A 57671-nucleotide genomic window follows, 5' to 3' on the forward strand; every position below is an offset into this window, starting at 1 on the left:
GGTCGCCCGCATGCGGGCTTGGGACGCGGCGGTCCTTTCCGCCGACGGCCTGATGCAGATCCATCCAGCCGTCCTCACTACCTAGGACTTTGCTCCAGATGTGGATCTCTAAGGTCGCGGGATAGACCTCCTCTGGCGGCAGAGACTCAACACTGAAATCCGAATAGCCTAAATTTCTCGCGTGATCATGCGCTCGTAGGTCTCGTCGGTGATCAGATCTTTCTCGAGCAACGTCCGGGCGGCGCGCACCAGTTTTTGGGATTTGGCGGTCCGGTTTTGCATCATCGAACGCGCGAGCTGCGGCCACTGCTCCGGCGGCCGGCCGAGGAAGGCCGCCCGGGTGGCCGGATCGAAGATCATGTATTCGCGCGCGGCGACCTTGCCGCCATGCTTCCGCGGGACCAGCGTCTGGGTCACGATCATCCGCATCGAGTCCATGATGTCGAAGGCCATGCCTTCGCGTTCCTCGGCCGGGAACGGGATCACCATACGACGGAGGGTTTCAGGAACACCCATGGTGTGCACCGTCGAATAGAGCAGATGCCCGGTCAGCGCCGCCTCGGTCGAAGCGGTGATCGTCGCCTTGTCGCGGCTTTCACCGATGATGATGATGGTCGGCTTGCGGCGGAGCGCGTTGCGGACGGCGTAGGCAAAGAGACTGCCCTGGTCTTCTTCTGAGCCCTCTCCCTTCGGGCGAAGATGACGGCCGACTTCCGACTGGGCGACCACCGATGACGGCTTGTCGATCTCGTCGTAGACGTATTCGATCGGGGCCGAGTACTCGAGGACCTTTTCATGGGCGTCCGGCTGCGACACCAGGTGCGCAACAATCGATGCGAGCAGCGTGGTCTTTCCCGAACCGGTGGGTCCGGTCACCATGATCATGCCCTGGGTCGGCCGGAGATTGTCCAGAATGTCCTGCTCCAAGTCGAGTTTCTCGAGCGGGATCGGGCGCGACGGCAACGAACGGATCGTCATCTGGATGCCGTCGGTGCCAGGCAGGCGAATGGTCGTGGCGTTCACACGGAAGCGCAGCCGCTTGTGGTCGATCGCAACACCGCGCTCGTTGCGCTCAGTCACAACGCGAATTTCATGTGAAGGATCGAGGTCGAAGCCGCGTTTGAGTTCCGCGGGGCCGTTGTCGCCGTAGACGTATCGAACGATCTCTTCGACGTTCGGCGCCGTAAGGTTGCGACGGGTCACCTTGAAGAGCTTGCCGCCGATTTCGACCACCACCGGCATATCGGACTGGATCGTGATATCGGAGGCCTTGCGCTCGGACGCCCATTCCAGCAACCGGTCGAAGTCTGCCGGCAGCAGGGTGCCATGGACGTCGAACGTCTCGCCGTCAAAGCCGCTGGCAAAATGCTCCACCCCCTTGATGATCGCTTCGGGCGCCGCCGGCGGCTTGTGGCGGAAGGTATCGGCCTCTGTGGCCGGCGCGTAGCTCTCATCAAGGCTCATGGGGCCGAAATCCGTCACTCTAATACGGTAAACTAATCCTTGAGTGACGATACCGAGGCGGACGGCGATTACAACGACGATGTGAGTGCAATCACCTACGGACTTGGTGTTTGCACTTGAGTGGCAGCGTAAGCGGCGCGGCCTTGCTCGGTGATGCGCCAATAGTAGCGGTCGAATTCAACCCAACCCTTGCGCTTGCAGTACTGGCGGGCCGTCGGACCACCTGCGTCCTTGATGTCGCGGGTCGTGGCGACGCCTTCCCACTGCAGCAGCGCCCGCAGAAACAGCTTCTCGTTCTCGCTCAACTGCGTCACGTCTCCCATGGAACGCCTCCCTGGTTTCCTTCGGATTGCGTCACGACCAAGGACGGCCGAACAACTTCAAAGACGTATGCGATCGGAGGAGAGAACTCGATGATCTTCCCGGGCTCAAGCCAGGCCACGATCGAAGATAGCAACTGGCTCTTTTCGAAGCTGGCCGGCTCGCGGGCGCTATCCTGCTCACTCATCGCGTGGGTTCTTTACCCAAGAGATCAGATCGGGCGGACGTGGCGGTGCATTCGAGGACCCGGGCCCTTTGAAGAGAGCGCCGCGGCTCAGTAGCGGCGCCAGCCATTGCCCTTGCGCACCGAATTGTCCGCCGCCGGCTCCGACTGCGAGGTCGGGGGGTCGAGCCGGTTGCTCTCGGTCAGCGGCGACGGGGAGGCTTGCCACCCCTTGGTCGGCGTCTGCAGCAACGGATCCTTGGTGATCCGGAGCGCGCGGTCATTGACGCGCATGTCGGTGCCATTGCCGGTCACCCCGAGATTGCCCTCGGCGACCACAGGCGCGGACACCTTGCCCTCTTCGAGCAGAGCCTTGTAACGGACCATGCCAACGAAGTCGCGCTCGAGCCGTCGCAGATCCGCGTCGAAGATCTCCTGGGCCTGCTTGATGCCCATGTTCCAGCCCTCGGTCACCCAGCGCTTCCAGGCATCGCGCTCGCCGTCCGTCTTCGGCAGCAACGTGTCAGGCGGGTTCTCCGGTGCGGTGTAAGAGCGCACCAGATAGGAGTGCCACAGCGGGGCGATCGGCACGAAGCGCGCCTGCTCGACGATCTCGTAGACGGTGTCCGCCACCCGAAGGGTCTTTCCGGCGTCCGCCGTCTCGTAAGTTTCCTTGGCCTCGGAGATGACCGGCGGCAGGATCGAGGCCTGCGACTGGGTGCGGATCAGCACCCGGTTGAAATCGTAGGTCTTGGTCAGTTCGGCCGAGCGGCTGCGCAACTGCTCGTTGATGCCGCGGGACGTCCACGCCAGCCCGGCGCGCGCGCCGTAGGAGAGCGCGGCGTCCCGCATCGCCGGGGCACGCAACTTGTCGGTTTCCTTCTCGCCGTCGTCCTTCTTGATCGGCGCCTTGGCGATGATCTGCTCCAGGCTCGGCGTGTCCACCACCGGGATATCAACGTCTCCCAGACGGGTCGAAGAGTTCACATCCGCGCGCGGTCCGGCCGGGGTCGCCGCCAGACCACCATCCCGATCACGACGGGCGAACGCGGTCACATTGGAGAAGCCATCGGAGAAGCCATCCGTAATCCGGGTCACCGCCGGCGACGAGCAACCCGCCAACGCCGAAGCGCAGGCGGCCGCGAGGAGCACTCCGCGCCAGCGAGCGAGGATCCTTGTATTTGTGGAGGCCGCTCCGCGGGCTGTCATGCCTTAAGCCCTCACTTCGTGAGCGCGGGCGCGCCGCGGAGCACGGGGGCGCCGCCGCGGACATTCGGGTACGCGGTGACGTAACGGAATTCGACGCGCTTCTGGTTCGCATCGACCACCACCTGGGCGGTGCCCTGCACCTGCAGCCCGATGTCTTCGAGGATCTTGGCAACCGGCAGGTCCCGCGCGTTGACGTTGACCATCGGCGGGGTGCCCGGCGGATTGCCGACCACCCGGAATTCGTAGCCCATGAGGCCAGCGGTCTCGCGGGCGGCAGCCACACCCGGGCCCGACCATGTCATGGTCGCCTGGCGGCGAAGCTCCGGCGGCAATCCGGTGACATCAAGTGACGGCGGCGCCGGCTCGGTCCGGGCCCGCTCGACCTGAGCGAGGGATTCCTGAGCGCGGACGGCGCGGTCAGCCGACTGCGCCAGGCTGTCGGCCACCATCTGCCGAGACGCCGAGTCGAGTTCCTCGGTGCGGCTGTCATTAATCCTGGTCGCGCATCCGGCGAGCGTCATCGCCAGGACGACAACAGCCGTGGCGGCCAGAGGCGCGCGCAAGACGGCCGACGTGCGAAAACCGTGAACCCCCAACATGTCCCCCAACTCTCCGTACAGCAACGACGGGGCCGCCGTTTGCAAATCATTGGAGACCCCTTCTCCAAAGGCGACCCTCAGTATTCTAATCCTTGGGATCACATCCCGACCATTCCGCGAAAAGCTTGGGCTGTAAAGCGGTTGCCAACGGGCGTCGCGATCGTTGTCCACCGCTTCCGACAATTTTGGGAGCCACCCAACGGTCATGCGGTGGCCGTGTCCTGACATGGGCCGACTGGCAGGCGCGTTAACTGAATGTCGCGGATGCCGGCGCATAAGCCTCATTTTTGAGGCCACACCCTTTAAACCGACTTCGATGGAGGGCTCGTTTTCGAGTTGTTGCAACTCTTGGAGAGTGATTGATCGAGCAGAGATCCAAAACGCTCAGAATCGCCTCTGGACGCCCGAGACGCCGATTTTGCTTATCTCGCTGTGAAATGACAGTAAAACATTTGCATAATGCTAGCGCGATAGGCGTACGCGACGACGTTTCAAATCTTCAAATGTTTGTTGCAACAAATATGATAGCTGTTTCAATTCGAATGATAACCGTTTCAGAGCACGATGGAATGCGTTGCAATTTTGCGGATAGACGTTGCAACAGTTTCAGCGATTTGAGGAATCTCTCGCAATTCCAATTACTTATTTGTCGGTCGCAATCTCGATCCTGCGGATAGACGTTGCAAGGTGTCGGTGGACCGGGGGGGAGTCGCCATCTTCAAACATTTTGATTATTTGAGACGCTCAAAGCCCTTCTCGAAGACGAGCTCGGGGTTTCGTCGACCCCGGATCCCCTTTGAACACCTCCCACATTCGATCGCAGATTTGAACTAATCCTTGTGTGATGATCCGCGCGACCGCGGACTCATCGCGTTTCAGCGAACCCCCAAATGACCACGCAGGAGACCTCCCGCGGCCAGGAGAAGGTACCTTCAAAGACCCCGATAATTCTTCTCCAGGGTTCGAAACGACGGTCATGGTCCAGCGGACTGGTTCTGATCCAACCTTCAAGGATTCGTTGTAACGTCTATCCGCAGTTTTGAAACGGTACTTTGCCACTTTCCGGCAGGTGGGGTACCGTCAGAAAAAATGTGAGGATAGACGTTACAACGCTCCGGATAGCCGTATTTTTTCTCTCCATGTAATGGGGGGCCGAGAAAAAAATCTGCCGCCTTACCCTCCGCCAACGTCCTTCGGGACGCCGCGCCAAAAGGCCGGAAATCCGGATGGTCATCGGCGGAGACATCGGCGGAGCCTTAAGGATTCGATAACCGCCCCTCGGGGCGACTGAAGGAGAACGAAGATGGCCGAAGACGGCGAGCAGCCGCCCCACCGGGGGCAATCCCAGCAGCCCCCACGGTCCCCGGCGGCCCTCCGGGAGGCCCTGGGCCTGCCGGCCTACGCCGTCCGGCGAACCCCGCCTGCGGTCGGGGCTCCCGACGAAGCGTCCAATGATGGCAAATTGCGACAACAGGAAGCCGAGCCGCACGACCTGGTTCCCCATCGATCCAATGATGGCAAATTGCGCCACGCGGATCACAGTCAGCCCGACGCTTCCAATGATGGCAAATTGCGACAGCAGGACACCCAGGCTATCGCTCAGGCAACTGGAAGCTCGCCGACGATCCGGCGGCCGATGGTTCGGCCCCCCGTTCGACGCCCAGCCGTCCAAGATCCCGGAGGAGCGCCCCAGGCGATGGCGGCGGCCGTGCCGGCCGCCGCCACTTCGGCTGACCAGAGCGCTCGCGTGGCCCGGGCGCCCATTGATGATTCCCAAACTGACAAACACTGCCCACCGGACACCCAGCAGCGGGAGTTGGCCGGCCGGACCGCAAGGTCATCCGGGATCGGCGATGCCCAGGCCACCGGGGCCCGGGCCAATGGTTCGCCGCGCGACTTCGTCGAGGATGGCCGCCCGATGGAAGACGATCCGATGACCAGTCTCCGATCCAGTCTGCCTGAGGCCGACGTGCTGCTCGAGGCCCCCGAGTCTGAAGTCGTCGTCAGCCCGGTACGCCGCACGACCGCGAAGGATGATCCCGGCAAACCAACCGGACCTGATTACGGAGATCTCCGTACGCAAATCGTCGCGACCATGGCCCAGTCGGAGAAGTCGCGCAGGAAGTGGCGTGAGAGCCAGCTCGCGCTCCCGGACGATATGCCCGAGGAGGAGAAGGAGAAGGTCATCTCCAAGCAGGGGCGCCTCAAGCAGGCGAGCCCAGAGACCCAGAAGCTGTACCTTTCCCGCGGGCGGGGCCTTATGGTCCGCTATCGGCGGGAGTCCAATCTCCACATTTCCCTGGAGGACACCGACCCGCGTGAGTTCGTCAACTGGCTGCTCGGATTGAAGCCTTTCCTGACGATCAACAGCTGGCGGTCCTACCGCGCGGCTTCGCTGGCTATCATCCAGACGATCCCTTCGGTCTATATCGATGACGCGGTGGCAATGCTCCAGGCTGACTTGAATGTCGGCAAGGACGAGGGCGCGCCGGTCAGCCGCAAGCCTACCGACAGCGACGGCGTCGGGGCGACGATGCGTGCCAAGCGAATGGATCACCAGCATTTGCAGGCGCTCAAGCGTCGCCTCCTTATCACGACACGGAGCCCGGCGACCCCTTGGCTGATGGACTGGTTGGATGCCGGCATCAATACCGGCTTACGTCCGTCCGAGTGGGCGCTGACGAGTATCGAGCGGCGTCAGGACCGGCGTTTCCCGAACGGCCGGGTTTGGCTCCATATCGTTAGCGCCAAGGCGGCTGAAGGCCGGGCCACCCACCGAACTCTTGATCTGTCCAATTTTTCGGCAGATGCCCTCGATGCGATCGAGCGGATGGTCACCCGCTCCCGCGAGTGGGTTCTGACCGGCCAATGGGCGGATCGGCAATACGACGTCTCCCGGTTGCTGCGGAAGGTCTGCAAGCTGATGTTTCCCCGTATGCAGAAGCAGTACACGCTCTACAGTTTGCGACACCAGTTTATTGCCAACATGAAGACCATCTATACCCGCGAAGAAGTTGCGGCGATGATCGGTCACATCTCGCTCGACACCCAGGTCGATCATTATGGCAAGAAGCGCATCGCCTGGGAGTCGAGGTTGATCACCGAAGTGCCGATGCCACTCGATGAACAGGTCGTCCAGATCAAGAAGCGCCTGGAGCTCTTCGATTTGCGCCGTGAAGACATCGCTCAGAAGCGAGCTGCCAAGGGCGACAATCTGGATCCGGCCCTCGATGAAGATGATGAGGAGGAGGCCGGCTACGATCCGGGCGATGATCTTGATGCCGAACCGGCAATCGACACTCGTAATCTTGAGCCCGAAATGCGCGTCAAGGCTGCCGATGTTGACCCCTCGGTCGCCTGATGTCCGTTACCGAGCTTTTCCCATGAAGGGCGGCGCTCTCGCCAGGACTCGGTCCGGTCGCCGGGTGCGACGAGGCTCGCTCCGGTGCAGGCCTGTTCGAAATGGTCAATGAGCCGTTGTTGCCCGGATTCGACGTCCCCACTATGTCCCCTAGGGATTTCCGCATGATCAAACTCGACAAGCAGCAGGAAGACGCCCTACGGGGCCTGGCCGGCGCGATCGGAATTCCGGCCGTGCTTCATTTTCAGTGGCTGAAGGGGATGACACGGGGCCTCTTGACGATTTCGCGATGGCGAGACCGGAAGGCATTTGACGCCTGGGACAAGCGAAGGATCCGGAACTACGCCAGGCAGCGCTATTGAATGCAACTCGTCAAAACCAATGAACGCTCGGGACCGTGAACTTCCCCGTCAACAAAACGCATCCGAAACCCGCATCACATAGGCACGCCCGTAGAAAACGGCGCCGCTCTCAGGCAGAGAAAGAGCTGGCGGGACCTTTGCGAGGTTGAGCACCATCTCGGTCTCCTTCCCATGGGGAAAGCGACGGATTTCTCCGACCGAGACGAACCGCTCAATGAATCTGGTCGCAGAATGTCGATCAACCCAGGCGTCTGACGAGGTCGCTTTCTTCAGACGATGTATTTTAACCAACTGCGCTGCGATATCTCTGCGAACGACAGCGGTCTGAGCAAATTCAGTGAGCGACATTCGCTTTGCTCGCTCCCTCTCCCGTTTGATCTTGGCGAGAGCTCGCCTTTCGGATTCGACCTTTGACTTGGTTTGCCGCTCGGCCTGCTTCGCCGCAGCAAGTCTGCTTTTCCGCTTCGCCTGTTCCGCTTCTATCTTCGCCTTCCGAGCCGCACGTTTCGCGTCAAGCTTTGTTCGTTTGGCAGCGGCCTTCACTTTCTGTCTTGCTGCCTCCATTGCCGCGGCTTTGGCTTCCCGCTCGGCCTTTTTCGCCGCCGCCCTGGCCTCCCGCTGAGCTTGTTTGGCTGCTCTCTTCGCTTGCCGTTCAGCCTGTTTCGCCGCCGCAAGCCTGCTTTTCCGCTTCGCCTTTTCCGCTTCGATCTTCGCCTTCCGAGCCGCGCGGTTTGCCTCGAACTTCGCTCGTTTTGCGGCGGCTTTCATTTCTTGCTTTGCGGCCACTACTGCGGCGGCCCTGGCTTCCCGCTCGGCCTTTTTCGCCGCCGCCCTGGCCTCGCGTTCCTCTTGTTTGGCAGCTGCCCTCGCTTGCCTTTCAGCTTGCTTCGTGGCGGCCCTGGCTTCCCGATCGGCCTTCTTCGCCGCCAGCTTGGCTTGGCACTCGGCCATCCAATCGTCCCAATCTGCGGACGTAGTATCGACCGTCGCCTGCTTCGCCCTCCTTGCCGCCTCGGTGCGTTTTGCAGCTTCCAGCTCCGCACGCTCTGCGATCGCGATCGCCTCGGTCGCATCCATTTCCGCTGCGCGCGCTATTTCCGTGGCCTCTTGTGTTGCTGCCTGCGCAGCCTTGTGGGATTCGTGGGCCGCTCTCGCAGCGGCGAGCTTGTTTTCCATGTCCGCGAGCTTGATTAGGGCCCAGGCCTCCTCAGCCTCGATTCGGACGCGTTCGCGATCGGTAGGCCCCCCGGGGGTCGCGGAGGCAGTTCTGATCAACTCCTCTAGCGCTGCATTGGCGGCAGCTTCCACCTGCACGGCATTTCGAGCGGCATTCTGCGAGGCAACGTATGTCTGCAACGCAACCATCTCAGCTGCGACGAAGCGTTCCTTCTCGGCTTGTTTACTCCCGGCAAGGGCTTTCAATCCCGCGGCTCTAGCTCGCGCTCTAGCTGCGACGATCCTCGCTGCCTCGACACTATCTATTGATGCATTCCGAGCGGTTCTCTTGTTTTTTGCTTCGATCGCATCACGCAGAATTCCTGTAGGCCGGCCGAGTTTGCGTGTGTCGGACGCTCTAGGTGAGGGGAACAGGTTATCCTGCAGGCCGCGCCGCCAGCCTGGCAGGGCGAGAGAAACGAGCGCGCGCTTCTCAATCTGACGGATGCGCTCTCTCGTAAGTCCGAAACTTTGCCCCACCTCCTCAAGGGTGTGCTCTCTTGCTCTGATATCACCGATACCAAAGCGCATCCGAATTACCCGTTCCTCCCTCGGAGGCAATCTCGCAAGCAGCATAGAGATTTGCCGACGGAGATCGAATTCTTCGAGGCTCGCCTCCGGTGCGGTTGTCGCGTCGTCTGGCATGGAGATGACGATGTTGCCCCAGGTCCGTCGCGACAGAAGGAGGCGATCACCCCCAACGTCATCCTCCGCGTCATCTTCGCGGTCGAAGGCTTCATCATCGCCTGCGATCGGGACGAGTGTCGGGCGGATCTGGAGTTGGGCACAGATCCGCAAAAAGGCGACCACATCATTGTCCGGCATGCCGGCGGCCATCCGCCTTGCAAGGCCGCAGTCCAGATGCTCGGCCAAAAGCACACCGATCTCACACGCCATACCCGCTACATCGGACTCGGCAGTGATCTGATCCGCGGGAGACATCTCTTTGATGACAGGCCGCAACCCGCCGGCAGCAGCCGCGACCTTTAGAAGGCGAACGCCCGGCAAAGGTCCCAAAAGCTTATTCGCATATGACAGGACGGCATCAAATGCTGAGGTCGCGCCTGGATCAAATGCAGCTGGATCGATCCTCAGCCTCCGGGGAATACTCCGCGACGTACGGTCATGGTCCGCCGCTTTGATCGAAGCCTGGATCTCGGCTCTCGTGCGATAATGCATTTCAGCGCGCCACTGCGATCGCCTGCTACGGGTTGCCTTCGACTGTTAGTTTTCCGGGTGTGCTCGGGACCCAGAAAAGGGCGGACTGTTTGGCTACGCCAAGTCGCCGCGTGGATGCGCATCTACCCTCATTCGAGGACTATGGCAGGTCTGGGAATCTGAGAGGAGTCCTTACGTGCCGCGGGCCGGCAGCGGTTTTTGACACGGTATAGCGTATCATTTTTCGGTTTTCCTTTGTTCAAATAAGGACTTGTTGCGCCAGTGAATTATCGGATGTCCGATTGATCAAATTCCCCTGATTTTGCAACTCGCCACGGCTTGGGATCGCTGGCCACCAAGTCACGGGCCGATCGCTGCCGCGCTGATTTTGCTGCCGTGGCAGCCGATCAGCTAGGCTGCGTCCTCGTCCTGCTCGTCGTCGTCTTGGTCGCCTTCGGTCGAGACGCAGATGCATTCGACGTTGAACATGTCCCAGAACTCGCGCGCTTGCCATGGTAGGTGCCGGATGGCCGCCGCTTGCTTTTCGGTGAGGATCGTCACCGCGACTAAGAAGTCGTCGTCCGGCGCGAACTCGCCGATATCTTTGGAAGAAACAGCGTAGATACGGCCGTAACGTCCGACAAGAAGAACCGGGTCCTTCATGTCTGCCGCGTCCGAGACCGGTTGCATGAGTTTCCGGAACGGCATGGCTTCGATTTGCTTGGCCGCGGCTTTCTGAGCCTTGTTGCCGCGCCGACCTAACATTTCGTCGCCCCAGAAGATGCGGCAACCCTCACCCCAAGGCACGACAACAAACGGGCGATTCTCCTTGAACGTCTCGGAGCGCAGCTTACCAATTGCGGCAAGCGGAGCGCGTTCCTCCGGGGATAGGATCGTTACCTTCGGCAGGGCTCTGTCGAAATCGTTAGGTTGGTCGTCCGCGCTGGAAATCGAGATGGCAACGGGAGCGCTTTCATCCTCGCCGATTTCTCGCAGACCCTGCAGGGCGCGATCCAGCGCGTACTTGAAGAATCGACCTTCCACCTCATGCATATTGCTGTTGGCAATGTCGACTTCGGCGTCGTAACCACGAGGTTCCTGGGCGCGCAACTTGACTGTCAACACGCTGCCAGGCGGGAGGATTGTCTCCCAATTCCAAATGTCGTGCTCCATGAGCATGGTCACGTAGGCTGCCAACATGGTTGTAAGGTCGACCGGATGCTTGCCTTTGGCCGCCCAATGGCCGTCGAGGTCGAACGTGATGGAAGGAGCGTTCCGATCCATATGGCGATGCAGGGCGACGCCAGCCACGATCGAGCTGGAAGCCTTGTCTCTGACGAGTAACAAGAACCGCTCACCTTCAGGTCTCGAGGCGCGGCTGAAAAACCCTTCGATGACGTTCAGTGTGTCGTTGCCGAATGTCGCGGCGAAGGCCTGGACAGCGAGATCGGTTGTCGTGTCACAGCGCTTGATCTCGAAACGCTTTCTCTGGTCGTTGTAGTCAAGGTGGTCGATCTTGAGTTCGTGGAACGCTAACTGGAGCTCCGAGAGGTCAACGGGGCTCCACGTCCGGGATTTGAACGGCGTTGGTGCAAACGGTTCTGGGTTTCGCCACTTGGGCATGTCCGGAAGATCGAAGGCGTCCTCCGCGAAGGATATATCCGCAGGGAGTTTTCGGGACAGGCAAGCGGCCTCCACCGTAACGGCGCCGAGGCGTTCCTCGATGAAGGAAACCAGACTAAGTTTGTCGCTCTTCTGCAGGGAGGCGAGATGAGATGCGGCCGCGTCCGGCCCATGAAAAAACGCCCTCGCCGCGGCATCGCGAAGCTTGCGCTTATCCTCGCTAATCAAGCGCTCCCTCCATCGACCGGTTTCACCGGTTCGACAGAACGTGAGAGCGATTGCCGGCAGCCAGCCGGGATGGGCTAAATCCCTGACAAATGGCCTGAGCAGCCCTTCCGCAGTCTCGTTACGCTCGCCGGTCGCCTCCCATAGGCTGCGCTCGCACCAGAACGGCGCGAGCCGTACGGCCTTATGACAATCGCGAATGAATTCGGCCAGGGACGAATGAGCCGCAGTGACCGCGGGTGACCAGTCGAAGCGGGGAAGACCGAAGCGCTCCGCGGTAGTTGTCTTCATCAGGAATTCGTCTTGATCTGGAGCGACGCGCTGACCTGTCGGAGAGATATCATCGACGATTTCTCCGGCGAGAGTGGGCGAGACGCCGAGACTGGTGATGGCCTCACAATATTGTTTGCGCCTGTCGCGCCGATCGTTGGCCGAACAGAGCTCGTCAGGGAGGGAAGGTTCGACCGCTTCGTCGGCGACCTTTGATAGTTCGTGCCAGCCGGAATATCCGAACATGGCAGCCACTACCTGCTGGCAGCGGGCAAGAGCGATGTCGATATCACGGCGCAGTAGCGCCTTGCGAAGAGACTTGGCCAGATTAGCCGGGTGTTTCCGGTTCGGAAGATGAATGCGCATGATCGTCCTCGGTTAGGGTGTCGAGACTTGCCCACTCAGTCCACCCGAGAATGATCCACACGGACTTCGGTTTGGAGGTTCGGATTTCGGTCGGAGCCGTCAAGGCTTCGCCACGTGGGCGGCTCGACGTCCGACGACGCCGATGGGCACATCGAACTCCTGTTTTGAACCGAAGTCAATTGTGGCGAGGGCTCGCTGGTTAAGGCTGTCCAGCCAGCCGCCAGACGCCAGAGGCTGCGCCGGATGTGCCTTGGCCTGTTGGCTCTCTCGACATCCAAGCAATCCTTCAGCCGGCCCTCCACTTGAGGACAGCGTTGCACTCGAGCCCCGGCTAGCCTTACTGAGCAGGGCTGGCCGGCCTTCGTCAGCTATTTGTTAACCGATTGTTGCCCCAGGCATTTACTGTTCGATTTCATCCCACGCGTAGGCCTTTCTTAAAGTCCTTCCCGTAGAGGTGGCGCTGGTCAAGAAATGACCTGTCACCAGAAGGAAGAAATACTATGTCTGGAATCGTTCTCTCGGCGTCCGTGCGCCAAAACCTGCTTTCCCTCCAGTCGACGGCTGATCTCCTCTCCACTACGCAGAACCGCCTTGCCACCGGCAAGAAGGTCAACACCGCTCTCGACAACCCGACCAACTTCTTCACCGCGCAGTCGCTCGACAACCGCGCCAGCGACATCAACAACCTGCTCGACAGCATCGGCAACGGCGTGCAGGTGCTGCAGGCCGCGAATACCGGCATCACGTCGCTGCAGAAGCTGGTCGACACCGCGAAGTCGATCGCCAATCAGGTGCTGCAGAGCCCGACCGGCTATTCAAGCAAGGCCAATGTCGACGTGACGGGCACCGGCACCGGAACCGGCACCACAACCGCGGCAGACCTCAACGCCGGAAAGCTCGGCGGTGCGGTCCTCACCTTCAAGACGGCTTCTGGCTCGCTCGCAGTCACGATCGGTTCCTCGTTCTCAACGGGCACCGGTACGGCCACTGTTCAGACGCTCGACCAGCTCAACAGCGTACTGACATCGAATGGCGTAGCGGTCTCAGCTTCGCTGTCGTCGACAGCGGATACCTTAACCTTCACCTCAACCAATGACGCCGCGAGCCAGACGATCAGCAAGTTAGGCACTGCCCCGGCGGGCGAAGGGGTCGATATCACCGCCGCTACCGCTACCGTCGGTACCGTCAATGCCGCGGTCGCCGACGCGAACTCGCAGACGGCCCGCGCCAACCTGCTCAACCAGTATAATTCCGTGATCCAGCAGATCACGACGACCGCACAGGATTCGTCCTTCAACGGCGTCAACCTGTTGGGCGGCGACAACCTCAAGCTGGTGTTCAACGAGACCGGCAAGTCGACCCTGAACATCCAGGGTGTGACGTTCGATGCGAAGGGTCTCGGACTCGGCACACTCACGGCCGGCACCGACTTCCTGGATAATGTCTCGACGAACAGCATCATCAGCAAACTTGGTAGCGCGTCGAACACGCTGCGGTCGGAGGCGTCGTCGCTGGGTTCGAATTTGTCGATGGTGCAGATCCGTCAGGACTTTTCGAAGAACCTGATCAACGTGCTGCAGACCGGCTCGTCCAACCTGACGCTGGCCGACACCAACGAGGAAGCGGCCAACAGCCAGGCCCTGTCGACCCGCCAGTCGATCGCGGTATCCGCGCTGGCTCTGGCCAACCAGTCGCAGCAGAGCGTTCTTCAGCTGCTCCGTTAAGAGAGAGGCTTTCGGACACTTGAACGGCGGGGCTCGTCTCCGCCGTTTTTCTTTTAGTGGCCCCATTGGGCCGCGCAGCCGGATTATGTCGGTTAACTAGCCGTTAACCATTCCATGGCGATGTCTAGGTGTTGCTGGGGGTGTGAAATGCCATTGCGATTCGATCTAAGCCCGTTTGAGGAGATCTATATCGGGAAGAGCGTCATCAAGAACGGGCACGAACGGGCCAACTTCCTGATCACGGGGGATACGCCGATCCTCAAGGCGAAGGACGTTCTCACGGTGGCTAACACTCCAACCGAGAAGCTCTATTACTGCGTTCAGCAGATGTATCTCGAAGACGCGATGCAGAAATATCAGGGTCTGTACCTCAGGCTCCGCGTGGAGGTTGTCGAAGAGACGCGAGAGCTCCGCAGCACCCTCGAAGACGTCCATGTCATGGTGCTGGCCGGCCAGTTCTACAAGGCGCTCCGCTCGCTCAGGAAGCTGGTCAATCCGAGCGCGTTCGTGGTCAACCGCCAGCAACCGGAGGCCTACATCCCGCGCGTCGACGGGCATAAGGTGATGGCCGGCTGACAGCGGGTGAGGAGGAAGCTTGCCGGCATCGCTCGCCGCCGCCTTAGGCGGTGAGCGCAGCATAAAAGGCAGTGGGCTCAGTCACTCAAATTACTCCTGCTTAGTTAGAGCCCATCCCAGGCGCTCGTGTAATAATATTCGTCGTTTTCAAAGAAGAGGCTGGGACCGCCTGGCGCACGGGGATTGTCGCGGAACTGTCCTGCGACGACCGCGCCGTTGATGCGCCAGACAATGCGGTGCCAGTCAAAATCGCCGACGACAGCCCTTGCTTCCGGATCGTTGACACTTCCGCCGCGATAGCAGGTGAGGAAGCCGCGAAGCTCGGGCGAAGTATCGATGTCGTAGTAGAGGTCCTGCTGGGCGAATTTTTCCGGATGAATAAATGGCTTGCGGTAGGGATGATCCGCGTTCGGAAAGAACGCAGGCGGCCTCAACTCGTGCGATCCAGGACGCCCTCGAGTGGGAATGGTTTGTGGAAAATCGGCGGCGTCGGACCCCCAAATGTAGGCGCCCATGTTGTGGCCTTCGAACAGATACTTGTCCCGGCCCTTACCGAGCAGGGTGTACCGCAAGAAATCCACTGGAGAGTCGCCCTCCTTGGGCGCTTGCCGGGTCGGCACGAGCCTGTCCATCCCAGCGAAGATGTACCAGTACCGGGGATGGCCGAGTGGCCACACGGCGCGAGCTAGCTCCCTCACCTCCGGAGGCACCGCTACTCGCCGCACCCCGGTGCAGCCCTCAGGGATGCCCTTGGTCACGCGGTCGTTGTACGTGAAGCCGAAGGGATGGGTGACCAGCTTGGAGGGACGAAAGCCTTCGGCCGCGTGATCCTCCCAATGGATGAATTCTTCTTCCGTTGCCCACCTGATCGAGGCGCCGTCGAAGGTGATCTTCGCCAACGGCGACTGATAGGCGTCTTCGCTGGCGTACATCCAGCCGAACTCCATGGTATCGGCGTCGTCGAACCATGCCGTCCAAGGCAGAAGGTCCTTGTCCTCTGGCCACGTGCCATAGATAGACCATTGACCGCAGCGATGGGGGATGTGAACCGAGATCAGGTGATGGTCGGCGGTCACCTTAGGAAAGATGCCGACGTTCCAGAAGTAGCTATTCGGATTGAATTTACCGGGGCCCAGCCCGATGGAGCTGCCGTTGACGTCACGCGCATACTGCGGATCGCATGGCCGGACGAGGTCAAACTTGATCTTCTCGCCGGTTGCCTTGACGGTGTATTCCGCCGTGAACCTGAAGAAGGACGAGTTCGGCGGCTGAGGCCTCAACCCGAATTGTGCTTGCGTAGCTACGATCAACGATAGCAAGCCCGCAGCAGCTGCACCTGTCTTCCAGAGCAAAGCCCCGACCTGGCGCAGCCTCGCTGTCTTTTGCCGCATCATCACTCGCAATCAAACGGATCCACAATCGAGTCCTTCAAATCAGGGAACCTCCGCCGAGGAAGCGACCGTGCACATTTGTCGCAGACTGTTTCGCTCCGCGTCAAGGACTCTGACGGCGCGATATTCTCCGTTAACTAATCCTTGGCTGCTCGGGAGACCTGCGTTCCATTTTCCCATCAGATGGCGTATTTTTCTTCGTCTGCGGGAGACCTCTTGATGCCTTTCAGTTCAGCCGCCACCCCAAGCGCGCTCCGGGCGATCGCCGAAGTGTCAGCTGCCTGGCCCTTCGAGCAGGCGAAAGCGCTCGTTGCACGACTGAAAAAGCATCCGAAGGATGAGGTGCTCTTCGAGACTGGTTACGGGCCATCCGGGCTGCCGCACATAGGCACCTTCGGAGAGGTCGCTCGGACTGCCATGGTTCGATATGCCTTCCGGGTCCTCACGGATGACCAGGTCAGGACGCGGTTGCTCGTCTTTTCGGACGACATGGATGGCCTGCGTGAGGTGCCCGAGAACGTTCCGAACCGGGACATGCTCAATGATCATTTGGGCAAGCCGCTTACCGGGATCCCCGATCCTTTCGGGACCCATGCGAGCTTCGGCGAGCATAACAATGCCCGGCTGCGTGCTTTTCTGGACAGTTTCGGCTTCGACTACGAATTCGCAAGCGCGACCGACTACTACAGGTCAGGCCGGTTCGATGGTTCGCTTTTGAAAGTGCTGGAGCGCCTCGACAGGGTCATGGAGATCATGTTGCCGAGCCTCCGGGAGGCGCGCGCGGCGAGTTATTCGCCGTTCCTGCCGATCTGCCCGCGGACCGGCCAGGTCCTTCAGGTCCCCATCGCGGCGGCGGACGTCGGCGCCGGGACGATCACCTATGCGGATCCCGAGACCCGCGATTTGGTCAAGGTCCCGGTCACCGGCGGTCACTGCAAGCTTCAATGGAAGCCGGATTGGGCGATGCGCTGGCATGCGCTTGGCGTCGACTACGAAATGGCCGGCAAGGATTTGATCGATTCTGTGAAGCTCTCAGGGCGGATTTGCTCCGCGCTGGGCGGGACGCCGCCGGAAGGCTTCAACTACGAGCTCTTCCTCGATGCCGAAGGCAAGAAGGTCAGCAAGCGCAAGGGCAACGGTCTCTCGATCGAGGAGTGGCTGCGCTACGCCCCGCCGGAATCGCTGTCGTTGTTTATGTACCGCGAACCGAAGGCGGCAAAGCGGCTGCACTTCGATGTCATCCCGCGCGCAGTCGACGAGTATCAGCAGCATCTCGATAGCTATTTCCGTCAGCAGGACGTCCGGCAGCGCCTGGCGAACCCGGTTTGGCACATCCATGCCGGCCTGCCTCCGGTGGAGGTCAATCCCCTCAGCTTCCAATTGCTCCTGACCCTGGCGGCGTCGTCGAACGCCGAGAACGCCGCAACTCTATGGGGCTTCATCGAGCGCTACCGACCTGGGGTGACGCCCGAGACGCATCCGCGGTTGGATGCTTTGGTCGGTCATGCAGTCAACTATTACCGGGATTTCGTGGCGCCTTCGAAGACCTATCGTGAGCCCACCGAGAGCGAGCGGGAGGCTTTGCAGGACTTGCGGGACGCCTTAGCTGCACTTCCGGCACGTGCAAGCGCCGAAGAGGTCCAGGTTGTCGTGTACGAGGTCGGGCGCCGGGAGCCATTCCTGGATCCAGTGAAGACAGGAAAGGATGGCCGGCCTGGCGTGACGCTCGACTGGTTCAACATGCTCTACCAGGTGCTCCTTGGCCAGCAGAAGGGACCACGGTTTGGGACGTGGATTTCCGCCTATGGGGTCGACAATACGGTGGACATCATCGACCGGGCTTTGGCTCGTCGGTCAGCCCGGCCATTAGTTGGCCCATAGAACCGATCAGGTAGTTGTCCTGCGACGACGAGCAGGCGCCGGCCGGGCGCGCAGCTGGGACGCGAGCTCGGGATAGGCGTTTCTCAGTGCGGCGACCGGCGAGGTGTTGAAGCCGAGCGATCGTGATGTCAGCATGCCCCAGAGGCCGTTCTGACGGAACGTTTCGCAGCTGATGCGTTCGTCGAGCGGCGACATCTCCAGATAGTGCTCAAAAAGCCACCGCGTTGCACGACGCGCAAGCTGGAGACCGGCCTCGCCGTCCCATTTTCCTTTTCTCTGGAAGCTCCACTCCAGAAATTTGTCCGGATAGGCCATCCGCATCACCGGCTCCGGAGACTTATAGGTCGCCATGATCTCGTTCAGGCCATTCGCTAAGAACACATCCTTGGTGACCCGATCGGCGACGCGCTCGCGCCAAACCTCCGCAACTTTCATCTTCGACAACGCCAGGCCAAGACGCTCTTCGACGAGCCAGCGTATGGCCTCGATCACGTTGGCTTCGACATCGAAGAAGCCCCGCGGCGTGACCGGAAGCTCCCACGGTCGGTACCGTCCCGGGTAGGCTGCATCCAGGTAGGCGAAGTGATTGCCGAACAGCTTCTGCAAGGGCGTGGTGAGCTTGAACTCTTCGAGGAAACGCTCTGTCATCAGCTTCGGGTAGAGGTCCTCGGGGTAGCCGGTCGCCGAGAACGCTTCGCGTAGCGCGGCTGCGGCGCGCTCTCGGCCGCCTTTGCCAACCCAGTGGCGCATTGGCGCTTGGGCCATGTGGTGAGGCAGGAAGCGTCCCGGGAAAGCTTCGTTGATCGCCCGGAACGGTGAGTTGCCGTAGAAGGCCCAAAGCCAACCTGTTAGCGCTCGCTTCACGAAGAACGCGTAATCGAGGGCCTTCGGTAGATCGGCAATCTTCATCCCCTCTACCTCGATGACCGCATGCAGCACGGCAACGCGGCGGTTCGCAGACTTTGGGTGACGCAGAGCGTCTGCCTTCATGGCCTTCAGGAGTCCGCTCGGTCCGCGTTTTTCGAGAAGGCTGTCGAAATCCCTCCCATAATGCCCCCGGCAGAACGCATCGAGCCCAGGGAATTCACCTTCGGTCTTCCTGGTCAGCGCCGCATGGCGTGACCGAGGCGCCCCGGTGAGCGCCCGCCCCATGGAGGTCCAAAGGAAGTTGCTCGAGGCCTCGAAGTTGGCCGGAGCGATGCCCCGGGCCTCAACGATTTCGAGTGCAGCACTGCGGGCCAGTCGTAGTCGTTCCTCGAAGTCGGCCGGCACCGAAAAGGTCGCCGCCACCGATCTCGCCAGGGTGTCGATCTTTCGCTCGAGGAGCTGGGTCATGACAACAATGCCATACCAGATGAGCCATGCAAGGATTCGTCTACGGATCGCAGTTTCCACCGCAATCCTTGGCTCGACATTGGTCACCCGACGTGTAGAACAGCGGTAAGGAGCAGCGCCATGTCCGTTCATCTCGTGCCGCCGGTCAATGTTGAGCCGGAGACCGTTCTCACTCGTTATCGCGTTTTCGAGCTGCCGGCGGGCACCCGCCATTTCTGCGGCTATGTCGACAGCGCCTTTGAAGGCCGGGTTTCGTCCGGGATCCTCTCATGGGATCCGGATACCATGATCGGCATCACACGGAGTGGCCGCCGCTATCGGCTCGAAGGAGATCCTGGCATGCATCCGGACGCGCTGTATGTCTGGGGTCGATGGAAGGACCTTAACTCGGTGAGCGACTACAAGGATGTCACGGCGGAATATGCGCCGGCGCCAGGCGTTTCCCCATGAAGAAGCAGCAGCCAGTGATCATCATCAGCAGCAGCCGCTCTGCGCCCTCGCCGGCGGAGCAGCCCGAGGCGGTCCTCCGCTATTTTCGGGTTTATGCCGCCGACGATGGACATCATTTTGCTGGCCTCAATGAGGTGACAGGCAAAGGCCGTGTCTCGACCGCGATCGCGACATGGGATCCGGACACCATGACCGGCACGACACAAAGCGGCCGCCGCTACAGCCTGCAGGGCCCGCCAGATGAGAGCGGCATGGCAAAGGCGGCCTGGCTCGCCTGGTCGATGCGTCACGGGATCTCCGACTTCACGGACGTCACCGTTGACTACTCGCCGGCGGCCCGTCCGGGCTTGAACTGAGGCCAATCGGCGGGAGCCTTCCCCATCGGGGCCCCCTGTGATCCGCTGGGTACGATAATTTAACGAGGTGGCGTCGTATCCCTCATTTGGGGGGCGCGGAGAGCAGCAACCGGTCGTATTGTCTGCATTATTTTCGTTTCCAGGACGCGAGTCCGTTTGTTCAATTGTGAACCGGACGAGCGGCTGAGCCGACAGGGTTGATGGTTTCATTTATAAGGATGATCCGATGGGTCATCCAAACGTTTTGCTTCTAGCAATTCTCATTTCAAGCATTTTGCACCGAGCATTCCATGATAGGCGTATTCGGAGTCGCAAGTGTAACTGTTGGTTCCGCTCTTGCTTGCTATGCAGACTGGTATCGGTCCGATGATGAGGTCCTGCAGATGTACGCTGGCGCCCTTCTCGTTCTCGGACTTGCCTCCGTTGGGGCAGCCCTGCCAGATCTGATTGTCGCTTTGGCCTCTGATCATGATCGCTGGATGGGTGGTCTCGCGCATTGCGACTTCGATAAGGCCCGCCGGTGAGCCAATGAGGGAGCTCCCGGCGATGTCGACGTCCCTATGAGCGTTTGTCCAGCGGACTGCGGTGTTTTGAAGTCCTACGGCTTTGGGCTTGCGAGCTGCAGCATCTGGGCGACGTCTGCCACGAACTTCCGTAACCGGTCGGCCTCCCCGTTTTCCATGAACACATGCACTGCGTGATCTTGTTTCGGACGGAAGCTGATCGAAATTCCCTCGCGGAATGGCTCGCCCATGTTGTCAGCGTAGAATGAGACGATGGTGTCGCTAGTGTCGTTCGCAAATTGGAGTGCGCCCGGCCGTCCGGCTCCGCGCGGGACGCGATCCTCCAGAAATTCGGACAGTCTTGTTGCTTCCTCGGCGTCGAGCAGGACGGTGCGTCCGCTGCCGTCATTAACGAGTCGAAGCCGCAGCGCTTCCTGATCCGGTGCGAAGGTCGCCACAAGGCGGTGGCCGTCTACGCCGAGAATTTCGATTTCCTGTTCCGCGACGATCCTCATGTCACTCGCTCGAATTGTTGACCGTATGCAAATTTGGTCTAGGGACTAATGCCCATTGACGCCTCGTCGAAGCGAGCGCACGTGAAGCACTCTGCAAAGATGGCATCTCGGGCTTCCTCGATGCTCTTCCCTGCACTCACCGCGCCTTCGAGCCCGTCCCGATAGGCTTCATTCATCCGCCACAACAGATGCTTCTGCATCCAATCCGGAACGTCGGTGATCAGGGTCTCGCCCTTGGCGATCCATTCCTCGACATCGCTGGCTGTAACGTGCTCTCCGCACCATTGTGAAAAACCGAGTGGATGCGTTGGGCTCTCATTGAAACCGAGACAGTCGCCGTCCCGGAAGACCGCGGTGTACCTGTCCACGGTCGAGCCACCATTGTCCGTGATCGCGGTGATGGCAATTTCATCGAGCTCCTGCCAGGAGGTGAATAGATCGTACGTCGCCGTCACGGTCGGTGTTCCTTCCTGTCTCGCGGAGATAATCTCTCGCGCTTCGTCTGCCACCACGGAGGTACGCGGTCGCGAGCCATCCCGAATGGGGTTCAGCACCTGGTGGAGTGCCTCGGCAAGCGTCATGCCCTGGTTCGTCACCAGATCAGCGACTTCCAAGGATTGGGTGTGCTTCATAGCCATAGGCGACTCGCTAGTTTGCATCAGCAAACCTAAGAGCAACGGTCGCAAGCGGCAAACCAGTCGTGGTGTAGTGCAGGCGGCTGCCCACGGAAATCAGGTCAGATCATAGACTTTGCGAACGTGGCGTCCCCATCGGCGCCGATCCGCTCCAAGGCATCCATAGCTTCGGTATCGCCGGCGGCCGCGCGATTGGCAATTTCGCGAAGGGTTTCTGATGGCCTTTCGATGACGACCCACCCTCGGGCACGAGCCTCCGTCAGTAACGAACGATCGCGCTCTTTCTCGATTTCTGCGACCTCTGCCTCGATAAGCGGCATGGCCAATGGGCGTAGGAGTTCGGTTAGAGGATTCTTTTTTTGGTTGATCGACATCCAGGTGGAAGGCCCAATGTCGAGCTGGCCGGACGACATCTCGTAGAGTGCACTCAGGACGTGCCCCGGTTTGAATCGTTCCGAGAACAGAATGGGCTGTCCGAGCTTTCTCTCGAGGCTCTGGGCCTCTGACGGGTCAAGATGCAGGCGGACCGCGAGAATGCCCTCCTTGCAATAGTAACGATGCAGCTTCATTGATGATATCGCTATTGAGCTGCGCGCACATCTTCGAAGTTGACGATACTACGCCGGCAGCTCGCCGTGTCGGCCTCAGCATCGCCGTCCACCTTGATCGCGTATTTCGCCGGTCCGTATTCGTGGACCCTGTCGATGATGCCGGTTTTCCCACGCTCGAAGGAGACCCGAGTACCATCAGGGAAAGGTGGCTGTGGTCCCGTTCTTTCGAACCAGGCAACCTCCGCCTTTCTCAGTTCGTCGTCCAGATAATGCGAGAAATTGTCGAGGTCCTCGGCCATCTCCAGATTGCAGTCCCAGTGATGCCAATCGTCCAGGCGCTTGGCGATCTGATAGCCGTCCATGTGCCGCTCGCCAATCTTGGCGAGGCTTTCGATGCTGCTGGCGCGCTCGGCTGGTGTCAGGTGCCCACGTTCGATCAGCAGGTCCACAGTTCGCTCTGCCGCGGCAGACCGCATCTCGCCGGTGGCGGTCTTAGGCCTCGGTTCAGCGGTGAGACTGGCAAGCGGTGCGGTCATGTACGGTCCTTGAATGTACAATGCACGATCTGGGGGATACCATACCCCAGATCGTGCATTGTAACGGCGATGAAGTGTACCCACAAAAAAACGGCCCAGCAGCCAGGGAGCTGGGGCCGTTCAACTTGGAGGCGGGTATGCTTACGTGCTCCCGCGATGGGTATTCCACCTCAAATCGTGAAAGTCCGCAAGCCAGTCGTGGCGTATTAATCGCTCGGCTTCACGGGCAGCGGTACGACCTTGGTTTGGGAGCTCCGCCTGAAGCCCGGGAACAAATTCAGAAACGGTTCGGAATCGCGATAGAGATCCTGCATTTCTTTGGGATGGATGAATTCATCCCTGAACCAGGGATATTTGCGCCCATCGAAGGAATCGATCGTCCAGTCGATCAGCTTCCGGACCCTTTCGATCTTCTTTGCCTCCGGATGATAGGTGATCCAGACGTCGAATTCGATGAGGTGGCCAATGTCGAGGGGGATCAAGGGGTCGCCGAGCGCCGGCACGTAGGTCGGCAACCAGCCGATGCCGGCTCCGCGAACGACTGACCAGAGATGTGCGTACGAGAGGTTGTTGCGCATGGTGATTTTTGGGACCAACCCGCGCTCTGCGTATTGCTGATAAACCTCGTTGCCGTGTGTTTGCTGTGCCTCCTGCTGCACAACACGGTGATTGGCCATGACGTCCGCCTCGTCTTTTGGCATGCCATAGAGTTCAACGTAGGCCGGGCTCACGAACGGCATGACGTGCAATTTTGCGATCTTTGCGCGCTTTGCATCCGGTTGTGTCGGAGGATCCAACTGCACAGAAACGTCCGCCTCGAGACGCAGCACATCCGACGATCGCAATTCGCACTTTACATCGATAAGAAGCCCGGGGTTCACGCGCTGGAACTCAACCATCCTGCGACCGAGCCACATGGTGCCCAGGCCCTCGGTGACTGCGATCCTGACCTCTCCGGTGAGCTCTGGCGCGCTCTGCCGGAGAACGCGCTCCAAGCCGAAGGAGGCTTGCTCCATTCGCTGGGCTGCTTCGAAGACCTGCAGTCCTTCCTGCGTCAGCCTGATGCCGTCCACGTGGCGGGTCATCAGCTTGGTACCGTACGAGGCCTCCAGGTGTGCGATCCGCTTACTCAAGAAGCTCGCTGCCACTCCCAGACGTTCAGCCGCCGCACGGATCCCGCCAGCGCGTGCGACCTCGAGGAACATGCGAACCAAATTCCAGTCCGCGGAGGCTTGTTTGAAGGGGAGCTCAGGTTTCAGGTCGGCCTGATGTTTGTTTTTGCTGTTGGGAGACATTGGCACACTCGTTACGGGGAGTCGGAGGCCAACCGGGCCTCGAAGCAACAAACATGGAATTCGCTTACACGGCAAGATTGCATCGTGCAGGACATTGTGTCCCTCGCCTGCGCTATTTGGCGGTCTCCTGTGAGCGGAGTGCAGCCCGCAATTGAGATACAGGAACAGCGCCCTTTCGCGCCTCCTGCCTGAGCATATGCTCCTGCTGCAAATGCCCGAGCCAAGCGGCCACCGCCGTGCACGCTTCCTGTTCCTCGTCTCCCGCCTCGTTGTATTCGAGCCAGTTTCGAGCGATCTCGATCTGCGCTTCAGTGGGTCGTTTCATCGTCTGCTCGTTCCTTTCCGGACGGCTGTTCTCACATGGCGCGCGTAAACGAGTCCTTTAACAATTGCCGATGTTTGTTTAAGCTCCGATCAGTGTCCCACGATCAGATTCAGGAAGGATTCGCTTCCCTTGCGGTGAACTCGAAATTGGGCCATGTTCTATTTTTGTTCTGGACACGCCCAAGATGTTGACCCGAAAACAGTACGCTCTGTTGAGTTTCATCGAATCCAAGCTCCGTGAGGGGGTAACGCCGTCGTTCGACGAGATGCGTGTCGCCATGGGGATCCGATCGAAATCCGGCGTCCATCGGCTGGTGAGCGGCCTAGAAGAACGCGGCTTCCTGCGCCGGCTGCCACACCGGGCACGAACGCTTGAGATCGTCAAATTGCCGCCAAGCCTAACCAAGCAGCCGTCACGTCCGAGTGACTTCGTGACTGTGTCGGTGATGGGACGGATTGCTGCCGGCACGCCGGCCTCCGCATTGTCGGAGCGAATTCGCGAGATCAATCTGCCTGCTGAACTCCTCGGTCCCGGAGACCATTATGGCCTGGAGGTAACGGGGGATTCGATGCGAGACGCAGGCGTGCTGGATGGTGATCTCGCCCTACTGCGGCGGACTGACGGGGTGACCAATGGGGACATCGTGGTGGCCCTTGTGGATGGACAGGAGGCAACCTTGAAGCGTTGGCGCCGTCAGGGCGACACGGTGGCGCTCGAACCGGCCAACGCGGCCTATGAGGTGCGCCTCTTGCCTGCGTCGCGGGTTGCCGTGCAGGGACGACTGGTTGGCATTTTTCGCTCCTACTGAGCCGGCTGCTTGGTCGTTCCTGGATTGTCCGTGTCGGGCTTGCGGTTGTCTTGTCAGCGGCTTGCGAAAGGTGTTCCGCCTGCAAAATCGGCGTCCCATCTATAATTTAATCCTTGGGCTGCACGAAATGGTGCAGGGCACGCTTCAGGGCAGGTGCGCCGGCGCGTCGATGGGAGGGCCTCAACTCGCCCCAGCGTCTACGGCAAGTTCGAAACGCTGTCGGGTCGACATCGCAAGCCGCGCCAGGCCGAAATGCTCCTTCATGGCGCGGATGATGTCCTCTGGCTCCTCGAAGCCTTTTGCGCGCAGTACGTCTACGAGACCTGCAAGCTCGAGCAGCGGAATGTCGACGTGGTCTCGTCCCATGGAGCCGCGATATTTGACCTTTTCGACGATCGTGTCCTTTGGCCAGATCACGTCGCGATCGACATCCTTGGAACACGGATACCGGTGACGTCCGAGCGCTGCGTCGATGATCTGCCGTACGGTTTCACCGGATCGCTGGAAGCCATGGACCCGCGCGATGCGTTCAACCAGCACATCGAAATAGATCGGGCCTTCGGCCTGGACGAGGTGTTCGACCATTTTCCTCAGGTAGCCTCGATAATCGACCTCATAGAAGCGTTCGCGATCGGGCTCAAAAAGCGCCGTCAGATCGACAGAGACGTCCAAACCATCGTCTGCCGGGATGGGCGTGGTATCGATTTCCGGCGTGGGCCGGCGCGCATATTGCCGCGCGGTCACCGGCTCGGGCTCGACGCCGGTTACGGCCGCTGACTGATCCACCGGGAGAGCAGCCGTCGGCTCATCCGAAGCTTCTTCCGCGGCCACCGGTTGCTCGGCTTCCAGGACGTCGTCGTGAGCCGTTGGCTCTTCGGCCTGGCGGGAAGCGCGATCCGCGGCGAGATCCTCCTCGAGCTGCTTGAGCAGCTTTGCAGCTGCGGCTTGCGGATCCATCCACCAATCGGTGCTCCAGACCCGGCGCATGCGCCAGCCGAGGTCCTTGAGGACCATCTCCCGCAGTCGGTCGCGGTCGCGGGCCGTGGCCGAGCGGTGGTAGGAGGCGCCGTCGCACTCGACGCCAGCCAGGTATCGTCCTGGGAAGTCGGGATGAACGATTCCGAGATCTATCCGGAAGAAGGACACGCCCACCTGTGGATGCACTTCCCAGAGATCATTGCGCAGCGCCGCCATCACCGCTTCCTCGAATGGAGATTCGGTGCTCCGGCCGGTCGGTGCGAAGGCTTCCGCGATGGCGCGGGCTCCGTTCTCGGCGAACTCGAGGAAATGCTTGAAATCAATGACGCCTCTCGCGGATGTCCGGCCCAGGTCGATTTTCTCCGGCCGCAGGGTCGCAAACACCAGCAATTCGCGGCGGGCGCGGGTAATCGCGACGTTCAGCCGCCGGTGGCCGCCCTCTCCATTGAGCGAGGAGATCTGTGCAGTGACACGCCCCGCACTGTCGGGGCCTACCGCAACCGAGAAAATGATGACGTCACGCTCGTCACCCTGAACATTTTCGATGTTCTTGATCAGGATGGGCTCGCTAGTCTCGTTGCGGTTGAAGTGCTTCTCCAGCGACGGATCGGCCCGCCGCGCCTGGTCGAGCATGTTTTCGATCAGCCGCTGCTGTTCGCCGTTGAAGGTCACGATGCCGATCGACTGGGCTGAAGACCGCAAGCGCTTGACCACCTCGGCCACGACGGCTTCCGCCTCCTTGCGATTGACCTTGGCGCCGCCGCGCTCATAAACGCCGCCTTCGACGTGGACGTAGCGGACGGCGGTGTCCTTCGTCACCGGTGACGGGAACGTGGTCAGTTCGCCGCGATAATACTTGGCGTTCGAGAACGCGATCAGGCTCTCGTGCCGGCTGCGGTAGTGCCACGTCAGCCGCATATTCGGGATGTTCGAGGCGAGACACTCGTCGAGAATGCTTTGCTGGCTCTGGACCGTGGAGCCATCGTCCTCTTCGTCGACCCCGCGTTGACCAACGCTGGTGGGCGGCAACTGCTCCGGATCGCCGACGACCACCACCTGGCTGCCGCGGGCGATTGCGCCGATGGCATCCCAGACCGGGATCTGCGAGGCCTCGTCGAAGATCACCACGTCGAATGGTTTGGCGTCGGCCGGTAGGTATTGCGCGATCGAGAGCGGGCTCATCATCACGCAAGGCGAAAGCTGCGTGAGAACGTTCGGGATGCGTCCGAAGAGCTGCCGCAGCGGCATGTGCCGCGCTTTCTTGCTGATTTCGCGTGCGAGCGTTCCCCACTCTGGATCGCGGCCAAAACCGGTCTGGGTTGGGACGGACGCGCCGATCCTGGCCTTGACGATCTGCCTTGCCAGCTCGCAAACCTTCTGGTCCGCGGCAATGAAGGCTTCGATGGCGGCTTCGTGCTTTGTCGCAAGGAAGCTGCTGAGGACTTCGTCCTCGTTGACGATGGTCTCGGCGACCCATTTCGCATAGGCGTATTCGAAGATGGGTATCAGGCCTTGCGGTTCGATATTCCCTGCTTCAGCCGCCTCAACCAGAGGTGCTAGTCCCGTCGAATTCGCCGCGCGGGCGGTGGCTCGCCAGGTCGCCCATTGCGGCGCCTTGACGACGTTGGCCTTCCAGCGGGCGAGGCGCGTTGCGAATTGCTCGATCCAGCCGCTTTCGATGCGCAGGATTTGCTCCGGATTTTCCAGTCCGATACAGACGCCGAGCTCTTTGGCCGTCCCGAAGAGCTTCGGAAATGCGCGGCTCATGTCGTCGAAGGCGCGCCTGACCCTGCCGCCTTGCCGGAAGCGCGGACCATCGCGCTCGAGCAAGGTTATCAAATGTGCCAGCAGGCGCTCCTGCGAATGACCCTCGATCGGAAGGGTCTCTGTCGCATCTCGGAGCTTGTCCGCCCACTCGATCAAGCCCTTGAACCGAGCCGTGTCGCTCTCGGCGCCGCGCCAGAGCCGTTCCATTCCGCGAAAGCGCGGCTTCAGGTCCTCGATGTCGCGCAGCAGATCGGCAATGTCGTTCAGGACCACCAGATCCCTTCCGATGTCGTCAGGGACTTCGGACCCGGCCGGGCAATACGGCTTAAGCGCTGTTCGGACCTTCTTTTTGCGCCCGCCTCGCAGCAGAAGGTTGGAGGCACAAGCATCGGCCCATTCGCGCTGCAGTGACTGCAGATCGAGCCTCGCCGCCTGGAGGTCATAGCGCACCGAGAGATCTGCAACTTTGGCCTCCAGCCTCGCGATGGCATCTGTCAGATCGTGCATTGCGCGAACACGATCCGGCGCCTCGGGCGTAAGCAAGAGAATTCCGTCGGGCGCGTCTGCCTTCAGCATCAGGGTCGCGATCCTGACGAGGTGCAGCATCATGCCCTCGTGGCAGAAACTCATTTCGATGGCATCGGCCAGCGCGATACTGGTCTCTTTCAGCTCCGAAAGTTCGCCCTGGATCCTGTCGATGAGTTGAACCAGCAGTTGGACCCAGGCGGGGGACCATTTGGTTTGCTCGATGCCTCGCAGCGGGTGCTCGGAGGGGTCGCCGACGGCTTCCAGCGCTGTACGAATATCCGCACAGATGTCCCGCATCCTGGCGAGATCGGCCGGCGAATGGGTCGTGCCTGACGGCCAGTCCAATTCGACTTCCAGCACTTCTTCGCGGTCGGCGATCACGCGTCCGAACGCCTCATATGCCGTCATCCCGTTCGAACGCCTGCGATGCAGGGCCGAGACGAGCTTGTTGAGTTGATCGCGTCGGCGCTTGAGCTCGCCGGCAGCCGCGTCCCAGTGCTCCTCGGTCACAAGGTTGCGTTCGCGCCAGGCTGTCGCGAGTTGTCCCAGTACGCTTGATTTCTGTGCCTTGGTCGAATGAACCTCGAGGCAGTAATTGCCGAGGCCAATCGTGTGCATGCGCTGACGCACAACCTCGAGCGCAGCGGTCTTCTGCGAGACGAACAGAACGGTCCTGCCATGGGCCAGACAGTTCGTGATCATGTTGGCAATGGTCTGGCTTTTCCCGGTGCCGGGCGGACCAAACAGGACGAAATCGCCGCCGCGCTGGGCCGCCAGGATCGATGCAATCTGCGAGGAATCGGCCGAGAGCGGGGTGAAAAGCTCGGCGGGATCGATGATTTCGTCGATCGTGTTTGGACTTACGAAGGCTCCTCCGGAGCCCTCGTAAGTATGGGTCGGCGTATCGATCAGATGGCGAACGACCGGGTTCCGCTTCAGGATGTCCGTGCGGTCGACCAGATCCTTCCACATCAGATATTTCGTGAACGACAAGGTGGCGAGGGTCACCTGCTCGGTGACTTCCCAGCCCTTGATGCTCTTGATGTGGCGCTGGATGGTCCGCCAGATACCCGTCACGTCGATGCCGCTGCTGTCACCGGGCAACTCGCCCTCGAGCTCCGGGATCGAGAGGTCGAAATCCTGCTTCAGCATCTGCAGGAGGGTCGGGTTGAAACGAGCCTCGTCCTCGTGAAGCGCGAGCCTGAAGCCGGATCGAACGCTCTTGCGTTCCAGCTGCACAGGCACGAGCACCAGCGGCGCGCGGTAGGGCCCCGCGCCGTCCTCCGGCGTCCATTTCAGGAAGCCGAGGCAGAGGTATAGGATATTCGCACCACCCTCTTCAAATGCGAGCCGAGAGGCCCGAAACAGCTCGGTCAGCCGAGCCTCGAGATCGGTATCCGGCACGCTCGTGTGCAGGTCACCCCGCCCCATCGCCTCCTTGAGAAATTCCTTTCGCGCATCGTCATCACGGCGCTGGGCGAGCAGCGTGGCATCGCGGCCGTCGCTCCCGTCGAGAACGGTCGACTTTCCGAGCAGCTTGAACCGCTCTCCACCGGACAGTTTGTCCTCGAGGGCCGCCGGATCGGGACACTCGATCTGGATCGTCGACTTCGTCTCCTTGAAATTGAGCAGCCGGTTCCTGAGGCTAAGGTCAAGGAGATTGCGCTTCCAGGTTTCGAGCCTGTCGAGGACGCGGTCCGGCGCCGGTTCGCGACGCTTGTCGAGCTCTTCCTCAAATTTCGGAACCTCGCCGACATCCTGAGCGGTTCGCGGCTCTGCAGCAGGCGAGATCGTCGGATCCGCCGAGCCGCTGAGGTCGAGTGGCTTGATCTTCGCCGATCGCGCTCTGCGCACATCGATGGCCAGTTCGAATGGGGCCTCTGCGTCTTCGGCGATGAGCTTCTTTCCAGTCTCGACGGCCTGCTTGAACCTGGCCGGGTTGGCGCCGGTCAGCATGGTCGTCTCGACCATGATCATCTCTTCGAGCTGAACGCGCTTCCTCAGCATTTGCGGGTCGTCAATCAACTGGGTCGAGAAGTCCTCATCGACCAGCCAGACCCCCACGAAAGAGTGCCCCGCGGTCAATGCGATGACGGGGTTGAGCCCGGCCTGCTCGAGACATGATGCATAGAGCAGTGTCAGGTCCAAACACGTCCCGACCTTCCTGGCCAGGACATCGCTCGGACCGCGGACCAATTGGCCGGCCCGTTCGAAACTTTTGGGAGGCAGCACATAGGCAATGGAATGCGAGACGAGCGCGGTCCAGATGGCATCCGCGATCTCCCAGGCGCGCGCCTTGGTCTTCTGGCGGTAGCCGTCCATGGCGTCGTCACGCCCGGCGCCGGCGAGCTTGCCGGACGCTTCACGGAGGACGACATCGACGCTCGGGTCGGTCGGCCTGACGAATGCGGCGAGCAATTCAGGTGCGGCATCGATTCCACCCCAGTGAGAGGGCGGCAGCAGGTTGACCTCGATCTTGCTTTCGGTCGCGGGATGGCCCTCGGCTTCCACCCGGATGTGCAATTGGGCGCGTCTGGAGGCGGTGATTGCCGTCAGGAACGCGGGATCGAGCTTCAAATCAAGGCTGCGGATATGATGGATGGCCTTGTCGGCGATGCGGTCGATCCGCCAAACACCGGGGGTCACAAAGGCAGGCTCAGAGCTGAGGTGGACAGATACGCCGCTGACATCGGAGCCCAGGTCGTTTTCGACCGTAAGCTCCCGGATGATCGGGATCGCATTCTGGTAAAAAGCGACATTGATGTTCTCTGTCGCCGTGCAGCTGATCTTCACCGTCCGTTGCCCCCTCTCGGGTCCTCGCTGTGGCCTTTTTTGTGTCGTTATCGGCCAAATCAGTCTTTGAGGCAGGTATTAGCAATTTTGAGGCCGCCGGCCCAGTCATGTCGGCGCCACAGCGTTAACGAGATCCGGCTTGTGGATAGCAAGGTGTCGGTTTTGACCAGATCACCAAACCCCAAGGATTCAAATCGGGCGATTTCGAGTTCGGAATCAACGCCATTTCAGTGAATTTCGAGGCAATTGGCCACTTTCAGGTAGGGCTATTAGGTTGCGAGGGTCGCCGTTTTTGGGAGCGGCGACGGCCGCTCCCGCAACCCAGAAGCCCGCAGAAAGAGATGCCGTCATGACTTGCCCGACCTGTCAGGGAGACCGGTTCGTCAACACCAACGCCAATTCTCCGGACGTCCCGTGCCCGACTTGCTCTGCCCCGAAGGGACCCAATGAATCCGTTCTGCGCAACGCCCGGACGCCTGCTGCACTTGCCTGGGTGCTACGCGAGGAGATCGAGATCTCCAGGGAGCGGCTGCACGGCCTGACGCTGGACGATGCCGCTCAGGAAGTTGCTGACCTGGACACGCTGCGGAAGCTCCTCACGGAGCTCGGAGGCAACCCGGACGAAATCGCCAAGATCCAGGCCGATCTTACGGAGATGAGCAACGGCGTTAAGGCGCGGCGTCGCGCTCGCTACGATGAGATCCATGCCCAGGCGTATGCCGAGTATGAGGCCCTCAAGGGCAAAGTTGTGTTGCTCTCCGAAATCGAATGCTATGACGAGAGGTCCTTTAGCGAAACGGTCTACTGCGACCCGCCGGCGATTGCCCGCATTGTCCCGTATTCCTCCGAGACACAGGCGCGTCAATGCATCGAGCGATGGATGGACAATACCCATTGTGAGCCGGTCTTCGACATCGTCCTCCTGGAACCTCACCCTGCGTTTGCCGGTGGTGGTCTGCGTCCTTCCTGGGTGTTCGGCACCTCTTACGCCCTCGACCGCGCTCCCCCGGAGATTGCCAAGATCGCGATTGCCGACGCGGCGACACAGGCTCAGTACGCAGACGCCAGCGGGCTATCTGACGACGAGTGCGCGCCGCCGCCGGCGCCGGCTCCGTGAAATCTGCTGCCATGAGCAGTCAAGCTTCAGGAGCCGATGCGGGCTCGCTCGCAAAGCGTTTGCGGCACGCTATGGTGACTATGCAGAATGACGATTTGAGCGCGCCAGGCAGCGACAAGCGTGCGCGCCACATTGCGCGTACAGACGCCTTGCTGGACGCTGCCGAGTTCCTTGAGGAGCTTGCTCGGGCCGCCGCGAGAAACGGAGCTGCCGCATGCAACGAGATGTCCAAGTGAGCCTTAACCGATCGCCAGAGACCGGTCGGATCCATTGCTGCGTGCCTTTCTGCCGGCGCACGACGGCCCAGCCGTTCAAGGAATGGATTTGTCACGTTCATTGGCCGATGGTCCCTCCTCGCCTCAAGGCGAAGCGGCGCATGGCTAAGCGGATCGCCAGTCATGCGCGACAACGCTTCGGCCGCCAGATGCAGCGTCAGGGTGGCTATTTCGATCCGCAGTGGATTCGTGTAGAGGCTGCGCTCCGGCTCCGTGAGGCCCTCTGGGAACGCTGCAAGCGCGCCGCGATCGAGGCTGCCGCCGGTTTGAGGTGATCTGTCGATCCGATCAGGCAGCCAGTCGTTCGACTGCGCTCGCGACGGCATGGCCTACCACCGCAACCACGAAGCCGACGCCGCCGGCGACGCTCGCGCAAACTGCGGCGCAGCCGATGGGTGTCCTCGCGATGCCGTGGCGCAGGCATGATGCACACTCGTCCAGCAAACACGAAGCCGAGAAAACTACGGATAGCGCTGAATTCTGTTGAGACTATGGGCTGCCTGAAGGATCCTCGACAAACTATGATGGCAAGGATTCGCGTTTCGTGCGCTGGTGCATGCCTCGTTGCGACTTTCCGTGCGAGCCGCCAAATTGCCTGATGAAACGGAGATTTTCCATTATGACGACGAACGACATCAAGCTGGCGAAGTCTGACCTGCCCCGGGAGGATTTGTCGCGCCGCCTGGTGGTCCCCGGAAAGATCGGCGTCGCCGGTCGCGCGCCGCGCGCCGCGCATCAGGTGGCGGCCGCCGTCGGCTTGCCGCACAAGAACGCCTGGATCTCCACATTTGCCGCAGATGGAGTGCTGAAGGGCGGGAAGCTTCGCCTCGAGACACACGTCATCAGCGCGCTGACGGGAGTGTCCCGCCCTCGTTCGGCCGACGCCGATATTATTACTGTGTGGCCACTGACGAGCAGCGCAGCGGTTTCCGAGGTTCTGACCGAACTGCTTCATTCTGGACTGGATGCAGGCAAGGCCACGGATGTTCGTAAGTTTGCCAGTAAAGTCGCAGCGTCGCCCGATGGGTTCGTGCTGGCTGGACGCGGGCATGGGAAGCGGAATGCAACGGCCCTGCTCTCGTTATTCCGGGAAGTCGAGGTCGATCATCAGGGCAGGCTTTCCTACCATGTGCATATTGAGGAACTCTTCGATGTCTCCGGCGGCAAGGTCACTGCGGCCTTGAGCGCCGTCTTTGGCGTTCAGGCTGAAGCGGATCTTGCCACCCTCGCTCATGCTGCAAAGGCGGCCGGAAGCCATGGCTCAATCCCGATTTTGTGCGAGAGCAATAACGTGGACACGCATGAATGGTGCGAGCCTCTCGGCGAGGTGATCGAAGCTGCTTCCGAGCGTGTGGCCCGAACCAAAGCCTTCCGGGACGCCATTGGGGGCGAGGTCGAGTTCGAGATCCCCAACGTCGCTTGTTATCTCGTCAGTTAGGAAGCTCAATTCCCTTCCCGCATTCAAGGCCATTTTAAGGGCATCAGTTCCGGCCTATGGTTCTGCCCGCCTATCTGGATCGTTGCGATTGCAGACGCCCTCCGCTAGGGCCGCATAAAAAGCGATAGTATTAATCATCCAAGCAACTCCGTACTAAAGCCCGTCGTGAGCGTGCGTATAGTAGAATTCGTCGTTTTCAAAAAAGAGGTCGGGCCCTTGCGGCGCTCGAGGATTATCCCGCGGTTGCCCTACGACCAGTTCCCCATTGATCCGCCAGACGACACGATGAGAGTCGAAGTCGCCGACTATCGCTTTGGTCTCGCGATCCAGGATGTCTCCCATCCAGTGACAAGAGAGAAAGCCACGCAAGTCTGGCGAGGTATCGATGTCGAAGGATAGATCTTGTTGCCCGAACTTCTTTTGATCGAGCGGCTTTCGATAAGGTTCATCGGACGTTGGAAAAAATGCCGGCGGCCTGAGATCACGTGGTCCCGCGCCTGCTCTCGTCGGAACGGTCTGCGGAAAATTCGCGATGTCCGAGCCCCAGACGAAGGTTCCCAAGTTGTAACCTTCGAACAGGTACTGGTCCCGTCCTCTCCCGAGCAGGGCATAACGCAAATAATTAACTGGCGGATCGCCCGCCTTGGGCGCTTCCCGAGTCGGAGCGAGATTTCCCACGCCTGAGAACATGTACCAATAATGGGGACGGTCGGAGGGCCACACGGCTCGAACGAGATCCTTGATCTCTGGCGGTAGCGCTACGCGGCGCACGCCGCCGCAAAGAAACGGAATTCCTTTCTTGACCCGGTCGTCGTAAGTGAATCCAAAAGGATGCGTGACCAGCTTGGACGGACGAAAACCTTCCGCTGCATGATCCTCCCAATCGATAAATTCGCGCTCTGTTGCCGGACCGATCGATGCGCCGTTGAAAGTGATCTTCGCCAACGGAGAGTCGTAAGCGTCCTCGCTGGCGTACATCCAGCCCTGGACCATCGTGTCGGCGTCGTCGAACCATTCCGTCCACGGGAGGATCGGCCCCTTGGGCCAGCCGCTATGGACCGACCATTGGCCGCAATACTGCGGGATGTGTACCGAGATCAGGTGATGGTCTGCCGTTACCTTCGGGAAGATTCCAACATTCCAGAAGAAGCTGCTGGGGTTGAACTTGCCGGGACCCAGTCCGATTGAGCTGTTGTCGACGTCGCGTGCATATTGAGGATCACATGGGCGGACGAGGTCAAACTTCACCTTCTCGCCGGTGGCCTTGACCGTGTACTCAGCCGTGAACCGGAAGAACGGCGGCTTCGGCGGCACCGTTCGAAGCCCGAATTGCGCTTGTGCAACGACGGGCAACAACACAGAGCCAGCAAAGATTGCGGCTGGCGTTGCTGAAGCGACTAACCGGCTCAGCCATGTAATTCCTAAACTCACCATCATTCGCCCACGCTCTCCCACGTCTTAGTTGACGTGTTCTAGCGCGGCTCGGATCAAAGGTTTGAGGGTCCTTCTCCTCTAAGCTGTGGAGATGCTGGGGCCTCCGGATCCCGACCTTTGGAGCGTCCTTTCGAGTACTCCGACCTGTGGTGTCCCGCCACTTGGTGAGCCAATCCGATGAATTGCACCTGCTCGGCATCGTGCTCCGCACAATCAGTCGACCTGAATCGTGAGCTCGTTGATCGCCTGGTATCCCCAGGCGTCAGTCACCGTGAGATCGAGGACGTAAGTTCCCGCCGCGGTGGGTACGCCCGTGATGACGCCGGTCGCTTGGTCCAAGGTGAGACCGGGCGGCATTTTCTGATCCATCTGCAAGGTAAACCAGTAGCCCGAGCCGTTTGGTCCTGGCTTACCTGCGGAGGCCAGTAAGGTCGCAGAATAGCTCGAACCGATCGTCGCCAACGGAAGGCCGGTTGTATCGAAAGAAAGGCCGTCCACGGTCTCGATAAAGTACGGGCCTAGCGCCGGAGACGATGCGCACTGACCGCCATTGCTGTCCTGTGGCGTCACGAACATTGGTCCGTTGTTGCCAGCGACGGTTGGGGCACCGAGGGGCAGGCCCACCGACGCCTCCCAGGAAACGCCGTCCGGGAGCGGAGCGCCGCTGATGGAATAGCCGGTGACGGCACCATTGTTGGGCGAGAACGCCGTTGCCATCACCCCGTAACCTACCTCGGCACCAGGACCGATGGCTCCAGTGGCATAACAAGCCCCATCCGTAGCCACCGAAATGCTGAGCGGTACCTGAGCGGATTCGATAGTCACCCCCGCGGAATTGCTCGCTACGAACGTCAACATCCATCCGCCTGGCGTCGTTGGTGAACCCGTAATTGCGCCAGTCGCCGGATTCAAAGTCAGGCCGGGCGGCAGCACACCGGAGCCGACGCTGTAGGTGAACGGGCCCGGACTGCCCGAGGCAACGACCGACATGTTCATCGGCTGGCCAATGCGGCCATACCCAGGGTTCGGGCTTGTGTCGACGGTAAATGTCGAGACGACAACGTTACCCTGATCGCTGTAGCCGCTGGGTTGATCCGGATGAGAGACGTCGACCACAACGACGCGCAGCGGATAAACGCCGGGTGCGGATATTGATCCCGAAATCGTGCCGGACAATTGGTCGACCGTCACGCCGGTAGGCAGAGGTTGTGTCGCGTCCGGATGGAATTCATATGGGCCGGTGTTGTAGCCGCCGGAGCCTTCGAGGGTGATTGCGAAAGGTTGGTTGACACCGACGCGTACCGGAAGAGCCACCGAAGTGAAGGCGGCCGAGACCGGATCGACCTGGGTCCCCGAAGCTTCGACGAGGATAGAGAACGCCGGCGAAATCGCGGTTGTGCCCTGGCTGTCGGTGACGCGAATTCGCAGGTTGTCGAAGCTTCCGGCTGTCGTTGGAATGCCCGAGATAAAGCCTGATGCGCCGAGCGTCAGTCCTGGAGGCAAAGATCCAGACACGACGTCATAGTTGTATCCCGTTTCCGTCCCGCCATAGGCTTGCGGTTGGCTTGCCTGGTAGAACGTTCCAACCGTGGCATTGGCGTCCGGGATGCCCGTAATCGATAGCGGACCGAAGATGTGGACCCGCACCGGCGACGTCGACGCCGTTGCGCCGAACGTGTCGGTGACCGAGAAGGTCAGCGTCTGATCGTAGTAGTCGTAGGGAAGTCCGGAGAATACGCCCGAACTCGCGTTCAAGAGCACGCCCGGCGGGAGCTTGTCGGCGCCGGACCAGGTGAACTGATAGCCCTGACCGGACCCGCCGGCCGCGGCGAGAGTCAAATTCATCGCAGTGCCGATATAGCCGTTTGGAATTGTCGGCGTTGCGATCGTCAGTGCTGGGATGGAAACCGTGATGGTGACCGGCTGCGACGTTGCACTGGCGCCGTGTCCGTCCGTGACCTTGATCTGGATGTCCGTGAACGTCCCGGCCGCGGTTGGAATGCCCGTTAGTGCCCCCGATGGCGACAGCTCAATCCCGGATGGCAACGCTCCGGCGGCGATCGCGAAAGTGAACTGGCCGTCGCCGCCGGCCGCTGCAAACTGGGCAGAATATTGCTGCTTGTAGGTGGCGACTTCGGCAGGCGAACCTGAGATAGACACCGGCATCGGGTCAATGACGTTGAGCGTCGGGGAGCTCTCCGCTGAGAATCCGTTCACGTCGGTGACCCTCACGGTAAACGTGCATGCGCAGGCCATTGCCGGTGTCCCGGTCACTTCGCCGCTTGATGGATTGAGGTTCAGGCCTCCCGGCAATACTCCATCGCTGACCGTGAAACTGTAGGGTCCAACGCCGCCAGCTGCGGTGAATTGAGCGCTCTGATAGACGTAACCGGTGGTGCCTTGCGGAACGGTTGCGCTCAACGTCAGCGTGGGGGCAACCGAAATCGAGAACGGCGTCGATGTCGCCGTATTATCGTGCGTGTCGGAGACTGAGACCGATATGGGTCCGTATTCGCCGGCCGCAGATGGGGTGCCTGCAACATTGCCCGAGGCGTCGACGGTCAACCCGGGCGGAAGACTGCCGGCTGCAGAGATCGAGTAGCCACCGGCCGCATATCCGCCGGTGATCGAGGCTCCCGCGGCATAGGGTTGGCCGATCATCGCGTGGGGTGCAGCCGAAAGCGCGATTACCAATGCAGGATCGTTGCTGGGCCCGACGATCAGATCATAGGCGTACGAGGTCGTCAGTCCGGAGGCGTCGCTCGCGTGCACCACGATCGGGAAACTGCCGCGGGCCACAGGGACCCCGGAAATGCTCGCCGCAGTCGCACTCGGGGTGAAAATAAGCCCGGCCGGCAACGACCCCGTGATCGTGTATGGCTGCGTGCCGCCTTGGAGCTGGAAGTAGGCCGCATATGGTGAAGCCACCGCAGCAGAGGTCGGCGCGTTGACGGGAGTCAAACCGAACGTCTCGACCGCATTCACCGCGAGAGGCGCCGTCGCAATCTCTCCGGTCGCGCTGTCTGTGCCCGCGATGACGGCCTGAGAAAAGCCCGGGGCGGTGATCGTCCCCGTCAGGCCACCGGTCGCCGGGTCCAAGGCCAGGCCCGGCGGGGAGCTGACCAGATTGCACTTCGAAGCTCACGGGGCCTTGGGCGTTCAGTACCCTGGTCGTGAAGGTGTAGCTACTACCTGCGAAAACCGTGGAAGGGCCATCGATCGCGATCGCGAATTTGCCATCTGCCCCGGGTCCGCCGGACATGTAGGAGAAGGCGCCCGACATGCGGAAATAGCTGAATGGTGCCGGATCGGCCTCGGTTGCAACCGCGGCTCCCAGCGTCACCAGGGTCGCAATGGTCCCCGCTATCTGCCTCAGGCTCCGCATGTGAAGATCACCTTTGTAGTAAACGAATCCTTGAACTAATCGCGCAACGTAGATCAAGGAATCGTGAGGGACAAGGCGCGCTGCGCGAGCTGGGCGGATTTGGGCCGTTCGCTGTTGTTTTCCCCGCGCGTCCCCATCAATGGCAGGCTTCCAGTCGGCAGCGCATGGCCTTTGCAGACCCCAGGTGTAGGCTTGCTCGCAGGACGGCACCGTCGTCCTGTTGATTGGAGCGTTGGCACCGTCACGCACGTCGATTGCTCGCCGCCGGTCAGCGCAATGCGCAAATTTGGAATTGCTCAATGTCCAGACGACGCAGATACAATCCGCACTGGAAGAGCCGCCCGCGGGACGCCCGCCCGGCCGCCGCCACCCCGGAAGCCCGCTCCTATCGCTCCGGTTCTCAATCTTTCACCATTGGCACCGTGTTCGCGGCTTCCCGCCTGGGAACGCAGGGGCCGGGCCATCCGCCGGCGGAGGCTTCGTTTGAGGAGCGCCTCGCTCCCTACACCGGCCTGGTCGACGGCTTGCTGCGCCAGGCGGCCGAGCACCTGGGCGGAAACGTCGACGTCTCGTTCATGAAGGATGATTTTCAACGGTTCATCGCCGAGCGCATGCTACTGACCGGGATGAGCGCGCTGCTGTCCAGTAATGCCGGTTCCGCCCGGTGTTCTGAATTGCTCGAGCATCTGGTCGAGATGATCGAGGATCGGCGCAAGCGGCGCCGCCCCGAGTTCTCCGGACCCTCGCTGAATGGGCCGATGCGGCAGGCGATATCCGATCATGCCTCGATGATGCCCCGGGCGTTCCAGGCACCTTAGGCCGGTTCGGCTTGTTCGACCCAAGGACTCGCGTTATCCTCCTATAATCGAATCCTTGGGTCTTGAAGGCCTCAATGGAGGCTCTTGTCCGTGTCCAGCATTGATCTTCCGGCTCGATCAGGCCCGCACCTCGGCTCCATGTCGACCCCGCGGGGCGCCTGGAAGGGCAAGCACCTGCCCTGGGTGATCGCCCACCAGATCATCGCTTCCGCGCTCATCGTTGGCTGGGCCCGGCTCTTGTGGTGGGCCGGCCGGCATTGCGGCAGCTTTTGAAGCTTCGGCGCGTGGAGCCGACCTTTCCGAAGTTTGGCGAGGTCGCGATTGCTCGACGCTGTTTGTTGCTGGCTGGAGCAATCAGCCTGCCGCTCTATTTGTCTAGATGCGCATCCACGCGAGCTTGTCCGTCCTGATCTACCCGCCAGAGGCGCATGCGCCGATCGATCCAAACGAAGCTTGCTTCGCGGTCGGGATTCCATACTTGCTTGAGTTGGACGACATCGCGGTCGCTCGCTGAGCCGAGCTGAGCGCGGACAATTCGGTACCAGCGCCGACGCAAAACTACGCCGACGTCTCGTTCAACCTGCAGGCTTGCCTCAAGCATCGGCATCACCCCAAGGATACCTTTCGCAGGTCTCCGCAGTAAGGCCTGTTAACGTCTGAGCCGGACCGGCTTGCCCCTATTACGGGCTCGGCCCCGAGGACTTGGTCTCTCGCATGCTTCGCTGGAGACGCGCCATGATCTCGAAGGCTATGGGTAGCCCGCCCTGTTCGGAGGTCAGCCGTTTCGCCCAAGCGGCGAGTTCCAGAGCACCTTCCCGCTCCAACACATCGGGAAGCGCTTTGAGAGACGTCTCGTCCAGGCGTTCCGGAATGCAAGCGTCCGGGAACTCGCCGTTCCCGACGATGCGCGCCATGATATTCCACTCGGCCACCAATTGACGGTTAACCTGCAGCGCATGAAGCTGCTGAGGCAGATAGGAGTTTGGGCTCAGCACCCGGATGATCGGGACGGCTTTCCCGATCAACTCCGAGGTTATCAAGGTCCCCGGCGCCGCCCCGTCGCCTACGATTGGAGCGGCGATCTCGCGCTTCATGCGCGCGCGACGTTCCGCAAGATCGGGAGTAAGGCTGCCGTCGAGGTAGACGTCGCGCTCGGCGTCGAAGAACAGGTCTTCCCAGCCATCTCCAATCCCAATCGAGGCGAGCATTCGGACATCGAGGTTCTCGCGGCGGAATTCTTCGAAAATGGCCCGCCGGCCGAGAGCTAGCAGTCGGTCTCGTCCCTCTGTGATGTCGCCTCCTCCGAGATGATTGATGATCGCGATCATAGGCCACCAATTTGGGCCGGCAATCAGCTGGCTCGGGATGCCCCGCGTCGACGTCGGCTCATAAGGCGCAATGAATGGTTGCTCATCATCGCCCTCCAGGAGTTCGCTCTCATCGTCGACGATTCCCAGGGCATTAATCCAGCTGTCTCGGACGGAGACCGGGCGAAGCAAATCGAGCAACACGGCCCGATAGGCCTGCGCAACTCGCTCGAGCTCGCTTCGTGGCAGGGTCTCCCGTTGCGCTTCGGCTTTGCCATCGAGTTGGATCATCGGGTGAAAGGTAAAAACCGAGCCATTCAACGACGGGGAGACCATGACGAATACGTCCGGTTCGGGTGACGTGAGAAGCCAGTACCCGCTCAGGTCCTTTCCGCTGTCACCGCCAATGGAAGCATATCCAAAGCGCCGAGCCATGTAGGTGTATAGGCGACCGTAGTCAGCATCCTTCAGCGGTGTGGTTTCTGCGATCAGGTCGTCGAGCGCTTCCCTTTCCAACACCGGGTTGTCGTAGTCGTCGAGCGACCTGACGCTCTTGAGCTTTCCGCGGTTGGTCGCCAGCGAGGCTACAAACGCTGGGTCCGGCATCGCTTGCGGGTCTCTTGTTCTGAGGTCTTCACGCTTCTACTCCTGAGCCACGCTACGACCTTCGCCGACTTTCCGGCGAGCGGCAACGTGGAGATTGTTGCCCTCCAAACGAATCCTTGAAGGCGCGGGAGCCCCTCGAACCAGCCCATTCCTGGGGACGCGTGTGGAAAACTCCGGAGCGGCCCCCGCCGGCATGCCTCTTCCGATCTTCCTCTCCGGTGTTTTCTACAATAACGAAGTTGAAATCGTTCCGATCCGGAGTTCACCCTTACAAATGCTTCTTGCCAGCATCACCCTCTCATCCGAGCGAGCCCGTTGGTTTGCCGAGCAGAGCGACCCCCTCACCGCATCCGATCGTGGCTATGTGGCGCGATCGGTGGTTCGGGAGTCCTTCAAGGATAAAATGCGTACCTATCGCGTGTTCGAACGTGACGGCTTGATGCGCATTATTGGCGCTATGCGCAGCAACGACGTTGTGGACCCGCGCCAGGCGGCAGATAGCCTGAATTCGTCGGTGGCGTTCTCCCCCTTCGATGTCGAGGTCGGCCAGGAACTCTGGCTCGATGTGTTGGCCTGTCCGCTGCTGAGCGTCAGGGACGATGCCAGCAAGCGCCGTACGATCGACGTTGCCCAGCATCGTCATAACCGCTTCGGAAAGCCCTCCGCTTACAATCGATGGCTGATGGAGAAGCTGCGTGACCCGGTCACCGGGTGCGAGCCGCTGACCGTGTTCCGGTTCACCTCCACGAAGCGGATGGAAGTGTTGCGCAAGCGCGAGAAGAAAGATCAGCCGGTCGACGTTCATAGCTTCGAGGCGCCAATGTTCGCCGGCACCATCAAGGTGCGCGTGGTCGACCAGATTGCCTTCGAAAGGTTCCTGGTCGAAGGCGTCGGCCGCATGCGTGCCTTTGGTTTCGGTGCTCTTCTGCCCAAGGAGGCTCTCGATGACCTGCTCGTCAACTGATGACATGCGCTGCGGTGATCCGCTTCGCCGCCTCTTTTTCGAACGGGTGGGCCGCTATTTCGAGAACGAAGGGCAGGCAACGCGCGGGGACGGCGCCTGTGAGATCTGCGGCGAGCTACTCACTGATGCGGTGATCTCTTCCAAGCGCGCGGTGTGTCGCCCGCAACGCTCGATCGGCCAGGAGCGCGTTCGGCCGGCAGAAGGTCAGCCGCTGAAGGTCGGCGTTCCACTTAAGATGATCCGGGACGAGAAGTCGAAGAGGGAAAAGCCGTCGGCGAAGAACAAGTTATCCACCTTGGGCGGCATTGCACTGATTGCGCCCGACCGCACCTTTGTCGCAGCCAACGTGATTCCGGTCTTGGAGCTCCCGATCGACATGACGGCCGTTCCGGTCGAACAGGGTATTTATCGTCGCTTCCTGCGCGAGTTTGTCGCCAATCCACCGCCGACACCATTCCTCCTGATTATGTGGACTCGCAAGAACACGATCCCGCTCGCAATGACCGAATCGCTGTCGCGGACGATCATTTGTGGCGATGACGTGCCGCAGATCTTCGACATGAGCGAGGTCGAAGAGATGATGGTCATCGCCAATCACCTGGGCTTTCAGAATTTTAGTGACGCATGCTGGCTGCGTAACCGCATTCAACGAGAGACTGATCCGAAGAAGATCGAGAAGAACAACAATGACCTTGGTTGCCTGCTCGGCAAAGGGCTGGCTATGCGGGACTTCAACCGCCTGCCCTCCCCGACCTCGACGGTCTTCGACATTGTCGCGATGGTCTGTGGCCCCAATGTTCAACTCGAAGCCAAATCCGAGGCCGCTTGATCCGGACAGACGAGCATCAATCCAGCAACAGATCTTCAAGTCAACAGCTTCGTCTGACTGAGACGCAAGCTCGAAACCAAAGGAATTCCAGACCATGAATATCGCAGTCGATACCGCAAAAGACCTCGCCTCCGCTCAACCCGTCGACACCTATGTCGACTTCATCATGGAAGGCGTAATCACGGCCGTCAGCACGATCCACGTTTCGAGTGCCGACGTCCAGGGTCGATCCGAACAGGGTGTCATCCGCATTCCGCGCATGACGGCCGGAGGTCCGGTGTTCATACCTGCCGTGAAGGGCGAGACGTTCAAGGGGAACGTCCGCGCGCATAGCGTGCTACTTGCTATCGCGATCCTGCGCGAGCGCACCATGAGCACTGCCATGCCGTTCGACCCGAAGGCGTTCTACAGGCTCGACATCGGCGGCGTGAAAGGGAGTGGCAAGCAGAGCCCGGACGATATTCTTCTGATCCAGGCGACACGCCGTCGCAATCCGATCAGCGCACTGTTCGGCATGGCGGAACCCTACTGGATCGGCGGGAACGTTGAATTCGGCCACGCCCTCGCAAATGACGAGAGGGCTGCCGGTCAGGTTCCGGGGGGTGCGCGGGCCGACAAGCTGCAGCGCGATCCCGCCCTGCTGGCGCAATTCTCCGAAGAGGATCAGCAGGGTTGGCTTTCCTATGCCCACGTCAACTCGCAGATGTCGGCGAAGAAGAAGGATGTCAAGGGGCTTGAGGACGAACTGAAGAAGCTTCGTCGCCAGGAGAAGACCGAAGCAGTACTCGCACAGATTGCCTCCCTCACTTCGCGTATCGAGACCATGAAGAAGGAGGTCAAGGACACCAAAGCCGGAGAGATCGTCGACGAGACCATCTCGCGTCCGCTCGATGCGAAGAACGGGATCCTGCCGGGCGCTGAACTCCAGCAGAAGCTCCGCGGTAATCGGCTTACGCTGCAGGAATTCGGCTTCTTCCTGAAGACTTTGGAATTGCTGTCCGATCGGCCGCGTATTGGCGGTCATACCGGTCGCGGCTTTGGCGAATTCAAAGCGGAATGGCAGCTGCGCCTTCGCTTGAGCGACGGGATTGTCCGCCCGACGTGGATCACCGCCGGCGAAGTCAAATTGAGCGAGACCAACTTCGTTCTCCCCGAACATGAGGTCATCTCCAAGGCGCAGGCCGCGTTCGAAGCGCTGCGCACGGACCCGAAGGTCGATTTCGGCTACGCCGTCTGAGCCTTCTTCGCGCCTGCATCCTGTTTCTTTCGTAGGACTCACAATGGTAACCCTGACCGAATGGAAGTCGCTGCAAAGCGATCCCCTCGCCGATTATTTCGCCGATGGGGGACCGCTCCGGCGCTTTGCGGGCAATCATTACGCTTATTCTGATCTTCAGCATCGATACGCTCAAGCCGTTCGGGAGGTCTGCGTTGGCGCTCCCGGAATGGTTCGTTTCCTGGAGGCGGAGCCTGGCGTTGGCAAGTCGATGGGGTATGCGGGCCCCGCCCTGATCCACGCGACGCTGACGAATCGTCGCGTTCTGATCTCGACATTTACGAACTTCCTCAAGCGTCAGATCGCGTTTGGTGACGGCCCCACGACTGCCGAGGCAGTAGCAGCCTTCACCGGGCAACGGCGCAGGACGGTCGCAATGCGTCATTCCTATCGAGAGTTCGCGAGCCCGGTGCGTGCGGCGCGTCTCGCAGCTGCGATCCGGGTCGAGAACGGCCATCAGGCGACGCCTGCCGCGCTAGCCCTGGAGTCGCTTGCGCAGTGGACCCTTGCCGAAAAGGAGTTCGTCCGGGAGGTAAATGATTGGCGTGCCATCGTCGACGACGGTCGCGGGCTGGTTTCCACCTGGGAAGAGGAATTTCCGGCACTGGCGGTCGAACTGCCGAAGGAGGATGCCGATCTCTGGTGTGTCGATCCGAGTGAGCCGGATGACCTTCTGATCAAGCTGGTCTACGATGGTGCGGTCTTGAATGCCGACGTCGTGCTGTGTTCTCACGCCGCTACGATTTTGGACATGAAGCTCGGCGGTCGCCTCCTTGGTGGTCACGGGGATCCTTTCGCCGTCGCCGTGATTGACGAGGCTGATCGGGTCGAGGACGCCGCGCGTACGGTTCTCAGCACCAAACTCGCCATGCGTTCGCTGGAACGCACCTTGATCACCGTCCGTAAGGCGACGGCGGACTACCGCGATTTGTTGCCGCGCGAGTCTGCCAAGGACCTCAATGAGGCTATTGCCTATCACGCGAAGACGTTCGGGCAGCTGACCCTGCTGGCGGAGCGCCTGTCGGAGGAAATCCGGGCCAGTCGCGCCAGCTCCTCTCGGCTTGCGGTTACCGGCCAGGAGAAATGGTTGCCTACGATCGTAGCCGCAGCCCGGGGCGCCGGCGAACTCAGCGAGATCGTCTATGATGCAGGCATCGTCGAGTTGCGTCCTCTGGTGGAGGTACTCGCCGCTCGCGCTGACGATGCCGACGCCTTCATTGAAGCTGTCAATGACCCCCGGACCGCCAACGGCCGCCCCTTTATTACCTTCAGTCCGATCCGGACTGAGCCGAGCTTGACGGTCGATGCCAAGTTTGCCGGCAGACTGCTCAATCGTCTGTGGAACGGAACGAAGTCGAACGGGAATCGCCCGCTGGCGGATGGTGTAGTCGTCACGTCTGCGACGTTGTCGGAACCTGGTTCGCGTGGCCCGCGCCGGTGGCGGCAACTTGCCAACGACATCGGTCTCGGAATCAATGACTTTGCGCGGTTTGACGTCGCTGGTAGCACCTCATTCGCACCCCGACAGCATGCTTCTCTTGATTTCGTGCTTGCCGATCCTCGCGCCCCAGTTCCGAGGACGACGGAAGTGGTCGATCCTGCAATTCGTTTTCAGGCGAGGATGATCACAGAGGCTGCGGGTCGGCCTAACCAGGACGGCCGTTGCAAGGTCCTCGTTCTCACTACGAATTTCAGGGACGCCGGCCTGCTTGCAGAAGCGTTGGAAGATGCTGGCGTGACCGAAAGGCTTATCGTTCGAACCCAGCGGATGTCGCTACGCAAGGCGATCTATGCTTACGAGCGTACTAAGGATGCCATCCTGATCACACCGGGAGCCTTCCAGGGCCTGGATCTGCCTGGGCAGATTGATCATGAGGTCATCTGCCGACTGCCTTATGCGCCGCCGGAGGATGAAGGCGGCGCGACCAAGGAGGATTACCTGGAATCGGAAGGCTACCGCTATTCGGATAATCGAGTCCGCATGATGGGCAAGCTGAAGCAGGCCTTCGGGCGTGTTACTCGCCGGCGCAATGACAAGGCGACGGTCTGGGTCGCCGATCCGCGGTTTCCGCTTCCGCCCCAGGCCGAGATGCGCCTTGGCTTGAGCTCTCTTCACTCGCGCAATCGCGGCCTGCATGAATGCGTTCCGGCTCGTTTCCGGCAGGCGCTTGGCGCCTGCGAAGTGCTGCTGATCGATCAGGTGGCCGAGAAATCGAAGCGGCGTGGCTGAAAGGGCAATTCAGATGAAGTATCGACCTTTAGTGGTGGTCGCTGAGATGGCCGGACCGCTGGTCCTGCGCGACCCCATCCATCTCGACGGTCTTCTGCTTGCCGCCCGCGAGAAACGCGACGGCATGGGTGCGCGAGGGGCCCCTTTCACTGCGCTGTCTCGTTGCGGAGAGGTCTATGCGGCATCGGCCGGCGTTCTTGTCGCCGAGGGCATCGGCGGCATTCTCGAAGATGTCGTGACCCGCACCAAGCGTCTCGATATGAAGCGCGACGGTCCCTACATTCGGCTTCCCGAGAACGCGAAAAAGGAAGACCGTGTAATTGGTCCGATGTCGCCCTATCGGAGCGAAATGCGGAAGGAACGGGTTCTCGGAAATGTCCGCCAGGTTGTCTGGCAAGCGCTCGGCGATGCCGCCGAGATCGAAGACCTTTTGTCCTATGTTACCTGTATCGGTAAGCAGTACGCGACTGGATGGGGCGAGGTGGCGGAATTTTCTGCTTTGCCGTCCGAAGCTGACCCGAAGCTCTGTGGGCTTGCAATCGGCGGTAAGGCGTCCCGCAATTTACCGGTTGGTATGCTCGAAGCGTTGGGGCTCCAAAGTGACATCGTGGTGAAGGGTCGTGTTGAACCTCCCTACGCCATGCTCGACGGCACCGTGGACATCGCGGCTCCTTCGTTGCGAAATCTGATCATGACAGAAGAAGAAGTCCGGGAGGCATTTGTGTATTAGCGGTCTGGTTGTTCGCGCCAGGCGCGGGTTAGCTGGTTCATATGTAGATTTTCCGGTGTTTTGGGGGAAGGTCTCGCCGTGGCCCCTGAGGGAAGAGTCTGTCCCACGCGTGCGTGGGTAAACCCTGGACTGCACGCAGCTGCTGCGTTTCGGTGAGTGTGTCCCACGCGCGCGTGGGTAGACCCCAGACGGCACGCACCAGCGCGTCGCTCGGAAGGTGTGTCCCACGCGCGCGTGGGTAAACCGCCGGTCCGGAAGCCGAAGGCGAAATGGGTCGAGTGTGTCCCACGCGCGCGTGGGTGAACCGTATTTTGAGACGCTCGCGAAATACCGATCGCAGTGTGTCCCACGCGCGCGTGGGTAAACCAACTTCCGCAACCGTGCGCAATGGCTTCTGAGTCTGCCCCACGCGTGCGTGGGTAAACCGTTCGTTATTGTCGAGCTGTCCACGCCCCCGCGTGGGTAAACCCTCGGTTCGGGTTCGCCAATCCGCACCATCTTTTGGTTCTCTCCACTCGTTCGGGGGTAAGCCGCAGTTTGAGCTCGCTCCCTCAGCGCCCGTATGGCGCATTCGAGCTGTTGCCCTAGCAAGACGTCATTGGCGATGACGAGACAGAGAATGTCGACATGTGGGTAGCTGCTGGTTCACCTCAGCAGGCGGTCGATCTGTTTTCCGCTTGCTGGGCGGTGGAGATTCCCGATCCAATGCTGATCTTCAAGCAGGCGAGCCGCGCGTTTTGAGCTGGGATGGCCGGCGGGATCACCATCTCGCGCCGACTGGGGCAGCCTTCCGATCGAGATGGCGACCGATGCGTACCGGTTTCTGGATATGCAGTCCTGACTCCGATTGGCGGCGGCTCAAGGCTGAGTAGCGGACGTCGCCGGCGTGGATGACGCTGGCTCTGCATAGCAGCCCGCGACAGGATCCCAATGGCGATAGTCAGACGGGTCAGGGAGCCACCACCCCTCCCCGCGCTGGGCACGAATCCTCCGCGAGACGTCAAAATCATACTCTTGCGACCAGGTCACTCCCGCGAGTTCGGGATAGGCGTCGGCGAGATCGGGGTTGTAGTCGATCGTCCACTCGGGTCGGTACCGACGAAAATCCGGACTGTCCTTCAGCAAAAAGCGAACGTCGTGGCCTTCCGAAAATTGATCGGCCGTCGCATCCAGGATAGAGCCGTCCGGCAACACGTTCCATACGTGATCGCCAATCGGCTCCAGAGACGGGGCGAGGTAGACGCCACCGACATTCGCCCACCCCCAACGACTGCAAATATACTCGGCGACGTCACCGCACTGACCACCGCAGCCGGCGGCCAGACGGAATTGCTGTCGGACGGTGCGAATTTCGAGAAGCATGTCGGAAGTTGGTTCGCTGTTCACTCGTCACCTTGAGGTTTGCTTGTGATCCGCCGCGGTGAGGTCCAATTGTCCGGTGCTGGCCTTCCAACCGTGCGGTGCCAGATTTCGTCGAATGAAGCCGGCGTGCCAAGTTGACCGCCAAGTGGCAGTCTTTCCGTGCGCAGCGTGCTGTCTGGCGCTGTCGCCCACGCTTGTGCCGATCCTAGATTTCGATGTTGCAGCCGAAGCTCCTGCGGTCATATCACCGCTGTAGTGGGTTTTCACCGGTAGCGAGCTGGCAGAGCCCTGGAAGCCACCGCTCGATGATTGCAGCAGGGAAGCCTAGCCTGATGGCTCCCTTCGGAGTGCTGGAGACCAGGCATCCGCGAGCGATGAGCTGCGAGATCACAGTCCGGGCCTGCCTGTCCTGATATCCCGTTAAATCCGTCGCCCGGGATCGCGGATATTCTCCGGCCAGGATTGCTTCTCGTAACAGGCGCCACGATCCTTTGGGCAATCGTTTGGCGTGGACCTCTTGCTCCGTCCAGAGCTCGACGCGGTTCATAAACGCTGCCGGCTCAAGCAAAGATCGCATGAAGTCGACCTGCTCGATGCAGGCCCCCAGGAAGAAACGGCAGAATTCGGCGAGTCCAGTTTCAGTCAATGCGCCGCGTCCGTCGAGATCGCCGCGCCGCGGCTGGTCTGCGGCTTGTAACAAACTCCTGTAGCGACCGACATTGTGGAAGAGTCCGCGGGAAACGGACCACAATTCGGATCCGACGCCTAGCTCTCGAAGCATCGCGTGAGACAGAAGGCGAGCGACACGGCCGTTTCCGTCAATGAATGGGTGGATCCATGTCAGGCGATGATGGCTAGCTGCGACAGCCAGGATCCGTTGCGTTTTGCTCAGCATGGGCGACGCGTAAGCCTCCTCGAACCGAGCAAGCAACATCGGCGCCACCGCCGGCTCTGGCGCGACGTGCCTGCCAACCTTCACGTGAAGCGTTCTGAGTTCGCCCGGCTCCATGCGAACCAGCGACTTCGTAGCGGGGAACTCGAACTCCCGAGCGCTTTTCGGGAGGCGACGAGAGAACTCACGATGAATCCACCTGATGCCTTCGACCGAAGCTGCGGGGAAAGGCAATGCTCCGCGATCGATCATTTGCTGAACTTCGACGTGCGCCCTCGCTTCGATCTGAAGGTCGCTCAGCCCTGGCTCAAACGAGTGGTCGTCCTCGAGCGCCCGCACGATGTCGACGAGCGGGACGACGTGCCCCTCAATCGCGTTCGAGAAATGACTGTCGACAGCCCGGATCAGGTTGCCAACGGATGTCTTCAAGGCCGGATTGAGGCTGCCGCTGTAGGAGCTGGATTTCTGAGCCAACTCCAGGATCTGATCGCCGAGCCCGGCGTCAAGCTCCGAAAGCATCGGCTCCATGTTTTCGCCAACCATTTTGCCGATCTTTTCCGTGAGTCTATAAGTTCTATAATGAATTGATTTATATGTATATTTTCGCCTTAGCTAGATCCTAGTTCGTACCTTGAAATGCCGATATCTTTGCCTCAACGCTTGAAAGCTGGTGGTTTTCTCCACGCTGCTCTTGCAGTAGCCGGATGTATCCATGCTCGGGCATGACAAAGCCTACCGGAAGCATGATTGGCCCAGATGGTATGGCGCTGTGGACAGCTGTCCTCAGCGAAGTGGAGCCCTTGCCTGGCAAGGTGCGCCCGATCGCGCCGACGACGATGGAGCCGACAATCGAAGCTTCGGTCGCCGTCGTTCCGCTCCCTTCCCTCTCCCGGGCTCGGCTCGCGATCAAACGACTACCTGATACCGAACGGCGGCGCCTCGGACGCCAGGGGCAATCGTTCGACGCCTGCTTCGATCTGCACGGGTTCACCCATGAGCAAGGTCATGCCGCGCTCAAGGCTTTCCTGCTGAGAGAGCATGACCGGGGCGCTCGTACGGTCTTGGTCATCACTGGCAAGGCCAATGGCCGGGGTCGGGAAGCCTCATTTCGGCGCGACGTCCCACACTGGTTTGAACATCGCGATCTCCAGGAAATCGTAGCTGCGTTCGCGCCGGCCCATTCGCGGCACGGCGGTGACGGCGCCCTCTACGTCCGCCTCAGGCGGCTCAATCGATCGCGGGCATGATCCGCCGACTTGTGGACTTGAGCGCCCCGAAGTTGGCAGCTTTCAACTTGAGTGAATTAAGATTCATTGAAGCTGGCAGCTCTCAACTTTTCAGATCCCTCGCCCACACGTACTCGGCTGCACCATTTCTGCCCCATCAGGCCGGCTGCTGTGACCTGGACATTCAGTTTGCTGACGGCGAGAGGGTGGTTGGCAGCTGCCAACAGGCCAGTTCCAATTTGGCAGCAGGCTGTTGCAATTGGGGGCAGCGGACACCAAGCTAAAATGCCCGGAACCGGGCTCGTCCCGTTATCTCCCGAGGAAGCGCCGGCCCAACGTTTTGATCAACTCACCTTCAGGCGATCTGCACTGTGACCAAGGGGGTCGAGAGGAACAGCTGGATCAAGTCCGGCAGGCGGGAGCTCGATCGTGTCCCTTTCAGCCTGGCGTTCAGGCGTTCTGGCAACGGCCGCCGGCACGACCCTTGGCCGGCGCCGGCGAGTTCTCAGCCCCATGGCCAACTGTGAATGCCCGCCAATAGATCGTGGCTCTCATGCCTCGGCCGGTATCGCATGCTTCGTGCCGGCAGGCGTTGCCAGGTGGCAACGCCGCCGGCAGACCGTCGCGTGCCCTCGGCCGGCGCCACCGGGGTATCGATTGCCACCTGGCAACGCCTGCCGGCACGCCGTCGCTTTCCTACCCCTTGGCCGGTGCCGGTGAGTTCCCCCGTCGCCCCGATGGCCAGTTGCGAGCGCCTTCCAATGGATCGTCCCCCACGCTGCCTCGGCCCGCGCTACCGACTTCCTGGCGACATCGTTGCCAGGTGGCAACGCCCTCCGGCAGACCATCGCCGCCCGCCCTCGGCCGGCGCCACCGGCTTCCGCCGCACATCGATTGCCACCTGGCAACGCCTTAGAGGAAGATTTCGGGCAAGCCCTGGGGGGGGGGAGATCGATAGCGAGCGCCTGGCGAGAGAACTGGGGCACTCGCCCGCCGAGTGTCTAAAACACGCCCCAAGCGCGAAATCGAGCCCGCCCTGTAATCTCGCGTGGCAATGTCGGACCCAGCGCCTTGATCATCTTTTCTACGGCTTGCGGCGTCACTTTCAACGCCTGGGCAGCCGACTGCACTGTGACAACAGGCGAGGACAGGAATAGCTGGACCAGGTCGGGGAGGCGGGAGCCGGCACGCAGCCCTTCAAGCCGCGCCGTCATGCGTCGCTTTGCCAAAGTCAGCTGGGCCAAATCGCGTAGACCCGCATCCGCACCTGCCTTGGCGGCCCGCAGAAACCCGACAAGACGGGTGCGCAAGTCGTCCCGGGGCCTGCGACGGTAGTCGGCGCCGCGGATCCCAAGATTAAGTGTAGCCAAGTGGCAACTAGCCTTGCCGCGCTCTCGGAGCAGTGAGGCCGCCAACTGCGGACCGAGATAGCCTTGCCGTCGGTAGGGATCGATCGCAATCCAGGCGTCCCAAGCAAAGGCTGCTGAGAGCAGGGGAGGGAGGTCCGTGGTGGCGCGGACAACAGCCTGCCATTCGTTGAGCCTGGTCTCTTCATCCCAGTCCTCATCCAGAAACAATCCGGCCTTCTGAAGTGCCGCAAGGCCTGGTGTTTCGAGTGTCCGGCTTGATCGCTCAATCAGCGCGTCCACCTCCGCGTGCTCTTGTTCGGGATCGTCGGAAGCCTCCAGCTCGAGCCCCAACGTCATCGGTCGTCGTCCCCGCAGAACCGCCAGGCCCGTTTCGCTCAGTGCCCATGGAGCTGGATGGCGGATAATCGCCCGTCGTGCCCGAAGAATCGCGGCTGCTCTGACGATCTCGGTGGTCGGCGCGCGGATGTCCATGCCAGCGTCGTGGAGAACCAGATCCTCCAGATGGACAAGCTCACCTTCGAGCCAAAGTGCGGCGCAGGCCTCGCGAAAATGGGCCCTGCTTTGGCTCCCCGCCGCCATGGCCTCATCCCGCGCCATCCGCTCGTCGAGGCGAACTACAGCCTCGGTCGCGGTGTCGAGGAGCGGTTCAATGTCCTTCCAGGGGATCCCGGCGATCATTCGCCTGATGTCGTAACTATCTGACATATCGGGGTGATTTTCTCGACAGCCAACACAATACACGATTCGGTTGGGGCACTGGTATGCGCAATTCTAGCCTGATTTTCGCGGGGAAATCGCTGTCGGCCGCAGGTAATACTGAGTCTACGAAGCCCTATAAAAATAGGGGTCCTCGAATCCGTTTGAGTCCATTTTCCAAGTAAGACTGAGTCTATTTGGAAGCGACAGAGGAGAGGTCTATCGACGGCCCGAGCGCCAAAACGAAGGAAGCTCACCTTGCTGACGTGCGACACCGCCACCTCGGGGTGCCCGCAGTGAATTTGAGCCAGCCCGGAAAGTCCCCTACGATGCACCTAGACCTGAGTCGTGAAGTTTCGGCAAAGGCCTCCGATCGGAATCGATTCACTTCTTTCTGCCCGACGATCCGAGGTCTCATAGGTTGGTTGCCAACTGGCAATCATTCGCCGTTGCCCGCGGCCCTGTCCACCCCAGCTAGATCGGTGCTGGAGAGAACCCAGTTCTGGGAAGCCCTCAAACCGAGGGTGCGATGGTCAAGCGGACGGGGGCCTGTTAGCCACGTGCCGTCGAATAGCCGTCGTGAAGGCGTCCTATGTTTCGCTGGTTAGAGTTCGGTAACCGTTCTGGCTAGCCTGTGTGCTTGTAAAAGTTCGCGAATCAGAACGTAGTCGGGCACTACCGCTATTTGCCGGAAATCACCACTGACGGCGGAAATGATGGAAAACACCGCTACAGCGCGTCAGGCAACCGAAGGTCAGCCTTTTGACGACCTAATCCTGGCCGACGCCCAGTTACTGAGCGCACAGCTGCATGCTGTTCGGGAGCGAATCTTCCCCCCGGACGCAGCAAAAGTGCTTCGCAAGTTCACACCCGGCGAGGCCGTCAAGCTGCTGGGCATAACCGATTCATATCTTCGTCAGCTGTCGCGCGCCAAAGGAGACCCGGAGCTCGAGGTGGGCCCCACCGGAAAGCGCCTGTACACTCTCGATCAGATCCACGAGATGCGTCGGCTTCTCAGCAGCACCGCCAATGGGAAGGTGAGGCCATCAACCCGATCCGGGCAAGAGCACCTGCAGGTGGTCGCGGTGACCAACTTCAAGGGTGGCTCCGGCAAGACAACGACCGCCGCGCATCTCGCGCAGTATTTGGCGCTGCATGGATATAGAGTCCTTGCCGTCGATCTTGACGCTCAGGCAAGCCTCACATCCCTGTTCGGGCTCCAATCCGAATTCGACGTAGCCGCCAACGAGACCGTGTATGCGAGCATCCGTTACGACGAGAAGCGCCGTTCACTGAGCGAGATCATCAGGCCGACATACTTCTCGGGTCTCGATCTCGTTCCCGCAAATCTCGAAATCGCCGAGTTCGAGTACGACGCGGCCAAGCATTCGCAGGGACGCAAGCAGGGCGAGCCTTTCTTCTTTGAACGATTGGCAATTGCACTCGAAGAGGTGCAGCAAAACTACGATGTCGTCGTCATCGATTGCCCGCCGCAACTGGGCTATCTCACGTTGAGTGCGCTTTGCACGGCGACGTCCGTTCTCGTGACCGTGCACCCCCAGATGCTCGACATCGCGAGCATGAGCCAATTCCTTCTTATGACCTCGGACCTTCTTTCCGTGGTGCGAGGACATGGCGGTCAAGTTCGCTACGACTTCATGCGCTACGTCGTTACCCGTCATGAGCCAAATGACGGGCCCCAGGCGCAGATCGTCGGAATGATGCGCTCTCTGTTCGGAGATCGGGTGCTCACGAGCGTCATGCTCAAGTCGACGGCAGTCTCGGATGCCGGTCTGCAGAAGCAGACCCTGTACGAAGTTGGCCGAGAGAGTTTCACGAGATCGACCTACGATCGCGCGATCGAGTCACTCGATGGAGTCAATCTCGAAATCGAAAACCTTCTCCGCAAAGCATGGGGACGTGCTGCATGAGCAGAAAGGACGAACGCCGCTCTATGCTCCTGGCACCCGTCGTGACTACGCCATCGACACCGATGGCAGGAGCGCCGACCGAAGAAAGATTGGCTCGCCCGAGAGTTGGGTCCGGGGCCGTTCGCGCCATGGGCATGTCACTCTCGAGATTCCGAGAAGACGCCGCCGAAGAGGCTCGGTCGTTGAAACTGGCACTCGAAACAGGCCAAACGATCGTCGAACTCGATCCCGCTTTGGTCGACCCATCCTTCATTCGTGATCGCATCCCTGACGGTGAGGATCCCGACCTTGAGGAATTCAAGGATGGCATCAAGACCCACGGGCAAAAAGTCCCAATCCTGGTGCGGCCGCACCCGCGGGCGGATGGCCGGTATGAGGCGGCCTATGGGCATCGACGCCTGAAAGCCTGCACCCAGCTTGGGATCAAGGTGAGGGCGGTGATCGCTCAGTTCTCTGACATTGATCTCGTGATCGCTCAGGGAAAGGAAAACAGCGACCGGCTGGATCCGTCCTATATCGAGCGGGCTATGTATGCACGCGCCCTTGAGGAGCATCCTTTCGAACGAACTGTGATCATGGCCGCGTTGTCAGTTGGCAAGCCGACCCTGTGGCGTCTGCTCACGGTGGCGAAAGCGCTACCGATCGAGATTGTCGCTGCTATCGGCCCGGCGAGAAAGGCAGGCAGGCCGCGCTGGATGGCGTTAGCCAAACGGCTCAAGAAAGCGCCCGACGGACAGGCAATTATACGCCAAGTCGTCGCCGAGCCGCGGTTTGCGGAAGCCGATAGCGATAGCCGTTTTTCGATGCTGTTCGACGCCTTGGCGCCAAAGGCAAGCGGCGCTCCGGATGCGACGGAAGTCGTGCCGAAGGCGACCAGCGCCACGCCGGCACGCCGCAGCTGGACAAACGCGCAGGGCAGGGAAGTTGTTCGAATCGAAGAGTCCGAGGCGGCGACGACGCTGGCGCTCGACAAGGCCGCCGCCCCCGAATTCGGGGCCTTCCTGATCGCGCGGCTGGAGGCTCTGTATAACGAATTCGAGGCTGCTGTAGCCGCCGCGAAAACCGATCAGTAAGCGTACCCGTGGGCCATCCGGCCGGCGGGAACCGATCAACCAACGAAAGAGAGGTACAGTAGTAAAGGAAAAGGCCCCCTGACGTTTCCGCCCGGAAGCCTTCTCTTCGGTACTTGGCAGTTCTGAGAGAATCACTTCCGCCATATTTTGTCAAGGAAACGGGCACCGTCGTGTGGACGGTGAGGGCTATTTCTTTGCCTGTCGGAAGCCATGAGACATCTCACCATAACGACGCCCGCTGGGCGGCGATCGATGACGCTTGCGCTGGCGCGCACGCAGTTGGCGATTGCCGACCAATCCGGGTCGGCGAAGCCGGTCGACAAATGGCACGTCTGGCGTGCCATCAGCGAGACCAGGGTTTCGCTTGGCCTGAAGAACGACCGCACCATCCAGGTGCTGCGAGCACTCCTGACGTTCGCGCCCGCCGATATCCTGTCGGTGTCCGACCGACCGCCGATTGTCTACCCGTCAAACAGGACGCTATCCAAGCGTGCCGGCGGTATCCCGGAATCGACCTTGAGGAGGCTCCTGAATGAGCTCGTCAAGGCCGGCCTGATCATTCGGCGTGATAGCGCGAACGGCAAACGCTACGCCCGTGGCTCAGGCGATGTCCGCGTCGAGTTTGGTTTCGATCTGTCGCCAATCGTTGTTCGCGGCTCAGAATTCCTTGAGAGGGCGGCCGAGCAGCAACGGCGAGAGATCGAATGCGGCGTCCTGCGCGAGCAACTGAAGGCTTGTCGGCGCGACGTCGCCAAGAACCTCGTGCTGCTCGAGGTCCTTCGCTCCTCTGACGGTCTCGATGAACTTCGGGCCAGATATCAAGTGCTCACTTCGCGCACCTCCGCGAAGGCTACCGTTCACGACTTGCGCCGCAAGCTCAATCAGTTTCTCGCTCTCGGCCGAGACATCATCGTTCTGCTCAGACTCGATCTTGTTGACGCTGAAATGAGCGCCAGTGAGTCTCAGAATGAGCGGCACATACAAGATTCAAAACCCTCACAAATAATAAAAGATGATAGAGAAACTGACCTCGAACTCGAAGAGGCGGAACGAGCCGAAAAAACCGCTCCGTTGCCCTCGGTCGAGTTTACGCTTTCGAGCGTCCTCAAGGCTTGCCCGCAATTCGAACGGTTCTCGAAAACCGGCATCTCCCATTGGGGCGATTTCCTGCAAACAGCGGCGACCGTCCGCTCAACACTCGCGATCAACCGGAGTACCTGGGACGAGGCTCTCGATGCCCTCGGCCTGCAGAATGCCAGCATCGTGCTGGCGGCGATCCTGGAACGAGCCGAGACTGGCAACATTTCGTCCCCAGCAGCCTACATGCGCGCTTTGACGAAGAAGGCCTCCCAAGGGAAGTTTTCGCCAAAGCCTATGCTCGTTGCCTTGATCCGAGAGCGAATGAGATCTGAACGATTGCGGTTGCAGG

General features: G+C 60.6%; 45 protein-coding genes (2 of these 45 only partly in view). 22 read left to right on the forward strand and 23 right to left on the reverse strand.

The genetic code is table 11. The features are described 5' to 3' along the window. The 6 genes from ACVIGB_RS05365 to ACVIGB_RS05390 form a co-directional block, all read right to left on the reverse strand. A protein-coding gene (locus ACVIGB_RS05365) for a hypothetical protein (protein ID WP_456717765.1) crosses the window boundary here: on the reverse strand, positions 1-64 show its beginning. Its footprint begins 302 nt before the window's first position; 64 of the gene's 366 nt are visible here — the first part of the coding sequence; the start codon lies at positions 62-64; its stop codon lies beyond the left edge, outside the window. A 104-nt stretch (positions 65-168) separates the two neighbouring features. Continuing rightward, the gene (locus ACVIGB_RS05370) at positions 169-1464 is read right to left on the reverse strand and encodes a type IV pilus twitching motility protein PilT (RefSeq protein WP_456717764.1); all 1296 of its coding nucleotides are present in this window, start codon (positions 1462-1464) and stop codon (positions 169-171) included. Between the two features lie 95 nt (positions 1465-1559). Continuing rightward, positions 1560-1787 (reverse strand): hypothetical protein, encoded by a 228-nt coding sequence (locus ACVIGB_RS05375; RefSeq protein ID WP_456717763.1) that lies wholly within the window; start codon positions 1785-1787, stop codon positions 1560-1562. Further along, positions 1775-1972, reverse strand: coding sequence for a hypothetical protein (locus ACVIGB_RS05380; protein ID WP_456717762.1), 198 nt, complete (start codon positions 1970-1972; stop codon positions 1775-1777). Before ACVIGB_RS05380 ends, ACVIGB_RS05375 begins: the two co-directional genes overlap by 13 nt. Positions 1973-2059: 87 nt before the next feature. Next, entirely contained in the window at positions 2060-3157 is a 1098-nt protein-coding gene (locus tag ACVIGB_RS05385) for a type IV secretory system conjugative DNA transfer family protein (protein WP_456717761.1), read from the reverse strand. An 11-nt stretch (positions 3158-3168) separates the two neighbouring features. Further along, the gene (locus ACVIGB_RS05390; protein ID WP_456717760.1) at positions 3169-3756 is read right to left on the reverse strand and encodes a DotD/TraH family lipoprotein; all 588 of its coding nucleotides are present in this window, start codon (positions 3754-3756) and stop codon (positions 3169-3171) included. Positions 3757-5452: 1696 nt separating this feature from the next. Between ACVIGB_RS05390 and ACVIGB_RS05395 the strand changes: the two genes are divergently transcribed. Further along, entirely contained in the window at positions 5453-7117 is a 1665-nt protein-coding gene (locus ACVIGB_RS05395) for a hypothetical protein (protein WP_456717759.1), read from the forward strand. Positions 7118-7281: 164 nt separating this feature from the next. Continuing rightward, positions 7282-7479 (forward strand): hypothetical protein, encoded by a 198-nt coding sequence (locus ACVIGB_RS05400; protein ID WP_456717758.1) that lies wholly within the window; start codon positions 7282-7284, stop codon positions 7477-7479. A gap of 48 nt (positions 7480-7527) precedes the next feature. Here the strand turns inward: ACVIGB_RS05400 and ACVIGB_RS05405 are convergent, their stop codons facing one another. Continuing rightward, entirely contained in the window at positions 7528-9873 is a 2346-nt protein-coding gene (locus ACVIGB_RS05405) for a sigma-70 family RNA polymerase sigma factor (RefSeq protein WP_456717757.1), read from the reverse strand. 390 nt (positions 9874-10263) lie between these two features. Next, positions 10264-12336: a hypothetical protein gene (locus ACVIGB_RS05410; protein ID WP_456717756.1), complete on the reverse strand. Its 2073-nt coding sequence runs from the start codon at positions 12334-12336 to the stop codon at positions 10264-10266. A 500-nt stretch (positions 12337-12836) separates the two neighbouring features. Here ACVIGB_RS05410 and ACVIGB_RS05415 point away from each other — a divergent pair, with 500 nt between their 5' ends. Together ACVIGB_RS05415 and ACVIGB_RS05420 are read left to right on the forward strand one after the other, a co-directional pair. Next, the gene (locus tag ACVIGB_RS05415) at positions 12837-14060 is read left to right on the forward strand and encodes a flagellin N-terminal helical domain-containing protein (protein WP_456717755.1); all 1224 of its coding nucleotides are present in this window, start codon (positions 12837-12839) and stop codon (positions 14058-14060) included. Between the two features lie 147 nt (positions 14061-14207). Next, positions 14208-14636, forward strand: coding sequence for a flagellar biosynthesis repressor FlbT (locus ACVIGB_RS05420; protein ID WP_456717754.1), 429 nt, complete (start codon positions 14208-14210; stop codon positions 14634-14636). A 104-nt stretch (positions 14637-14740) separates the two neighbouring features. On the opposite strand, the gene ACVIGB_RS05425 is transcribed toward ACVIGB_RS05420, so the two are convergent. Then, a complete protein-coding gene (locus ACVIGB_RS05425; RefSeq protein WP_456717753.1) occupies positions 14741-16039 on the reverse strand; it encodes a hypothetical protein in 1299 nt (432 codons plus the stop codon). Positions 16040-16246: 207 nt separating this feature from the next. On the opposite strand from ACVIGB_RS05425, the gene ACVIGB_RS05430 reads away from it, so the two are divergent. Continuing rightward, a complete protein-coding gene (locus ACVIGB_RS05430; protein ID WP_456717752.1) occupies positions 16247-17908 on the forward strand; it encodes a lysine--tRNA ligase in 1662 nt (553 codons plus the stop codon). Positions 17909-17914: 6 nt separating this feature from the next. Here the strand turns inward: ACVIGB_RS05430 and ACVIGB_RS05435 are convergent, their stop codons facing one another. Further along, a complete protein-coding gene (locus ACVIGB_RS05435) occupies positions 17915-19243 on the reverse strand; it encodes a hypothetical protein (RefSeq protein WP_456717751.1) in 1329 nt (442 codons plus the stop codon). Between the two features lie 120 nt (positions 19244-19363). Here ACVIGB_RS05435 and ACVIGB_RS05440 point away from each other — a divergent pair, with 120 nt between their 5' ends. Then, on the forward strand, positions 19364-19693 hold the full coding sequence (locus ACVIGB_RS05440) for a hypothetical protein (protein WP_456717750.1): 330 nt from the start codon (positions 19364-19366) through the stop codon (positions 19691-19693). Continuing rightward, on the forward strand, positions 19690-20049 hold the full coding sequence (locus ACVIGB_RS05445; RefSeq protein WP_456717749.1) for a hypothetical protein: 360 nt from the start codon (positions 19690-19692) through the stop codon (positions 20047-20049). The genes ACVIGB_RS05440 and ACVIGB_RS05445 overlap by 4 nt, the downstream gene beginning before the upstream one ends. 598 nt (positions 20050-20647) lie before the next feature. Here the strand turns inward: ACVIGB_RS05445 and ACVIGB_RS05450 are convergent. The 6 genes from ACVIGB_RS05450 to ACVIGB_RS05475 all read right to left on the reverse strand — a co-directional run bounded on the left by ACVIGB_RS05450 (position 20648) and on the right by ACVIGB_RS05475 (position 24409). After that, complete coding sequence (locus ACVIGB_RS05450) at positions 20648-21067, reverse strand: hypothetical protein (RefSeq protein WP_456717748.1); 420 nt, start codon at positions 21065-21067, stop codon at positions 20648-20650. 38 nt (positions 21068-21105) lie between these two features. Next, a complete protein-coding gene (locus ACVIGB_RS05455; RefSeq protein WP_456717747.1) occupies positions 21106-21705 on the reverse strand; it encodes a hypothetical protein in 600 nt (199 codons plus the stop codon). Between the two features lie 98 nt (positions 21706-21803). Beyond that, on the reverse strand, positions 21804-22271 hold the full coding sequence (locus tag ACVIGB_RS05460; protein ID WP_456717746.1) for a hypothetical protein: 468 nt from the start codon (positions 22269-22271) through the stop codon (positions 21804-21806). An 11-nt stretch (positions 22272-22282) separates the two neighbouring features. Next, on the reverse strand, positions 22283-22789 hold the full coding sequence (locus tag ACVIGB_RS05465) for a hypothetical protein (protein ID WP_456717745.1): 507 nt from the start codon (positions 22787-22789) through the stop codon (positions 22283-22285). Positions 22790-22995: 206 nt separating this feature from the next. Continuing rightward, positions 22996-24084 (reverse strand): LysR family transcriptional regulator, encoded by a 1089-nt coding sequence (locus tag ACVIGB_RS05470; protein ID WP_456717744.1) that lies wholly within the window; start codon positions 24082-24084, stop codon positions 22996-22998. 112 nt (positions 24085-24196) lie between these two features. Continuing rightward, positions 24197-24409 carry a hypothetical protein gene (locus ACVIGB_RS05475; protein WP_456717743.1) on the reverse strand — a complete coding sequence of 71 codons (213 nt, stop codon included), beginning with the start codon at positions 24407-24409 and terminating at the stop codon, positions 24197-24199. A 184-nt stretch (positions 24410-24593) separates the two neighbouring features. Between ACVIGB_RS05475 and lexA the strand changes: the two genes are divergently transcribed. Next, positions 24594-25217, forward strand: a complete 624-nt coding sequence (gene lexA, locus ACVIGB_RS05480) for a transcriptional repressor LexA (RefSeq protein ID WP_456717742.1) — start codon at positions 24594-24596, stop codon at positions 25215-25217. A 180-nt stretch (positions 25218-25397) separates the two neighbouring features. Here the strand turns inward: lexA and ACVIGB_RS05485 are convergent, their stop codons facing one another. Beyond that, positions 25398-31283 (reverse strand): DUF3320 domain-containing protein, encoded by a 5886-nt coding sequence (locus tag ACVIGB_RS05485; protein ID WP_456717741.1) that lies wholly within the window; start codon positions 31281-31283, stop codon positions 25398-25400. A gap of 349 nt (positions 31284-31632) precedes the next feature. Between ACVIGB_RS05485 and ACVIGB_RS05490 the strand changes: the two genes are divergently transcribed. The 3 genes from ACVIGB_RS05490 (at position 31633) to ACVIGB_RS05500 (ending at position 34113) form a co-directional block, all read left to right on the forward strand. Further along, positions 31633-32400, forward strand: a complete 768-nt coding sequence (locus tag ACVIGB_RS05490) for a hypothetical protein (protein WP_456717740.1) — start codon at positions 31633-31635, stop codon at positions 32398-32400. Between the two features lie 376 nt (positions 32401-32776). Next, complete coding sequence (locus ACVIGB_RS05495) at positions 32777-32950, forward strand: hypothetical protein (RefSeq protein ID WP_456717739.1); 174 nt, start codon at positions 32777-32779, stop codon at positions 32948-32950. 344 nt (positions 32951-33294) lie between these two features. Beyond that, positions 33295-34113, forward strand: coding sequence for a hypothetical protein (locus ACVIGB_RS05500; protein ID WP_456717738.1), 819 nt, complete (start codon positions 33295-33297; stop codon positions 34111-34113). A gap of 153 nt (positions 34114-34266) precedes the next feature. On the opposite strand, the gene ACVIGB_RS05505 is transcribed toward ACVIGB_RS05500, so the two are convergent. Then, positions 34267-35550, reverse strand: a complete 1284-nt coding sequence (locus ACVIGB_RS05505) for a hypothetical protein (RefSeq protein WP_456717737.1) — start codon at positions 35548-35550, stop codon at positions 34267-34269. 210 nt (positions 35551-35760) lie between these two features. Then, positions 35761-38646, reverse strand: a complete 2886-nt coding sequence (locus tag ACVIGB_RS05510) for a beta strand repeat-containing protein (RefSeq protein WP_456717736.1) — start codon at positions 38644-38646, stop codon at positions 35761-35763. Positions 38647-39231: 585 nt separating this feature from the next. Between ACVIGB_RS05510 and ACVIGB_RS05515 the strand changes: the two genes are divergently transcribed. Further along, the gene (locus ACVIGB_RS05515) at positions 39232-39750 is read left to right on the forward strand and encodes a hypothetical protein (protein ID WP_456717735.1); all 519 of its coding nucleotides are present in this window, start codon (positions 39232-39234) and stop codon (positions 39748-39750) included. A 90-nt stretch (positions 39751-39840) separates the two neighbouring features. Beyond that, a complete protein-coding gene (locus ACVIGB_RS05520) occupies positions 39841-40023 on the forward strand; it encodes a hypothetical protein (RefSeq protein ID WP_456717734.1) in 183 nt (60 codons plus the stop codon). 407 nt (positions 40024-40430) lie between these two features. Here ACVIGB_RS05520 and ACVIGB_RS05525 read toward each other — a convergent pair whose 3' ends face one another. After that, a complete protein-coding gene (locus ACVIGB_RS05525) occupies positions 40431-41663 on the reverse strand; it encodes a hypothetical protein (RefSeq protein ID WP_456717733.1) in 1233 nt (410 codons plus the stop codon). 163 nt (positions 41664-41826) lie between these two features. On the opposite strand from ACVIGB_RS05525, the gene ACVIGB_RS05530 reads away from it, so the two are divergent. The 5 genes from ACVIGB_RS05530 (at position 41827) to ACVIGB_RS05550 (ending at position 47692) form a co-directional block, all read left to right on the forward strand. Beyond that, positions 41827-42627 carry a type I-E CRISPR-associated protein Cas6/Cse3/CasE gene (locus tag ACVIGB_RS05530; protein WP_456717732.1) on the forward strand — a complete coding sequence of 267 codons (801 nt, stop codon included), beginning with the start codon at positions 41827-41829 and terminating at the stop codon, positions 42625-42627. Then, entirely contained in the window at positions 42608-43456 is an 849-nt protein-coding gene (locus tag ACVIGB_RS05535; RefSeq protein ID WP_456717731.1) for a hypothetical protein, read from the forward strand. Before ACVIGB_RS05530 ends, ACVIGB_RS05535 begins: the two co-directional genes overlap by 20 nt. A gap of 292 nt (positions 43457-43748) precedes the next feature. Continuing rightward, positions 43749-44693, forward strand: coding sequence for a hypothetical protein (locus ACVIGB_RS05540; RefSeq protein WP_456717730.1), 945 nt, complete (start codon positions 43749-43751; stop codon positions 44691-44693). 43 nt (positions 44694-44736) lie between these two features. Further along, complete coding sequence (locus ACVIGB_RS05545) at positions 44737-46962, forward strand: helicase C-terminal domain-containing protein (protein WP_456717729.1); 2226 nt, start codon at positions 44737-44739, stop codon at positions 46960-46962. Positions 46963-46975: 13 nt separating this feature from the next. Next, complete coding sequence (locus ACVIGB_RS05550; RefSeq protein WP_456717728.1) at positions 46976-47692, forward strand: hypothetical protein; 717 nt, start codon at positions 46976-46978, stop codon at positions 47690-47692. An 858-nt stretch (positions 47693-48550) separates the two neighbouring features. On the opposite strand, the gene ACVIGB_RS05555 is transcribed toward ACVIGB_RS05550, so the two are convergent. Both ACVIGB_RS05555 and ACVIGB_RS05560 read right to left on the reverse strand, forming a co-directional pair. Next, entirely contained in the window at positions 48551-49078 is a 528-nt protein-coding gene (locus ACVIGB_RS05555) for a hypothetical protein (RefSeq protein WP_456717727.1), read from the reverse strand. Positions 49079-49298: 220 nt separating this feature from the next. Further along, positions 49299-50489, reverse strand: coding sequence for a Fic family protein (locus tag ACVIGB_RS05560; protein ID WP_456717726.1), 1191 nt, complete (start codon positions 50487-50489; stop codon positions 49299-49301). Between the two features lie 218 nt (positions 50490-50707). Here ACVIGB_RS05560 and ACVIGB_RS05565 point away from each other — a divergent pair, with 218 nt between their 5' ends. Beyond that, the gene (locus ACVIGB_RS05565) at positions 50708-51193 is read left to right on the forward strand and encodes a Smr/MutS family protein (RefSeq protein WP_456717725.1); all 486 of its coding nucleotides are present in this window, start codon (positions 50708-50710) and stop codon (positions 51191-51193) included. Positions 51194-52173: 980 nt separating this feature from the next. Here the strand turns inward: ACVIGB_RS05565 and ACVIGB_RS05570 are convergent. Continuing rightward, on the reverse strand, positions 52174-53220 hold the full coding sequence (locus tag ACVIGB_RS05570; RefSeq protein WP_456717724.1) for an RHE_PE00001 family protein: 1047 nt from the start codon (positions 53218-53220) through the stop codon (positions 52174-52176). 731 nt (positions 53221-53951) lie between these two features. Here ACVIGB_RS05570 and repA point away from each other — a divergent pair. From repA to repC, 3 genes are all read left to right on the forward strand, one after another. Beyond that, positions 53952-55169 carry a plasmid partitioning protein RepA gene (gene repA, locus ACVIGB_RS05575; protein ID WP_456717723.1) on the forward strand — a complete coding sequence of 406 codons (1218 nt, stop codon included), beginning with the start codon at positions 53952-53954 and terminating at the stop codon, positions 55167-55169. Positions 55170-55231: 62 nt separating this feature from the next. Beyond that, positions 55232-56242: a plasmid partitioning protein RepB gene (gene repB / locus ACVIGB_RS05580; protein ID WP_456749112.1), complete on the forward strand. Its 1011-nt coding sequence runs from the start codon at positions 55232-55234 to the stop codon at positions 56240-56242. Positions 56243-56452: 210 nt separating this feature from the next. Next, positions 56453-57671 carry the 5' portion of a plasmid replication protein RepC gene (gene repC, locus ACVIGB_RS05585; protein WP_456717721.1) on the forward strand. It continues 50 nt past the right edge of the window, so 1219 of the gene's 1269 nt are visible here — the first part of the coding sequence; its start codon is at positions 56453-56455; its stop codon lies beyond the right edge, outside the window.

The sequence above is a fragment of the Bradyrhizobium sp. USDA 4341 genome, from assembly GCF_054063755.1.

Excerpts from the sequence above, each read along its gene's own strand:
- ACVIGB_RS05370 (WP_456717764.1), bottom strand. The coding sequence starts at position 1,464 with ATGAGCCTTGATGAGAGCTACGCGCCGGCCACAGAGGCCGATACCTTC.
- ACVIGB_RS05375 (WP_456717763.1), bottom strand. The coding sequence starts at position 1,787 with ATGGGAGACGTGACGCAGTTGAGCGAGAACGAGAAGCTGTTTCTGCGG.
- ACVIGB_RS05380 (WP_456717762.1), bottom strand. The coding sequence starts at position 1,972 with ATGAGTGAGCAGGATAGCGCCCGCGAGCCGGCCAGCTTCGAAAAGAGC.
- ACVIGB_RS05385 (WP_456717761.1), bottom strand. The coding sequence starts at position 3,157 with ATGACAGCCCGCGGAGCGGCCTCCACAAATACAAGGATCCTCGCTCGC.
- ACVIGB_RS05390 (WP_456717760.1), bottom strand. The coding sequence starts at position 3,756 with ATGTTGGGGGTTCACGGTTTTCGCACGTCGGCCGTCTTGCGCGCGCCT.
- ACVIGB_RS05395 (WP_456717759.1), top strand. The coding sequence starts at position 5,453 with ATGGCGGCGGCCGTGCCGGCCGCCGCCACTTCGGCTGACCAGAGCGCT.
- ACVIGB_RS05400 (WP_456717758.1), top strand. The coding sequence starts at position 7,282 with ATGATCAAACTCGACAAGCAGCAGGAAGACGCCCTACGGGGCCTGGCC.
- ACVIGB_RS05405 (WP_456717757.1), bottom strand. The coding sequence starts at position 9,873 with ATGCATTATCGCACGAGAGCCGAGATCCAGGCTTCGATCAAAGCGGCG.
- ACVIGB_RS05410 (WP_456717756.1), bottom strand. The coding sequence starts at position 12,336 with ATGCGCATTCATCTTCCGAACCGGAAACACCCGGCTAATCTGGCCAAG.
- ACVIGB_RS05415 (WP_456717755.1), top strand. The coding sequence starts at position 12,837 with ATGTCTGGAATCGTTCTCTCGGCGTCCGTGCGCCAAAACCTGCTTTCC.
- ACVIGB_RS05420 (WP_456717754.1), top strand. The coding sequence starts at position 14,208 with ATGCCATTGCGATTCGATCTAAGCCCGTTTGAGGAGATCTATATCGGG.
- ACVIGB_RS05430 (WP_456717752.1), top strand. The coding sequence starts at position 16,247 with ATGCCTTTCAGTTCAGCCGCCACCCCAAGCGCGCTCCGGGCGATCGCC.
- ACVIGB_RS05435 (WP_456717751.1), bottom strand. The coding sequence starts at position 19,243 with ATGACCCAGCTCCTCGAGCGAAAGATCGACACCCTGGCGAGATCGGTG.
- ACVIGB_RS05440 (WP_456717750.1), top strand. The coding sequence starts at position 19,364 with ATGTCCGTTCATCTCGTGCCGCCGGTCAATGTTGAGCCGGAGACCGTT.
- ACVIGB_RS05445 (WP_456717749.1), top strand. The coding sequence starts at position 19,690 with ATGAAGAAGCAGCAGCCAGTGATCATCATCAGCAGCAGCCGCTCTGCG.
- ACVIGB_RS05450 (WP_456717748.1), bottom strand. The coding sequence starts at position 21,067 with ATGAGGATCGTCGCGGAACAGGAAATCGAAATTCTCGGCGTAGACGGC.
- ACVIGB_RS05455 (WP_456717747.1), bottom strand. The coding sequence starts at position 21,705 with ATGGCTATGAAGCACACCCAATCCTTGGAAGTCGCTGATCTGGTGACG.
- ACVIGB_RS05460 (WP_456717746.1), bottom strand. The coding sequence starts at position 22,271 with ATGAAGCTGCATCGTTACTATTGCAAGGAGGGCATTCTCGCGGTCCGC.
- ACVIGB_RS05465 (WP_456717745.1), bottom strand. The coding sequence starts at position 22,789 with ATGACCGCACCGCTTGCCAGTCTCACCGCTGAACCGAGGCCTAAGACC.
- ACVIGB_RS05470 (WP_456717744.1), bottom strand. The coding sequence starts at position 24,084 with ATGTCTCCCAACAGCAAAAACAAACATCAGGCCGACCTGAAACCTGAG.
- ACVIGB_RS05475 (WP_456717743.1), bottom strand. The coding sequence starts at position 24,409 with ATGAAACGACCCACTGAAGCGCAGATCGAGATCGCTCGAAACTGGCTC.
- lexA (WP_456717742.1), top strand. The coding sequence starts at position 24,594 with ATGTTGACCCGAAAACAGTACGCTCTGTTGAGTTTCATCGAATCCAAG.
- ACVIGB_RS05490 (WP_456717740.1), top strand. The coding sequence starts at position 31,633 with ATGACTTGCCCGACCTGTCAGGGAGACCGGTTCGTCAACACCAACGCC.
- ACVIGB_RS05495 (WP_456717739.1), top strand. The coding sequence starts at position 32,777 with ATGGCTAAGCGGATCGCCAGTCATGCGCGACAACGCTTCGGCCGCCAG.
- ACVIGB_RS05500 (WP_456717738.1), top strand. The coding sequence starts at position 33,295 with ATGACGACGAACGACATCAAGCTGGCGAAGTCTGACCTGCCCCGGGAG.
- ACVIGB_RS05505 (WP_456717737.1), bottom strand. The coding sequence starts at position 35,550 with ATGATGGTGAGTTTAGGAATTACATGGCTGAGCCGGTTAGTCGCTTCA.
- ACVIGB_RS05515 (WP_456717735.1), top strand. The coding sequence starts at position 39,232 with ATGTCCAGACGACGCAGATACAATCCGCACTGGAAGAGCCGCCCGCGG.
- ACVIGB_RS05525 (WP_456717733.1), bottom strand. The coding sequence starts at position 41,663 with ATGCCGGACCCAGCGTTTGTAGCCTCGCTGGCGACCAACCGCGGAAAG.
- ACVIGB_RS05535 (WP_456717731.1), top strand. The coding sequence starts at position 42,608 with ATGACCTGCTCGTCAACTGATGACATGCGCTGCGGTGATCCGCTTCGC.
- ACVIGB_RS05545 (WP_456717729.1), top strand. The coding sequence starts at position 44,737 with ATGGTAACCCTGACCGAATGGAAGTCGCTGCAAAGCGATCCCCTCGCC.
- ACVIGB_RS05550 (WP_456717728.1), top strand. The coding sequence starts at position 46,976 with ATGAAGTATCGACCTTTAGTGGTGGTCGCTGAGATGGCCGGACCGCTG.
- ACVIGB_RS05560 (WP_456717726.1), bottom strand. The coding sequence starts at position 50,489 with ATGGTTGGCGAAAACATGGAGCCGATGCTTTCGGAGCTTGACGCCGGG.
- ACVIGB_RS05565 (WP_456717725.1), top strand. The coding sequence starts at position 50,708 with ATGGCGCTGTGGACAGCTGTCCTCAGCGAAGTGGAGCCCTTGCCTGGC.
- ACVIGB_RS05570 (WP_456717724.1), bottom strand. The coding sequence starts at position 53,220 with ATGATCGCCGGGATCCCCTGGAAGGACATTGAACCGCTCCTCGACACC.
- repA (WP_456717723.1), top strand. The coding sequence starts at position 53,952 with ATGATGGAAAACACCGCTACAGCGCGTCAGGCAACCGAAGGTCAGCCT.
- repB (WP_456749112.1), top strand. The coding sequence starts at position 55,232 with ATGGCAGGAGCGCCGACCGAAGAAAGATTGGCTCGCCCGAGAGTTGGG.